The 47,554-nt window shown below is 66.6% G+C and carries 35 protein-coding genes and 1 pseudogene; 22 read left to right on the forward strand and 14 right to left on the reverse strand.

The annotated features are described in order from the left end of the window. Window positions 1-174 precede the first annotated feature (174 nt). Entirely contained in the window at window positions 175-1,110 is a 936-nt protein-coding gene (locus ABQJ56_RS16285) for a carbohydrate kinase family protein (RefSeq protein WP_367846075.1), read from the reverse strand. Between the two features lie 268 nt (window positions 1,111-1,378). Between ABQJ56_RS16285 and ABQJ56_RS16290 the strand changes: the two genes are divergently transcribed. The 13 genes from ABQJ56_RS16290 (at window position 1,379) to ABQJ56_RS16350 (ending at window position 15,744) form a co-directional block, all read left to right on the forward strand. After that, entirely contained in the window at window positions 1,379-2,425 is a 1,047-nt protein-coding gene (locus tag ABQJ56_RS16290; protein ID WP_367846076.1) for a rod shape-determining protein, read from the forward strand. 12 nt (window positions 2,426-2,437) lie between these two features. Continuing rightward, window positions 2,438-3,466 (forward strand): rod shape-determining protein MreC, encoded by a 1,029-nt coding sequence (gene mreC / locus ABQJ56_RS16295; protein WP_367846077.1) that lies wholly within the window; start codon window positions 2,438-2,440, stop codon window positions 3,464-3,466. Next, window positions 3,463-3,948, forward strand: a complete 486-nt coding sequence (gene mreD, locus ABQJ56_RS16300) for a rod shape-determining protein MreD (RefSeq protein WP_367846078.1) — start codon at window positions 3,463-3,465, stop codon at window positions 3,946-3,948. The genes mreC and mreD overlap by 4 nt, the downstream gene beginning before the upstream one ends. A 16-nt stretch (window positions 3,949-3,964) precedes the next feature. Beyond that, window positions 3,965-5,950, forward strand: a complete 1,986-nt coding sequence (mrdA, locus tag ABQJ56_RS16305) for a penicillin-binding protein 2 (protein WP_367846079.1) — start codon at window positions 3,965-3,967, stop codon at window positions 5,948-5,950. Beyond that, a complete protein-coding gene (rodA, locus tag ABQJ56_RS16310; protein WP_367846080.1) occupies window positions 5,947-7,068 on the forward strand; it encodes a rod shape-determining protein RodA in 1,122 nt (373 codons plus the stop codon). Before mrdA ends, rodA begins: the two co-directional genes overlap by 4 nt. Window positions 7,069-7,374: 306 nt before the next feature. Next, on the forward strand, window positions 7,375-8,397 hold the full coding sequence (gene mltB, locus ABQJ56_RS16315; protein ID WP_367846081.1) for a lytic murein transglycosylase B: 1,023 nt from the start codon (window positions 7,375-7,377) through the stop codon (window positions 8,395-8,397). Further along, window positions 8,394-9,311 carry a septal ring lytic transglycosylase RlpA family protein gene (locus ABQJ56_RS16320; RefSeq protein ID WP_367846082.1) on the forward strand — a complete coding sequence of 306 codons (918 nt, stop codon included), beginning with the start codon at window positions 8,394-8,396 and terminating at the stop codon, window positions 9,309-9,311. Before mltB ends, ABQJ56_RS16320 begins: the two co-directional genes overlap by 4 nt. 66 nt (window positions 9,312-9,377) lie before the next feature. Continuing rightward, a complete protein-coding gene (locus tag ABQJ56_RS16325) occupies window positions 9,378-10,640 on the forward strand; it encodes a D-alanyl-D-alanine carboxypeptidase family protein (RefSeq protein WP_367846083.1) in 1,263 nt (420 codons plus the stop codon). Next, window positions 10,640-10,930 (forward strand): DUF493 family protein, encoded by a 291-nt coding sequence (locus ABQJ56_RS16330; protein WP_367846084.1) that lies wholly within the window; start codon window positions 10,640-10,642, stop codon window positions 10,928-10,930. The genes ABQJ56_RS16325 and ABQJ56_RS16330 overlap by 1 nt, the downstream gene beginning before the upstream one ends. A gap of 46 nt (window positions 10,931-10,976) precedes the next feature. After that, window positions 10,977-11,678, forward strand: coding sequence for a lipoyl(octanoyl) transferase LipB (gene lipB, locus ABQJ56_RS16335; RefSeq protein WP_437343448.1), 702 nt, complete (start codon window positions 10,977-10,979; stop codon window positions 11,676-11,678). Window positions 11,679-11,687: 9 nt separating this feature from the next. Continuing rightward, on the forward strand, window positions 11,688-12,689 hold the full coding sequence (gene lipA, locus ABQJ56_RS16340) for a lipoyl synthase (RefSeq protein ID WP_367846086.1): 1,002 nt from the start codon (window positions 11,688-11,690) through the stop codon (window positions 12,687-12,689). Window positions 12,690-12,711: 22 nt separating this feature from the next. Then, on the forward strand, window positions 12,712-14,961 hold the full coding sequence (locus ABQJ56_RS16345) for a carboxy terminal-processing peptidase (RefSeq protein WP_367846087.1): 2,250 nt from the start codon (window positions 12,712-12,714) through the stop codon (window positions 14,959-14,961). Window positions 14,962-15,132: 171 nt separating this feature from the next. Next, window positions 15,133-15,744 (forward strand): DUF4126 domain-containing protein, encoded by a 612-nt coding sequence (locus ABQJ56_RS16350; protein ID WP_367846088.1) that lies wholly within the window; start codon window positions 15,133-15,135, stop codon window positions 15,742-15,744. Between the two features lie 50 nt (window positions 15,745-15,794). Here ABQJ56_RS16350 and ABQJ56_RS16355 read toward each other — a convergent pair whose 3' ends face one another. The 5 genes from ABQJ56_RS16355 to ABQJ56_RS16375 form a co-directional block, all read right to left on the reverse strand. Further along, a complete protein-coding gene (locus ABQJ56_RS16355) occupies window positions 15,795-17,534 on the reverse strand; it encodes a M1 family metallopeptidase (protein WP_367846089.1) in 1,740 nt (579 codons plus the stop codon). A gap of 200 nt (window positions 17,535-17,734) precedes the next feature. Next, window positions 17,735-19,117, reverse strand: coding sequence for a leucyl aminopeptidase family protein (locus ABQJ56_RS16360; RefSeq protein ID WP_367846090.1), 1,383 nt, complete (start codon window positions 19,115-19,117; stop codon window positions 17,735-17,737). Window positions 19,118-19,178: 61 nt separating this feature from the next. Then, the gene (locus ABQJ56_RS16365; protein WP_367846091.1) at window positions 19,179-19,877 is read right to left on the reverse strand and encodes an HAD family hydrolase; all 699 of its coding nucleotides are present in this window, start codon (window positions 19,875-19,877) and stop codon (window positions 19,179-19,181) included. 16 nt (window positions 19,878-19,893) lie between these two features. Then, window positions 19,894-21,111, reverse strand: a complete 1,218-nt coding sequence (locus ABQJ56_RS16370; RefSeq protein ID WP_367846092.1) for a substrate-binding domain-containing protein — start codon at window positions 21,109-21,111, stop codon at window positions 19,894-19,896. A 412-nt stretch (window positions 21,112-21,523) separates the two neighbouring features. Then, window positions 21,524-22,906: a Do family serine endopeptidase gene (locus ABQJ56_RS16375; protein WP_367846093.1), complete on the reverse strand. Its 1,383-nt coding sequence runs from the start codon at window positions 22,904-22,906 to the stop codon at window positions 21,524-21,526. A 320-nt stretch (window positions 22,907-23,226) separates the two neighbouring features. Between ABQJ56_RS16375 and ABQJ56_RS16380 the strand changes: the two genes are divergently transcribed. The 3 genes from ABQJ56_RS16380 (at window position 23,227) to ABQJ56_RS16390 (ending at window position 28,151) form a co-directional block, all read left to right on the forward strand. Continuing rightward, entirely contained in the window at window positions 23,227-26,511 is a 3,285-nt protein-coding gene (locus tag ABQJ56_RS16380) for a ribonucleotide reductase barrel domain-containing protein (RefSeq protein ID WP_367846094.1), read from the forward strand. Between the two features lie 45 nt (window positions 26,512-26,556). Continuing rightward, window positions 26,557-27,150, forward strand: coding sequence for a hypothetical protein (locus tag ABQJ56_RS16385; protein ID WP_367846095.1), 594 nt, complete (start codon window positions 26,557-26,559; stop codon window positions 27,148-27,150). A gap of 230 nt (window positions 27,151-27,380) precedes the next feature. Continuing rightward, window positions 27,381-28,151 carry a TSCPD domain-containing protein gene (locus ABQJ56_RS16390; protein WP_367846096.1) on the forward strand — a complete coding sequence of 257 codons (771 nt, stop codon included), beginning with the start codon at window positions 27,381-27,383 and terminating at the stop codon, window positions 28,149-28,151. 191 nt (window positions 28,152-28,342) lie between these two features. On the opposite strand, the pseudogene ABQJ56_RS16395 reads toward ABQJ56_RS16390, so the two are convergent. The 4 genes and pseudogenes from ABQJ56_RS16395 to ABQJ56_RS16410 all read right to left on the reverse strand — a co-directional run. Beyond that, a pseudogene (locus tag ABQJ56_RS16395) lies at window positions 28,343-28,477 on the reverse strand (IS3 family transposase); the annotation flags it as partial. Window positions 28,478-28,548: 71 nt separating this feature from the next. Then, a complete protein-coding gene (locus ABQJ56_RS16400; protein ID WP_367846097.1) occupies window positions 28,549-29,889 on the reverse strand; it encodes a type II toxin-antitoxin system HipA family toxin in 1,341 nt (446 codons plus the stop codon). 1 nt (window position 29,890) lies between these two features. Beyond that, window positions 29,891-30,151: a helix-turn-helix domain-containing protein gene (locus ABQJ56_RS16405; protein WP_367846098.1), complete on the reverse strand. Its 261-nt coding sequence runs from the start codon at window positions 30,149-30,151 to the stop codon at window positions 29,891-29,893. Window positions 30,152-30,436: 285 nt separating this feature from the next. Next, the gene (locus ABQJ56_RS16410; RefSeq protein WP_367846099.1) at window positions 30,437-30,808 is read right to left on the reverse strand and encodes a DNA-binding protein; all 372 of its coding nucleotides are present in this window, start codon (window positions 30,806-30,808) and stop codon (window positions 30,437-30,439) included. A gap of 540 nt (window positions 30,809-31,348) precedes the next feature. Between ABQJ56_RS16410 and ABQJ56_RS16415 the strand changes: the two genes are divergently transcribed. Further along, the gene (locus ABQJ56_RS16415; RefSeq protein ID WP_367846100.1) at window positions 31,349-33,751 is read left to right on the forward strand and encodes a TonB-dependent receptor plug domain-containing protein; all 2,403 of its coding nucleotides are present in this window, start codon (window positions 31,349-31,351) and stop codon (window positions 33,749-33,751) included. Window positions 33,752-33,821: 70 nt separating this feature from the next. Continuing rightward, on the forward strand, window positions 33,822-35,957 hold the full coding sequence (locus ABQJ56_RS16420; protein WP_367846101.1) for an Atxe2 family lasso peptide isopeptidase: 2,136 nt from the start codon (window positions 33,822-33,824) through the stop codon (window positions 35,955-35,957). On the opposite strand, the gene ABQJ56_RS16425 is transcribed toward ABQJ56_RS16420, so the two are convergent. The 4 genes from ABQJ56_RS16425 to ABQJ56_RS16440 form a co-directional block, all read right to left on the reverse strand. Further along, window positions 35,920-37,665 (reverse strand): asparagine synthase-related protein, encoded by a 1,746-nt coding sequence (locus ABQJ56_RS16425; protein WP_367846102.1) that lies wholly within the window; start codon window positions 37,663-37,665, stop codon window positions 35,920-35,922. The genes ABQJ56_RS16420 and ABQJ56_RS16425 overlap by 38 nt on opposite strands. Next, window positions 37,665-38,318 (reverse strand): lasso peptide biosynthesis B2 protein, encoded by a 654-nt coding sequence (locus tag ABQJ56_RS16430; protein ID WP_367846103.1) that lies wholly within the window; start codon window positions 38,316-38,318, stop codon window positions 37,665-37,667. Before ABQJ56_RS16430 ends, ABQJ56_RS16425 begins: the two co-directional genes overlap by 1 nt. A gap of 49 nt (window positions 38,319-38,367) precedes the next feature. Then, window positions 38,368-38,508 carry a benenodin family lasso peptide gene (locus tag ABQJ56_RS16435; RefSeq protein WP_367846104.1) on the reverse strand — a complete coding sequence of 47 codons (141 nt, stop codon included), beginning with the start codon at window positions 38,506-38,508 and terminating at the stop codon, window positions 38,368-38,370. 171 nt (window positions 38,509-38,679) lie between these two features. Continuing rightward, a complete protein-coding gene (locus tag ABQJ56_RS16440) occupies window positions 38,680-39,309 on the reverse strand; it encodes a GntR family transcriptional regulator (protein ID WP_367846105.1) in 630 nt (209 codons plus the stop codon). A gap of 356 nt (window positions 39,310-39,665) precedes the next feature. Between ABQJ56_RS16440 and ABQJ56_RS16445 the strand changes: the two genes are divergently transcribed. The 4 genes from ABQJ56_RS16445 (at window position 39,666) to ABQJ56_RS16460 (ending at window position 47,340) form a co-directional block, all read left to right on the forward strand. After that, complete coding sequence (locus tag ABQJ56_RS16445; protein ID WP_367846106.1) at window positions 39,666-39,872, forward strand: hypothetical protein; 207 nt, start codon at window positions 39,666-39,668, stop codon at window positions 39,870-39,872. Between the two features lie 610 nt (window positions 39,873-40,482). Further along, window positions 40,483-45,885, forward strand: a complete 5,403-nt coding sequence (locus ABQJ56_RS16450) for a hypothetical protein (RefSeq protein ID WP_367846107.1) — start codon at window positions 40,483-40,485, stop codon at window positions 45,883-45,885. 121 nt (window positions 45,886-46,006) lie between these two features. Continuing rightward, the gene (locus tag ABQJ56_RS16455) at window positions 46,007-46,873 is read left to right on the forward strand and encodes an RHS repeat-associated core domain-containing protein (RefSeq protein ID WP_367846108.1); all 867 of its coding nucleotides are present in this window, start codon (window positions 46,007-46,009) and stop codon (window positions 46,871-46,873) included. Beyond that, entirely contained in the window at window positions 46,873-47,340 is a 468-nt protein-coding gene (locus ABQJ56_RS16460; protein WP_367846109.1) for a hypothetical protein, read from the forward strand. The genes ABQJ56_RS16455 and ABQJ56_RS16460 overlap by 1 nt, the downstream gene beginning before the upstream one ends. The last annotated feature ends 214 nt before the right edge of the window (window positions 47,341-47,554 follow it).

Consider the following 47,554-nt stretch of genomic DNA (forward strand, 5'->3'; position numbering starts at 1 on the left):
GGGTGAGGTCGATGTGCGGCCGCTCGGGCTCCTACACGTGCTTCCAACACTGCGCCTTGTCGGCGTGCCGCACATCGCTCTCCACTGCCACTTTACGGGGTTGTGCAGACACAAGCGGCTTCAGCCGCGACCGGCCGACGAATCGCGGCTGAAGCCGCTCCTACGGGCGGCCTGTCAGTCCAGCGCGTAGCCGAACTGCTCCTTGAACGCGTCGGCGAACTCGGCGTAATCGAAGCGCTGGTTCTGCGTGCCGGGGTGCTCGACCTTCAGCGCGCCCATCAGCGAGGCCATGCGGCCCACGGTGGGCCAGTCCTTGCCGCGCATGATGCCGAAGATCAGGCCCGCGCGGTACGCGTCGCCGCAGCCGGTGGGATCGACGATCTGGCGCTCCCGCGCCGGCGGGATCTCGTGCGTGGTGCCGTCGGCGTGGATCAGCGAGCCGCGCGGCCCCAGCGTCACCACGTAGGCCTTCACGCGGCTGGCGATCTCCCCGGCGCTCCAGCCGGTACGCGTCTGCAGCAGCTGCGACTCGTAGTCGTTGACGATCACGTAGGTGGATTTTTCGATCATCGAGCGGAATTCGTCGCCGCTGAACAGCGGCATCGCCTGGCCCGGGTCGAAGATGAAGGGCGCGCCGCGCGCGGCGAACTCGTCCACGTGTTGCAGCATCGCCTCGCGGCCGTCCGGGGCCACGATGCCGAAGTCGATGTCGGGGATCTCGCGCACGTGGTTGTCGTGCGCGCTGGACATCGCGCCGGGGTGGAAGGCGGTGATCTGGTTGTTGTCCAGGTCGGTGGTGATGAAGCACTGCGGGGTGAACTGGTCGTCGAACACGCGCACGCGGTCCAGCCGGATGCCGCACTTCTCCATGTGCGCGCGATAGGGCGCGAAGTCCTGGCCCACCGCGGCCACCGGCAGCGGATCGCCGCCCAGCAGCTTGAGGTTGTAGGCGATGTTGCCGGCGCAGCCGCCGAACTCGCGGCGCATGCACGGCACCAGGAACGACACGTTCAGGATGTGCATCTGGTCGGGCAGGATGTGGTTCTTGAACTGGTCCTGGAACACCATGATGGTGTCATAGGCCAGCGATCCGCAGATGACGGCAGACATGGTTGAGTGATTGCCCCGGTGAAGGATGGCGCGCGGCGCGGCCGACAAAGCCGGGCCCGGCGGACCCGGCCAAAGGGCTGCATCGTATCGTGAACGGACGTTCATGGCGACTCCGCGGGTGCCGCGGTTTGCCCGGTCCGCCACGCGGAAATGTGCGCCAAATGGCGCCGCACAAGGCTTTCTTAACGTCTTTCCGGTTGCGCGGGCACGCCGCGCTGACTAGACTGGCGAGCTTATTTTTTATTCAGGGCGGCGCGCGGCGGACCCCATGTTCAAGAAGTTTCGCGGGATATTCTCCAACGATGTCTCGATCGACCTCGGCACCGCCAACACGCTGATCTACGTGCGCGGCCAGGGCATCGTGCTGAACGAACCCTCGGTGGTGGCGGTGCGCCAGGACCGCGGTCCTGGCGGCCCGCGCGCGATCGCGGCGGTGGGCAGCGACGCCAAGCGCATGCTGGGCCGAACGCCGGGCAACATCGCCACGGTGCGCCCGATGAAGGACGGCGTGATCGCCGACTTCACCATGACCGAGGCGATGCTGCAGCACTTCATCAAGCAGGTGCACAAGTCGCGCCTGCTGCGCCCCAGCCCGCGCGTGCTGGTCTGCGTGCCCTGCGGCTCCACCCAGGTCGAGCGCCGCGCGATCAAGGAATCGGCCGAAGGCGCCGGCGCCCGCGACGTGTTCCTGATCGAGGAGCCGATGGCGGCCGCGATCGGCGCCGGCATCCCGGTACACGAGGCACGCGGCGCGATGGTGCTGGACATCGGCGGCGGCACCTCCGAGGTGGCGGTGATCTCGCTGAACGGCATCGTCTACTCGCAGTCGGTGCGCGTGGGCGGCGACCGCTTCGACGAGGCGATCATCAACTACGTGCGCCGCAACCACGGCACCCTGATCGGCGAGTCCACCGCCGAACGGATCAAGCTGGAGATCGGCTGCGCGTTCCCGCAGAGCGAGGTCAAGGAGATCGAGATCTCCGGCCGCAACCTCGCCGAGGGCGTGCCGCGCATGTTCACGATCAACTCCAACGAGATTCTCGAGGCGCTGCACGAGCCGCTGGCCGGCATCGTGGCCGCGGTGAAGTCGGCGCTGGAGCAGACCCCGCCGGAGCTGTGCTCCGACGTGGCCGAGCGCGGCATCGTGCTCACCGGCGGCGGCGCGCTGCTGCGCGACCTGGACCGCCTGATCTCGGAAGAGACCGGCCTGCACGTGCAGGTGGCGGACGATCCGCTGACCTGCGTGGCGCGTGGCGGCGGCAAGGCGCTGGAGCTGATCGACCAGCACGGCAGCGACTTCTTCGCGCCGGAGTGAGGTCGACGCCTCGTGGCGCGCACGCGCGATGAGTCCTCACCCCTGTTCGCCGGCAATGCCGCGGGCACGCTGCGGCTGATCTTCTACCTCGCCCTGGCCATGGTGCTGATGGTGCTCGACCATCGCAACGGCTGGCTGTGGCGCGTGCGCTACGCGGCCTCGGTGGTGGTGGAGCCGGTGTACCGGCTGGCCGACCTGCCCGGCGCCGGCATCCGCACGCTCACCGTGGCGTTCGCCGACCGCAAGCTGCTCACCGAGCAGAACCAGCGCCTGCGCGAGGACCTGCTGCTGGCCAATGCGCGGCTCAACCGCATGGCCGGCGTGGCCGAGCAGAACCAGCGCCTGAAGCAACTGCTGGACACCCGGCACAGCCTGGACCTCAACGTGCAGCTGGCGCGCGTGGTGGGCGTGGACCTGGGCGCCTGGCAGCAGCGCCTGGTGCTCAACCTCGGCGCCCGCGATGGCGTGAAGCCGGGCCAGCCGGTGATCGACGCGCACGGGGTGATGGGCCAGGTGGTCGAAGTGCTGCCGACCACCTCGGTGGTGATGCTGGTGACCGATCCGGCGCACGCGATCCCGGTGGTGGTGGAGCGCTCCGGCCTGCGCACGGTGGCCTACGGCGCACGCGACGGCAGCGGCCTGGTGCTGCCGAACATTCCGTTGTCCGCCGACGTGCGGCCGGGCGACCGGCTGCTCACCTCGGGCCTCGGCGGCCGTTTCCCGCCGGGCTTCCCGGTGGGCAAGGTGCTCGCGGTGGCGCCCGCCGCCTCCGGCATGTTCCGCATGGCGCAGGTGCAGCCGGCGGCCGACATCGACCGCAGTGACGACGTGCTGCTGCTGCACGACCAGGCCGAGCCCGACGGCCCGCCCGCGCCGGCGGTGCCGGCCGGGCCGCCGATGGCGCTGGCGCCTGCGCCGGGCGCGGCCGCCGGTGCCGCGCCGACGACCGCTGCACCGGCGGGCCAGCCGGCCTCGCCACCGCCGCGCGCCACCGCCACGACGCCCGCCACGACGCCCGCCACGGCCGGGAGCACGCCGTGAACCGCCAGCGCCTGTCCCTGTGGTGGTTCATCGGTACGCTGCTGTTCGCGCTGCTGTCGATGCTGGTGCCGCTGCCGGCGGTGCTGGAACCGTTCAAGCCGTACTGGCCCGCGCTGGTCCTGCTGTACTGGGCGCTGGAGTCGGAGGACCGCGTCGGCCTGGGCCTGGCCTTCCTGCTCGGCCTGGGTGCCGACCTGTTCGACGGCGTGCTGCTGGGCGAGCAGGCGCTGCGCCTCACCGCGCTGGTGTTCATCGCGTTGCGCTTCCGCTCGCGGCTGCGCTTCTTCCCGATGTGGCAGCAGACGCTGGCGGTACTGGCGCTGCTGCTGAACGACCGCATCCTGCTGCTGATCGTGCGGGTGCTGTCCGGCACGCCGGTGCCGCCGGCGAGCTGGTGGATCGCCCCGTTCGTGGGGGCCGCCTTGTGGCCGTTCCTGTTCCTGCTGCTGGACGACCTGCGCGCGCGGCTGCGGATCCAATGAGGCATGAAGCAGTGACATGAAGCTGCGTCGCGCGATCAAGGATGCACGTAGCGAGGGCGAACTGTTCCGCCGGCGCGCGCTGGCGGGTTTCGCGCTGATCCTGCTGGGCCTGGCCGGGCTGATCGGCCGCTACGTGTTCCTGCAGGTGGAGCACTACGACGAGTTCGCCACGCGCTCGCAGAACAACCGCGTCAAGCCGATCCCGATCCCGCCCGCACGCGGCCTGATCTACGACCGCAACGGCGTGCTGCTGGCGAACAACGTGCCCGCGTTCCGGCTCGAGGTGGTGCCCGAGCAGGTCGATGACATGAAGGCGCTGCTGGCGCAGCTGGGCCAGATCATCCCGCTCAGCCAGGACGACCTCGACGCCTTCCACAAGCAGCTGAAGCAGAGCCGCCGCTTCGAGAGCGTGCCGCTGAAGATGCGCCTCACCGAGGACGAGATCGACCGCTTCGCGGTGAACCGCTGGCGTTTCCCCGGCGTGGACGTGGTGCCCTACCTCAACCGGCGCTACCCGCTGGGCCCGCTGTTCGCGCACGTGATCGGCTACGTCTCGCGCATCGACGCGGATGACGTCGCCCGCCTCGATCCGGCGCGCTACAAGGGCACCACCCACGTGGGCCGGATCGGCATCGAGCGCTCCTACGAGGACGTGCTGCACGGCACGCCGGGCTACGAGCTGGTCGAGGTCAATGCGAACGGCCAGACCCAGCGCGTGCTGCAGACGCATCCGGCCACGCCCGGCAGGAACATCTACCTCAGCATCGACGAGCGCATCCAGAAGGCCGCCGAGCAGGCCTTCGACGGCCGCCCCGGCGCGGCGGTGGCGATCGACCCGCGCAATGGCCAGGTGTTGGCGATGGTCAGCGTGCCCACCTACGACCCCAACCTGTTCGTCGACGGCATCAGCCACGCCGACTACGACGCGCTGACCGGTGCGCCGGACAAGCCGCTGCTCAACCGGGCGATCCGCGGCGTGTATCCGCCCGGCTCCACGGTGAAGCCCTACGTGGCGCTGGGCGGGCTGGAACTGGGCCTGCGCACGCCTTCCGACACCGTGCTCTCCACCGGCACGTTCTACATCCCGGGCCAGTCGCGCGGCTACCGCGACGACCGCCGCGGCGGCTTCGGCACGGTGGACCTGCGCAAGGCCATCATGTGGTCGGTGAACACCTACTTCTACAAGCTGTCGCTGGACATGGGCATCGACCGCTTCAGCGCGTGGATGGGCAAGTTCGGCTTCGGCCGGCCCACCGGCATCGACCTGGACGGCGAGGCCAGCGGCGTGCTGCCCTCGCGCGAGTGGAAGGCCAGGCGCTTCAAGCAGCCGTGGTATCCCGGCGAGACGGTGATCGCCGGCATCGGCCAGGGCTACTGGGCGGTGACCCCGCTGCAACTCGCGCATGCGCTGGCCACCCTGGCCGGCCGCGGCGTGCCGCATGCGCCGCGGCTGGTGATGGCCACCCAGGTCGGGGTGGACGCGCCGAAGCTGCCGCTGTCCGATCCCCCCAGCGGCCCTTCGCTGGTCACCAACCAGGCCAGCTGGCAGGCGGTGGAGCAGGGCATGCAGATGGTGGTGAACGATCCGCGCGGCACCGGCTACGGGCTGGGCAAGGGCTTCCCGTACACCATCGCCGGCAAGAGCGGCACCGCCGAGCGCTACTCGCGCCGCGGCGACGCCTACAACGAGAACAAGAACCTCGCCTACCTCGCCAGCCGCCACCGCGCCTGGTTCGAGATGTTCGCGCCGGCGGAGGATCCGCGCATCGCGGTGGCGGTGGTGCTGGAGCAGGGCGCCTGGGGCGCTTCCTCGGCGGGCCCGATCGCGCGCAAGATTCTCGACGCCTGGCTGGCCACCCAGCCGGATGCGCCGCCGGACACGCCGCTGCCGCCGGAAGGCAAGCCCGGCTCCGGGCTGCCGTCGTCCGCGCCGACGCCGGCCGCCCCGACCGAGCCCGAGGACTTGCCGGCCGAGGCGGCGACACAGGAGACACCGCCATGATCGAGTTGCTGCACGTGCGGATGCGGCGCCTGCTGCGCCGCGTGCTGACCCGGCCGCGGATCGACCTGCCGCTGGCCGCGGGCCTGCTGCTGCTTGCGCTGGCGGGGCTGGGCACCTTGTACAGCGCCGCCGACGGCAGTTTCGCGCTGGTGGGCGGGCAGGCGGCGCGTTTCGTGCTGGGCTTCGCGCTGCTGCTGCTGATCTCGCGCATTCCGCCGTCGACCCTGCGCAACTGGACGCCGTGGCTGTATGCCGGCAGCACCATGCTGCTGGTGGTGGTGGCGGTGCTGGGCGAGGGCCGCGGCGCCGACCGCTGGCTGAACCTCGGCGTGATGCGCTTCCAGCCCTCCGAGTTGCTGAAGCTCACCATGCCGATGATGGTGGCCTGGTACCTGCACCCGCGGCAGTTGCCGCCGGGCTGGAAGGACATCGCGGTGGTGGGCATCCTGATCGTGATACCGGCCGCGCTGATCGCCAAGCAGCCGGACCTGGGCACGGCGTTGCTGGTGGCGGCGGCCGGCGCGTTCGCGCTGTTCCTTTCCGGCATGGCGTGGTGGCGCATCGGCCTGTTGCTGGGCAGCGCGGCCGCAATGGTGCCGGTGATCTGGCATCTGCCCGTCATCCACCAGTACCAGCGCGACCGCGTACTGACCCTGCTCAACCCCGAGTCCGATCCGCTGGGCAACGGCTGGCACATCATCCAGTCGCAGATCGCGGTGGGCTCCGGCGGCGTGTTCGGCAAGGGCTGGATGCACAGCTCGCAGGCACAGCTGGATTTCCTGCCCGAGCACACCACCGACTTCATCTTCGCGGTGTTCTCCGAGGAGTTCGGCCTGGTCGGCGTGTGCCTGATGATGGCGCTATACGCTTTCATCATCGGCCGCTGCCTGTGGATCGCGATGGAGGCGCGCGAAACCTACTCGCGCCTGCTCGCCGGCGCGATCGGCATGAGCCTGTTCGTCTACGTGTTCGTCAACGGCGGCATGGTGGCCGGCATGCTGCCGGTGGTGGGCGTGCCGATGCCGATGGTGAGCTACGGCGGCACCTCGGCGGTGACCCTGCTGACCGGCTTCGGCATGCTGATGTCGATCCACGCGCATCGCAAACGCCACGATTGAAGAGTGCGGCCATGGATGGCCGCCCGTTTGATCTTCGCGATCAGGGATGATCGCAATGAAACCCGGGTGCGGTCACGGATGGCCGCCCGTTTGATCTTCGCGATCAGGGATGATCGCAATGAAACCCGGGTGCGGTCACGGATGGCCGCCCGTTTGATCTTCGCGATCAGCGATGATCGCAATGAAACCCGGAAGCGGTCACGGATGGCCGCCTGTTTGATTTTCGGGATCAGGAATGATCGCGAAAATCATGGGGCGAAACGCGTGTTACGCTTCGACGCAGCCGTTCCCGATGTCGACTACGCCATGCCAGTGAATCCCGCGTCGCGCCGTTTCCGCAGTCTTTTCCCGCTTGCCTTGCTGCTGATCGTCGCGTCGTCGCTGCTGCTGGTGATGCCGGTCAAGGCCGACACGCATCCCGGCCAGGCCGCGCTGGTGCAGGAAGTGGCGCGCGATACCGGCAAGGATCCGGCGGCGCTGAACGCGCTGCTCGACCAGGCGAAGCTGCAGCAGGGCATCCTCGACGCGATCAGCCGCCCGGCCGAGGCGAAGCCGTGGAGCGCGTACCGGCCGATCTTCCTCACCGACAAGCGCATCGCCGACGGCGTGGCGTTCTACCGCGAACACCGCGCGCTGCTGGAGAGCATCGGCAAGCAGTACGGCGTGGCGCCGCAGTACCTCGTGGCGATCGTCGGCGTGGAGACGTTCTACGGGCGCATCACCGGCCAGTACAAGGTGCTCGACGCGCTGGTGACGCTGGGCTTCCACTACCCGCCGCGCGCGCCGTATTTCCGCCAGCAGCTGAAGACCCTGCTGGAGCTGCCGGACAACCGGCTCGCTGGCCCGCTGGACACGCTCACCGGCTCCTACGCCGGTGCCCAGGGCTGGGGCCAGTTCATGCCGGACAGCATCCGCGACTACGCGGTGGACGCGGACGGCGACGGCCGCATCGACCTGCAGAACTCGCTGCCCGACATCCTGGCCAGCGTGGCGAACTACTTCGCGAAGCACGGCTGGGTCGACGGCGGCCCGGTGGCGGCGCGCGCGCAGCCGGACGGCGCGGCCAGGCCGCTGGACTGGCAGGCGCAGCCGCAGTGGCCGCTGGAGCAGCTGGAAGCCTGGGGCTATGCGCCGTTCCAGCATCTGAACCCGGGCGAGCCGACCAGCCTGCTGACGCTGGCCGGCGCGGGCGGGCAGGAACACTGGTTCACCTTCAACAACTTCTACGTGATCACCCGCTACAACCGCAGCCCGATGTACGCGATGGTGGTGAACCAGCTGGCGCAGGCGGTCATGGATGGCGTGCGCAGCGCGGACAGCGCGCAATGAGGTTGCGGCGCGGCCTGGCGCTGCTGGCGGCGGCACTGGCGCTGGCCGCCTGCGGCGGTCGCCATGCCACGCGGCCTGTCGGGTCCGCGGCGGCGACCGCGACCGCGGGGGGCGAGACGCACCACGGCTGGTTCCACCGCGACGACACCAGCCTGCCGCAGGACCGTCGCTACGGCGACAAGAACGACAGCTCGCCGACCGGCGCGCCGCCGGCTTTCATCGCCACCCTGCCCGAGCCGGTGCCGAAGGCGGAGCCGCACTCGCTGTACGGCAACAAGTCCCCGTACACCGTGCTGGGCCAGACCTACCGCGTGCTGCCCTCGGCGCGCGGCTACGACGAGCGCGGCATCGCCTCGTTCTACGGCAACAAGTTCCACGGCTACAAGACCTCCAGCCTGGAGGACTACGACATGTACAAGTTCACCGCCGCCAGCAAGGTGCTGCCGCTGCCGAGCTATGCGCGGGTGACCAACCTCGCGAACGGCAAGAGCGTGATCGTGCGCGTCAACGACCGCGGCCCGTTCCACGAGAACCGCATCATCGACCTGTCCTACGCCGCCGCGGTGCGCATCGGCGTCTGGCCCAAGGGCACCGGCCTGGTCGAGGTGCAGGGCATCGACCCGTCCGCGCCCGGCGCGGAACCGCCGCCGCCGCACACGGTCACAGCCGGCGCGGGGTCGCCGGGCATCTACCTGCAGGTGGGCGCGTTTTCCGATCCGGCGAATGCCGAGCGGGTGGCCGCGCAGTTGCGCCAGGCCAACTTCGCGCCGGTGCAGGTGGAGCAGGTTCAGGTCAACGGCCGCACCATCCGGCGGGTGCGGGTGGGGCCGCTGGACGGCGTGGATCGCGCCGACCAGGTGACCGCCCGCATCGAGGGCATGGGTCTGCCGCGGCCGCAGGTCGCGGTAGACTGAGCGGTGTTTTTCCATCGACGGCGTCCGCTGGCGCCGTGTTGCAACCCAATCGGACCGAATACCACGATGAGCTTTCTCCGTCGCATCCTGACCCCGTTCGCCGTCGCCGCGCTGGTGGCGGGCGCCGCCGTTGCCCAGACGCCACCGCCGCCACCGCATCCCGCGCCGGTGCCGCGGCCGGTGGTGCCGGCGATGCCGGTGCCGCCGCCGCCGGAGGTGGACGGCCAGAGCTGGGTGCTGATGGATTACGCCACCGGCCAGATCCTCGCCTCGAAGAACCCTGACGAGCGCCGGGCGCCGGCCTCGCTGACCAAGGTGATGACCGACTACGTGGTCTCGGCCGAGATCGCCAACGGCCGCATCCACGCGAACGACCAGGTCAACATCAGCGAGCACGCCTGGCGCAGCGGCGGCGGCGGCACCGACGGCTCCACCAGCTTCCTCAAGCTGAACAGCCAGGTGCCGCTGGAGGACCTGCTGAAGGGGATGATCGTGCAGTCCGGCAATGACGCAGCGATCGCGCTGGCCGAGCACACGGCCGGCTCCGAGGACGCGTTCGCGAACCTGATGAATGCCTACGCGAAGCAGCTGGGCATGACCAACACGCACTACTCCAACGCATCCGGCTATCCGGTGGACGACCACTACTCCACCGCGCGCGACATCGCGATCCTGTCGCGCGCGCTGATCCACGACTTCCCCACGGACTACGCGATCTCCGCGATCAAGGAATACGAGTGGAACGGCATCAAGCAGCAGAACCGCAATGCGCTGCTGTGGCGCGATCCCTCGGTGGACGGCATCAAGACCGGCCATACCGCCGCTGCCGGCTTCTGCCTCGACGCCTCGGCCAAGCGCGGCGACGAGCGCATGATCGCGGTGGTGATGGGTTCCAGCACCGACAAGGGCCGTGCCGATGCGGCGATGGCCCTGCTCAACTACGGCTTCCGCTTCTACGAGACCCACAAGCTGTATGACGCCAGCAAGCCGCTGGCCACGCCGAAGCTGTGGAAGGGCGAGGCCGGCCAGCTGCCGATCGGCGTGGCGGAGAACGTGCTGGTGACGGTGAAGACCGGCCAGTACGACAAGCTCAAGGCCACCATGGACATCCCCGCCACCCTGATCGCCCCGTTCAAGAAGGGCCAGCAGGTGGGCACCCTGCGCGTCACGCTGGACGGCCAGCCGATCCAGAACGTGCCGCTGGTGGCGCTGGACGACGCGCCGCAGGGCGGCTTCTTCTCGCGGCTGTGGGATTCCATCCTGCTGTGGTTCCACGGCAACAAGAAGGCCGACGCACCTGCGCCGGCGGCGGCGACGGACGCGAAGTGATGCACGAGATCGACTTCAGCCAGGCGAAGCGGGAAGGCAAGGGCTTCCGGTTCCCCGGCGAGTTCGAGATCACCGCGGTGGGCAAGTCCGACGCCGGCCTGCCCACCCGCGTGCCGCAACTGCTCGAGCGCGCCGGCCTGCACGTGCTGCACGAGACCGTACGGCACCGCCACTCCGGCGGCGGCAACTATGTCTCGGTCACGGTGAGCTTCCGCTGCGAAAACCGCGAGCAGTACGACAGCGCGCACGCCACGCTGCGCGCTGACCCGCACGTCCGCTATACGCTGTAACCGGCCGGCTGCCGCATCGCTCTTGGCTTTCCGCCGACCGGCCCGCATCTCCTCCATTCCCGTTTCGCCAGGCTCCCCCATGTCCCTGCCGCTCAAGATCCGCCGTCTCGGCCGCCAGCCCTACGAGACGACGTGGAAGGCGATGAGCGCGTTCACCGACAACCGCACCGCCGACACGGCGGACGAGTTGTGGCTGCTGGAGCACGATCCGGTGTTCACCCTGGGCCAGGCCGGCAAGATGGAGCACGTGCTGGCGCCCGGCGAGATCCCGGTGATCCCGGTGGACCGGGGCGGCCAGGTGACCTATCACGGCCCCGGCCAGATCGTCGGCTACCCGCTGATCGACCTGCGCCGCGCCGGGGTGGGCGTGCGCGAGCTGGTCAACCGGATCGAGCAGGCCATCATCGATACGCTGGCGCACTGGAACATCGGCGCCGAGCGCCGCGACGGCGCGCCCGGCGTCTACGCGGCCGAGGCCAAGGTGGCCGCGCTGGGCCTGCGCGTGCGGCGCGGCTGCAGCTTCCACGGCCTGGCCTTCAACGTGAACATGAACCTTGAACCCTTCCACCGCATCAACCCTTGCGGCTACAAGGGTTTGGCGGTGACCCAGGTGCTAGACTTGGGCGGCCCGTCGCGGCTGGTGGACGTGGAGGACGTGCTGGTGGAGGAGTTCTGCCGCCAGTTCGGTTTCCGCGCCGAGCAGGCCGCCCCCGTGATCCCCGAACTCCCCGCGCGCGCGGCGGTCTGAGCCGAATACATGAGCGATATTTCCGCTTCCTCCGCCAAATCCATCCCGATCAGCGTCGTCAGCGGTGCGCCCGCGGTCGACAAGCAACTGGGCAACGACAAGATTGCATTGAACCGCGCCGGTTTCGACACCGCCGTGCCGGTGCTGCGCAAGCCAAGCTGGATCCGCGTGCGCCTGCCGCAGGGCAACGCGGTGCAGCAGCTGAAGGCGCGCCTGCGCGAGAACGCGCTGGTGACGGTGTGCGAGGAAGCCTCGTGCCCGAACATCCACGAGTGCTTCAGCAAGGGCACCGCCACCTTCATGATACTCGGCGAGGTGTGCACCCGCCGCTGCTCGTTCTGCGACGTGGCGCATGGCCGCCCGCAGCCGCCCGACCCGCTGGAGCCGGCGCGCCTGGCCGAGACCATCCGCGACATGCGCCTGAAGTACGTGGTGATCACCTCGGTGGACCGCGACGACCTGCGCGACGGCGGCGCCGAGCATTTCGCCGCGTGCATCCGCGCGACGCGCCACGCCAGCCCGGACATCCGCATCGAGATCCTCACGCCCGACTTCCGCGGCAAGGGCCGCATGGAGCGCGCGCTGGAAGTGCTGAGGGACTTCCCGCCGGACGTGTTCAACCACAACCTGGAAACCGTGCCGCACCTCTACCGCGAGGTGCGCCCGGGCGCCGACTACCAGTGGTCGCTGGACCTGCTGAAGCGCTTCAAGGCGCAGCATCCCGACGTGCCGACCAAGTCCGGCATCATGCTGGGCCTGGGCGAGACGCGCGAGCAGGTGCTCGAGACGATGCGCGACCTGCGCGCGCACGACGTCGAGATGATCACCATCGGCCAGTACCTGCAGCCCACGCCGCACCATCATCCGGTGGTGCGCTACTGGACGCCCGAAGAATTCGACGACCTGCGCAGGGAGGGCGAGGCGATGGGCTTCCATCACGTCGCTTCCGGCCCGCTGGTGCGCTCGTCCTACCACGCCGACCTGCAGGCCCACGCAGCCGGCGTCGCCTGATATCCCTGAGAGCCCCATTCCCATGACCTTCCGTCCCGCGTTGGCCTTGCTGCTGGCCTTGACCGTCACCTGCACCTACGCGCAATCGGCCGCCGACCTTGGCGCCGGCGGCAACCGCAAGGCCGCGGTGTGGCCGCTCAAGCCCACCGCGACCCAGGCCCAGGCGGCGCAGCTGTCGGCGCGCTTCCTCACCCGCTTCCACTACGACGCGCAGCCGCTCGACGACGCGATGTCGGCGAAGATCTACAAGGACTACTTCAAGCTGCTCGACAGCGACAAGGTGTTCTTCACCCAGCAGGACATGGACAAGTTCGCGCCGCTGGCGACCAAGCTGGACGACGCGATCTGGAACCAGGATCTCAGCGCGCCGTTCGACATCTACAACAAGTTCCTCGAGCGCGCGGTGCAGCGCATGACCTACGCGCGCAGCCTGCTCAAGGACGGTTTCAGCTTCGACGGCAACGAGAGCTACGAATACGACCGCAAGAACGCCAGCTGGGCGAAGGACGACGCGGCGCTGAACGCGTTGTGGCGCAAGCGCACCATGAACGACTGGCTGCGGCTCAAGCTCGCCGGCAAGAGCGACGACGAGATCCGCAAGACGCTGACCAAGCGCTACACCAACTACATCGAGCGGCTGAAGCAACTGGACGGCGAGGACGCGTTCCAGACCTTCATGACCGCGTATGCCGAGACCACCGACCCGCACACCGACTACCTCAGCCCGCGCCAGGCGGAGAACTTCGCGATCCAGATGAAGCTCTCGCTGGAGGGCATCGGCGCCCAGCTGCAGGCGCGCGACGACTACACCATGATCTTCAGCCTGGTGCCCGGCGGCCCGGCGGAGAAGTCCGCCAAGCTCAAGCCCGGTGACCGCATCGTCGGCGTGGGCCAGGGCGACAGCGGCCCCATCGTCGACGTGATCGGCTGGCGCCTCGACGACGTGGTCAACCTGATCCGCGGCAAGAAGGACACCACGGTGCGGCTGGAGATCCTGCCCGCCGACGCCGGCCCGGACGGCAAGCACGAGCTGATCAGCCTGGTGCGCAAGAAGGTCAACATCGAGGAAAGCGCGGCCAAGAAGAAGATCATCGACATCAAGGACGGCGACGTCGTGCGCAAGATCGGCGTGATCGACCTGCCGAGCTTCTACTCCGACTTCGGCGCGCGCAGCGAAGGCGACAAGGACTACCGCAGCGCCACCCGCGACGTCGCCAAGCTGCTCGGCGAGCTGAAGGCGGCCGGCGTGCAGGGCATCATCGTGGACCTGCGCAACAACGGCGGCGGCTCGCTGGCCGAAGCCGACTCGATGACCGGCCTGTTCACCGGCAAGGGCCCGGCGGTGCAGGTGCGCGACGCGCGCGGGCAGGTCGACGTGCAGGGCGCGGACAACGCCGAGCCGGTGTGGAACGGCCCGCTGGCGGTGCTGGTGAACCGCGGCACCGCCTCCGCCTCGGAGATCTTCTCCGCCGCGATCCAGGACTACGGCCGCGGCCTGGTCATCGGCACGCCCACCTTCGGCAAGGGCACTGTGCAGACCCTGATCGACCTCGACCGCTTCAGCCAGAACCCCGAAGGCAAGCCGCAGTACGGCGAGCTGAAGATGACCGTGCAGGAGTTCTTCCGCATCAACGGCGGTTCCACCCAGATCAAGGGCGTGACGCCGGACCTCGCGTTCCCGAACAACGGCGACGACAAGGACTTCGGCGAGTCCACCTACGACAACGCGCTGCCGTGGACGCACATCGCGCCCGCCGACTACAAGCCGGAGGGCGACCTGAAGGGCTACCTGCCGCAGCTGGAGAGCCTGCATGCCGCGCGCGTGGCGAACTCGCCGTCGTGGAAGCTGATGCTGGACGAGCTGGCGCAGTACAAGACGATGCGCGCCAAGACCACGGTGTCGCTGAACTTCGCCCAGCGCGAGACCGAGCGCAAGCAGCTGGATGCAACCCAGGCCGGTTTCCGTGCGCGCCAGAAGGCGATCGACGGCAGCGACGACTACCTGAAGGACCAGGACAGCTCGCTCGACGACGGCCTCGATCCCGGCGAGCGCAGCCTGAAGAGCGAGCTCAAGCAGGAGCAGGACGCCAAGAAGGCGCCCGATGCCCAGCTGCGCGAGGCCGCGCACATCGTGGCCGACGAGGTCGGCCTGCTGAAGACCGATCCGAAGCTGGCCACCGACATCCTGCCGCCCGGCAGCGACTACCTCGCCACCGTGCTGGCGGGTGCGGACAAGCCCGCCGCCGCGGCTTCCACCGCCGCGACGCACTGAGGCGTCCTTCGCCGATCCCGCGATCAGGGGCGCCGCGGCGCCCCTGATCGTTTCCGTGGCATGGCGCTCCGGGGCCGGTTCGGCAGGCTCCTGCGCGAGCAGGGCTTGACGCTGCGGCGGCCGCGCGCGAGCGTGTCGCCTTCGGGCCTTGCCGATCGTCGGGAGCGTGCCATGGATCCGCTGTCGAATCTCGCGCTGGCCGGTGGCCTGGCCTGGGCCAGCGGTTTCCGCCTGTACGCCACGGTGTTCGTGGCCGGCCTGCTGGGGCGGCTGGGCTGGGTGCATCTGCCGCCCGGACTGGCGACGCTCACCGACACCTGGGTGCTGGTGGTATCCGGCGTGCTGGCGCTGGGCGAATTCCTGGCGGACAAGGTGCCCGCCTTCGACAGCGTGTGGGATGCGCTGCACACCTTCGTGCGCATTCCGGTGGGCATGCTGCTGGCGTGGGGCGTGTTCAAGGACTCGGGCGCAGGCACGCAGGTGGCGGCGGCCCTGCTCGGCGGCGCGCTCACCGCCGGCACGCACCTGGCCAAGAGCGGCGGCCGCGCGCTGATCAACACCTCGCCCGAACCGGTGAGCAACTGGACCGCCAGTGCGGGCGAGGACCTCACCTGGCTGGGCGGGCTCTGGCTGATGTGGCGGCATCCGCGGGTGCTGCTGGTGCTGCTCGCGCTGTTCGTGCTGCTGCTGTGCTGGCTGCTGCCGAAGCTGGTGCGCGGTCTGCGCGCGTTATGGCAGCGGCTGCGCCGGGCCAGGAGCGGACTGTCCGGCGCCAGCCGATAGCCCCTGGACAGGTTCCGGGGGCCGCGATGCGACCCCCGGTCGGCACGGCTTCACTTCTGCGCGGCCTTGCGCTGCGCGCGCTGCTGCTTCATCCATTGCTGGAATTCGGTGATGCGCGGCTCGTCGCGCAGCAGCACCGAATGCGGATCGATCGTCACCAGCGCGCCGGCCGGCGCCGCGAGGCTGCCGTGGCCGTCGGCCATCGGCACGGTGTGCACGGTGTCGCCCACCTGCACCTCCACCGGCATCGGGAACGGCAGGTTGTCCGGAACCTGCCAGGCGAGATCCAGCGTGCCGCCGTGGCGCTGCACGTCCAGCTTCGGCAGCGCGGCCTGGTACAGGTAGACCTTGAAGAACCAGTCGTAATCCTTGCCGGTCACCTGGTCGACGATGCGCATGTAGTCGGCCGTGGTGCGGTATTGCAGCCGGAAGTTGCCGGGCTTCGGGTCGGGGCGGCCGTAGACCAGCTCGCGGATGCTGGCGTAGAACGCCTGGTCGCCGATCAGGTGATGCAGCGTCTGCAGCATCAGCGCGCCCTTGTTGTAGATGTCCTGGCCGGGGCCGCCGCGGCTGTCGTCGTAGACCTCCTCCTCGGTGCGCGGCTGGCCCGACACCACCGGGTGGCGGTTCGCGATGATCATGCGCAGGCGGTTGAGCCAGGCGTAGTACGCCGCGTCGCCGTCCAGCCAGCGCGCGTACAGCGGCTGCATCAGCGTGGCGAAGCCCTCGTGCAGCCACATGTCGTCCCAGTTGGCGTTGGTCATCTGGTTGCCGAACCACTCGTGCGAGAACTCGTGCTGCAGCAGCCAGTCGAAACCGTTGCCGTCCTTCGCGTAGTGGTTGCCGTAGGCGTTGATGGTCTGGTGTTCCATGCCCTCGTAGGGGGTTTCCACCACGCCCATCTTCTCGTCGCCCCAGGGGTAGGGGCCGATCTTCGCCTCGAAGAAGTCCAGCAGCTGCGGGAATTCCGCGAACAGCGCCTTCGCCTGCGTCTCCTCGCCGGGCAGGTACCAGTAGTGCAGCGGGATCGTGTTGCCGTAGCGGCTGTGGTACTCGCCCTTCAGTTCCTGGTACGGGCCCACGTTGATCGAAACGGCGTAGGTGGTGGGGTGCTTGGCGCGCCAGTGCCAGGTGCGCGTGCCGCCCTGTTCGGTCACGCCCACCAGCACGCCGTTGCCCGGCGCCACCAGCGGCTTGGGCACGCTGACGTAGAGGTCGACCAGGTCGGGCTTGCCGTCGGGCTGGTCGATGCACGGCCAGAACAGGTCGCAGCCTTCGCCTTCCACCGCGCTGCCCACCCAGGGCTGGCCGTCCTTCGTGTGGCTCCACACGAAGCCGCCGTCCCACGGCGCTTTCTTCGCCACGTGCGGCTTGCCGCCATAGGTGATGGTGGCGCTGACCTTGCCGCCCTTGGCCACGGCATGCGGCAGCTGGATGCGCAGGCGGCCCCCCGGGTTGCTCCACGCGCCGGCGGACAAGGCCTTGCCGTCCACGCTGACCGCGCTGACCGGCAGGTCATGGTCGAGGTCCACCAGCAGCACGTCGGTGGGTGCCAGCGCGCTGAAGGTGAGCGTGGCCTTGCCGTCGATGCTCTGCGTGTCCGGGTGCACCGCGATGTGCAGTTCCGCGTGGTCGAAATGCACGCGCTTCTGCTCGGCCGGCTCCGGCGTGCCGGAGTCCTTGGTCAATGCGGTGAGCGGCGGTTGCGATGGCGGCGTGGTGTCGGCACGGGCGTAAGGCGTGCCGCCCAGGCCAAGGGCCAGGCCGAGCGCGAGCAGGGTGGGGCGCATGGGCGTTCCTCTGTGGGAGTTCAGCCTCGCACCATGCCACTTTGCCGGGGGATGCGACATCGCCGGAAGTCATGCGTGGGGGCGTTTTTGCCTGGGCGGGTTTCAGGGTGGCTTGGGACGCCTGCCGGCGCCCGGAACCGCCCTCTCGCCGATGGCGGCGGCCCGAAGCCGCCCCTGCCCATGTGGACCAGCGCGAAGGCTCAAGCCTTGCCGTAGCGTTGCTGCAACAGCGCGAACAGCGCGCGCAGGCCCATCGCCTCGCCGCCGCGCGGCCGGCCGGGGCGGTCGGCGTCGTTCCACGCGTAGGTGTCCAGATGCAGCCAGGGCAGCCCATCGGGTACGAAGCGTTCGAGGTAGAGCGCCGCGGTGATCGCGCCGGCGTGGCGCGAAGGGCCGGCGTTGGCGAAGTCGGCGAGGTAGGAATCCAGCATCTTGCGGTAGGGGCGCCACAGCGGCAGCCGCCACAGCGGGTCGGCCACCGCCTTGCCCGCGGCCAGCGCGGCATCGGCCAGCGCGTCGTCGTTGCCGAACAGCGCGGGCAGATCCGGTCCGAGCGCCACGCGTGCGGCACCGGTGAGCGTGGCGAAGTCGATCATCAGTTCGGGCTGCTGCTCGGCGCCGTAGGCCAGCGCGTCGCACAGCACCAGCCGGCCCTCGGCGTCGGTGTTGTCGATCTCCACGCTGTGGCCGGCGCGGGTGACCACCACCTCGCCGGGGCGCAGCGCGTTGCCGCTCACCGCGTTCTCCACCGCGGGCACCAGCAGAGTGAGCCGTACCGGCAGCTTCGCCTGCATCACCAGGCCGGCCAGCGCGATCGCGTGCGCGGCGCCGCCCATGTCCTTCTTCATCCAGCGCATGCCGTCGGACGGTTTCAGGTCGAGGCCGCCGGTGTCGAAGCACACGCCCTTGCCCACGATCACCAGCTTCGGGTGTTCGGCCTTGCCCCAGCTCAGCTCGATCAGCCGGGGTTCGCGATGGCTGGCGCGACCCACCGCGTGGATGGTGGGGAAGTTCGCCTTCAGCAGTTCCTTGCCGACCCAGTCGTGCACCTTCGCCTTGTGCGCCTTGCCGAGCCGCCGGACCGCCTCGCCCAGCTGCTCGGGACCCATGTCCTCGGTGGGCGTGTTGACCAGGTCGCGCACCAGCGTGGTGGCCTCGACCAGCGGCTGCACGGCGGCGAGCGTGGCGGTGTCCACCGCCAGCGTGGCCGGCGCGCGCTTCGCCTTGCGGTAGCGGGTGAACCGGTAGGCGCCCAGCGCCCAGCCCAGCGCGGCCTGTGCGGGATCGAGCGCCACGCCCTCGCCGGCGAGCTGGTAGGCGCCTTCCGGCAACGTCATCGGCAGTGCGGCCAGCGCGGCCAGCGGATCGTCCGCGTCCACGCCCGCCAGCACGCGCGCGGGCTTGCCGTGCGTATCGGCGAGCAGGATCGCGCTGCCGGGCCGGGCGTCGAAGCCGTTCGCGTCCAGCCAGCGGCGCTGCGCGGCATCCAGCCGCTTCCTCGCGGCAGGCAGGCGGCGCGCGTCGGTGGCCTCGATGGCGACGAGGTGGCGGGGAGCGGACGAACGGTCGATCAGGGCGGACATGGCATTACCTTCGGCGGACGCGGCGCGCAAACGCCAATGATGCGCCGATGCCGTCGCGGGGTCACGCCGTGGCGTGGGTTTCCAGCCAGTCGGCCAGCTCGCCGAGGTCGCGCAGTTCGAGTTCGGGTGCGGGCCCCAGCGCGGCGGGCCATGCCTCGCCGTGGCGATTGATCCAGACCGCGCGCAGGCCGGCGCGGCGTGCGCCGGCCACGTCGTGCTCGGGATCGTCGCCCGCGTGCAGCACTTCGTCCGGTGCCACGCCGAACTGCGTCACGGCGGCGAGGAAGATGCGCGGGTCGGGTTTGGCCACGCCGACGTCGCGCGAGCAGACGTGGTGGGCGAAGTGCGCCTGCACGCCGGTGCGGGCGAGGTCGGCATTGCCGTTGGTGAGGCTGGCCAGCGGCCAGCGCGCGGCGAGGCGCCTGAGCGCGGGCAGGCTGTCGGGCCAGGGCTCCACCGCGTTGCGCGCGGCGAAGTAGATCTCCCACAGCGTGTCCAGCGGCGGGTCGGCGATGCCGCAGGCGGCGAAGACCTGTTGCTGGGTGAGCCGGCGCTGGGTGGTGAAGTCGTGGGCGAGGTCGGGGCGTTCCGCCGCCACTTGCGCGCGCAGCTCGCGCATGGCCGTGATCGGCCATGCGCGGGCCACATCGGGCCAGTGCTCGCGCAGGTAGTCGTCCACCGCCCGGTCCGCCAGTTCCAGGGCCGGCAGCACCGGCCACAGGGTGTCGTCGAGATCGAGCGTGATGGCGCGGATCGGCACGATGCTGGACAGGCTCTCAGTCGCGGCTGACCCGCAGCGACTGGCCGAGCCTGATGCTGTCGTTCTTGAGGTGGTTCCAGTCGCGCAGGTCGGTCACGGTCACGCCCTGCTTCTTGGCGATGCCGGACAAGGTGTCGCCCTTGACCACGGTGTAGGTCTTGGTCGCGCCGCCGGTGGAGGCCCTGGCGTCGGCATCGCGCCTTTCCATCGCGGCGTGGGCGGCCAGGGTGTGCTCCGAGGTCGGCGCCACGGCGGCGGCCGCGGCGTAGCTGGCGCCCGGCGCGGCGAGCGGCGGCTTGGCCGAGGAGGCGGTCGATTCGCCGTAGACCTTGTTGCGGCGTGCCTCGTTCATCGACACCAGCCCGGCGCCGTCCTGGTACGGCAGCACCGAGTGGTCGCGCAGCACGGCCTTGGCCTTGTCGGTCTGCAGGAAGTCGAGGAAGGCCTGGGTCTGCGCCGCCTTCGGGCTGTTCGGGTTGGTCACCAGGAACAGCGGGATGTACAGCGGATAGCTGCCGTCGGCGATGTTCGCCACGGTGGGCGCCACGCCGTCGATCGGGATCGTGCGCAGCTTGGGGTTGCCTGCCACGTTGCTCAGTGTGGACACGCCCAGGCCGTTCGGATTCAGCGCGATGCCTTCCTCCAGCGCCTTGGTGTTGAGGTACAGGCGCGGCGCGGAGATCTGCTGGTCGCCGCGGCCGTACAGCAGGCTGCGCAGGCTGTATTCCACGCCGTCGTTGGGGCTGATCACCGCGTACAGGTCGATCGGCGCGTCGCGGCCGCCCACGTCCTTCCAGTTGGTGATCTTGCCGAAGTAGATCTCGTGCAGCTGGCGCAGGGTCAGGCTGCGCACCGGGTTGGCCGGATTGGTGATCATCGCCAGGCCATCCCAGGCCACCGGGGTGAACGTGAGCCGGCTGTCCTCGGGGCTGCCGTCGCTGGGACGCGCGCTGCCGGCGATGTCGGCCGTGCCGGCGGCCACCGCATCGATGCCCGAGGCGGTGTTGAACGGCTGCAGCTCGACGCGGCCGTGGCCTTCCTGCTCCCAGAGCTTGGCCATCTCCGTGACCACGCCGTGCGCGGTGGTGACGTCGCCGCGCCAGATCAGCGCAGGCCCCTTGCTCTTGGCGGTCTTGTGGTGGACGGGGTGATGGGTCGTCTTGGCGACGGCGGGTGCGACGAGGCAGGCGCCGAGCAGGAGGGCGGACAACAGGCGGACAGCACGAACGGACATGATGACGGAGAACCCCGACAAAGGATGGGTGACGGAAAAAAGGATGGGTGGTGGCAAGGAGTAAGGGTGGCGGCGCGTGATCCCGGCCGGCGCAGGCGGTGGATGCTCGCAGGATATTTCATCGGCCTGAACAGAAAACATCAAGCGCGTTCATGCGCTTGTGCGACGCAGGCGCGTCCGTACGGGTGCGTTCCGTCATGCCGTACCGTGCGAAGGCTGGCGGCCGGGCGCCGCATCCCCACCCAGCCTTGCCCCGACGCAGGGGGAGGTGGGAATGGCCGAGGTCGGCGACCACGGGTCGTCCCGATTGGCATCGTGTCCCGGCTTGCCGCGCCGGCTCCCTCCCCTGCGTGCCGCGGGAGAGGGTCGGGGTGAAGCCAGCGCGCGCGACCGGGTCGCGGCCGCCATCGGGTCATTGAATCAGCACGTAGTGCGTGCCGTCGTCATCGGCCACCACCAGCACCAGCTGGCGCGGCCGCGTGCCCGCGAGTTCGCGCAGCATGCGCAGGCCGGTGATGCGCATGTTGCCCACGCCGATCACGACGTCGCCTTCGCCGAGCCCGGCGGCGGCGGCGCGGCTGTTCGGCTGCACCGCGCTCACCGCCACGCCGTACATGCCCTGGCTGCGCTCGCCCTGACCCAGTTCGCTGAAGGTGACGCCGGCCAGGCGCGGATCGAGGCTGGCGCCGTCGAGGCTGGCGATCTTCTCCGGCCGCAGCACGGCGCTGACCTCGCGCGCCTTGCCGTCGTGCAACACGCCCAGCTTCACCGTGCTGCCCACCGGCATCAGGCCTTCGGTGTTGCGCAGCTCGTCGACGTCGCGCAGCGGCTTGCCGTCGATCGTGGTGAGCACGTCGCCGGGCTGCAGGCCGGCCTGTTCGGCGGGCGAGCCCGCGTTGACGCCGGTGACCACCACGCCCTTGTCCTGCGCCAGGTTCAGCAGGCGCGCGATGCGCGGGGTGATGTCCTGCGACTGCAGGCCCAGCGTGCCGCGCTGCACCTTGCCGTGCGCGATCAGCTGCTGCATCACCTCGCTGGCGAGATTGCTGGGGATCGCGAAGCCGATGCCCACGTTGCCGCCCGAGGGCGAGAAGATCATGGTGTTGATGCCCACCAGCTGGCCGCGCAGGTTCACCAGCGCGCCGCCGGAGTTGCCGGGGTTGATCGAGGCGTCGGTCTGGATGAAGTTCTGGTAGCCCGAGCCGCCCAGGCCCGAACGGCCCAGCGCGGAGACGATGCCTGACGTCACCGTCTCGCTCAGCCCGAACGGCTCGCCCACCGCCACCACGAAGTCGCCCACGCGCAGCCTGGAGGAATCGGCCAGTGGCAGCGCCTGCAGGCCGGGCGCGTGGATCTGGATCACCGCCACGTCGGTGTCGGGATCGGTGCCGACCAGCTTCGCCTTGTAGGTGCGGCCGCCCTGCAGGGTCACCGTGATGTCGTCGGCGCCGCCCACCACGTGGTTGTTGGTGAGGATGTAGCCCTTCGCCGCATCCACCACCACGCCCGAGCCCAGGCTCTGCTCCACCCGCTCGCGCGGCACCGCGGGCAGGCCGAAGAACTGGCGGAACACCGGGTCGTCGAAGTACGGGTTGCGCACCTGCACCCGGGTCTTGCTGGAGATGTTCACCACCGCCGGCGTCACGTGTTCCAGCATCGGCGCCAGCGAGGGCATCGCCTGGTCGTCCACCGCAGGCGGCATCGCGGCGCGGCTGGTGGCGGGCAGGGCGACGCCGAGGCACAGCGCGAATGCGCTGGCGAGCCATGGCGTGAAACGCGGGGGACGGGATGCCATCGGACTCCTCCTGGCGTATGCGGAAACGGCGCGCCTTCGACTGCCGGCGAGGCGTGGTGGTTCCCCGCGGCCGAGGTGGTCTCCGGAACGCTCGCGCCACTTTACATCGGACTTTGCCGGGGGTAACTTGCCACCTGTTCGCGACCACAACATCTTGTGTCTCTCCGCGAGCGATCGGACTAGCACTGGTGGGGCGGATCGCCTTGCGGGGGCGGCTCCGGCAAGCGCTCCCGAAGTGGCGCTGCCGGCGCGGATCGACAACAACGACAGCAGCCAAAAACGACAAGGCCGCAAGGCCGCACTGGGAGGTCAGGAAGCCAATGAGCACAGCGCGTGCGCCAGTCACGGGTTCGGAATTGCAACGCGACGCCGCCACGGCGATCCCGCTGCAGCCTGCCTCGCAGGACATCTGGGACAAGAAGTACCGTCTGCGCACCAAGGCCGGCGAGCCGGTCGATGCCGACATCGACGGCACCTGGCAGCGCGTCGCGCGTGCCCTGTCCGAAGTGGAAGCCACGCCCGAGCTGCGCGAGCACTGGAACGAGCGCTTCCTGTGGGCGCTGCGCCGCGGCGCGATCCCGGCCGGCCGCATCACCTCCAATGCCGGCGCGCTGGAGCACAAGCCCGCCACCTCCACGATCAACTGCACCGTGTCCGGCACCATCCGCGACTCGATGGACGACATCCTGGAGAAGGTGCACGAGGCGGGCCTCACGCTGAAGGCCGGCTGCGGCATCGGCTACGAGTTCAGCACGCTGCGCCCGCGCGGCGCCTACGTGTCGGGCGCGGGCGCGTACACCTCCGGCCCGCTGTCCTTCATGGACATCTACGACAAGATGTGTTTCACCGTGTCGTCCGCCGGCGGCCGCCGCGGCGCGCAGATGGGCACGTTCGACGTCAGCCATCCCGACGTCAAGGAATTCATCCGCGCCAAGCGCGAGGACGGCCGCCTGCGCCAGTTCAACCTCTCGCTGCTCGTCACCGACGGCTTCATGCAGGCGGTGGAGCACGACCAGGACTGGCCGCTGGTGTTCCCGGTGCACGTCAAGGAGCGCGACGAGGTCGACCTCGACGATCCCGCCAAGGTGGTGTGGCGCGAGTGGCCCACCCACGAGAACTACGTCGACCGCGAGGACGGCCTGGTCGCCTGCAAGATCTACGGCCACATCCGCGCGCGGCACCTGTGGGACATGATCATGGTCTCCACGTACGACTACGCGGAGCCCGGCTTCATCCTGATCGACAAGGTCAACGAGATGAACAACAACTGGTGGTGCGAGCACATCCGCGCCACCAATCCCTGCGTCACGGCCGACACCTGGGTGCAGACGTCCGCGGGCCCGCGCCAGGTCGGCGACCTGCTCGGCCATGGCTTCATGGCACGCGTGGACGGTGTCGACCACGCCACCGGCGCCGAGGGTTTCTTCCGCACCGCGACCAAGCCGGTGCTGGCGCTGCAGACCGAGGAAGGCCACCGCCTGCGCCTCACCGAAGATCACCGCGTGCGCCGCGTCTCGCGGATGACCCGCTGGAACGTCGAGACCGAATGGTGCGCCGCCGGCGCGCTGCAGCCGGGCGACCGCGTGCTGCTGAACGACCACCGCGCCAACGCGCAGTGGCCCGGCGCGCTGAGCGCCGAACAGGGCTACCTGCTCGGCATGCTGGTCGGCGACGGCACGTTGAAGAACGAGGCGGCCGTGCTGTCGGTATGGCCGCAGGCCGCCGCGGTGAATGGCGCTGCCGACAACGGCGCGCGCGCGCTGATGGCCGAAGCCCTGCGCTGCATGCAGGCGTTGCCGCATCGCGCCGATTTCGCCGGATGGTCGGAAGTGGCCGGCCGCGGCGAATTCCGCATGAAGTCCGCCGCGCTGCGCGACCTCGCCTTCGGGTTGGGCATGCGCGTGGGCGACAAGGCGATCACCCCGGCGCTGGAACAGGCGTCGAGCGAGGCCTGTCGCGGCTTCCTGCGCGGCTTCTTCGACGCCGACGGTTCGGTGCAGGGCAGCCACGCCAAGGGCGTCTCGGTGCGCCTGGCGCAATCGGATCTGCCGCGGCTGGAAGCGGTACAGCGCATGCTGCTGCGCCTGGGCATGCCCTCGCGCATCTATCGCGACCGGCGCGCCGCCGGCGAAAGCCGGTTGCCGGACGGCCACGGCGGCACCCGTGCCTACACCACCCAGCCCCAGCACGAGCTGGTCGTCGCTGGCGAGTCGCTGCAGCGCTTCGCCGAACTGATCGGTTTTGCCGACGCCGACAAGGCCGCACGCCTCAAGGCCGCCCTGTCCGGCTACAAGCGCACCCTCAACCGCGAGCGCTTCGTCGCCACCGTGGCCTCGCTGCAGGCCGACGGCGTCGAGGACGTCTACGACGTGCAGGTGCCCGGCATCAACACCTTCGACGGCAACGGCCTGCACGCCCACAACTGCGGCGAGCAGCCCTTGCCGCCGTATGGCTCCTGCCTGCTCGGCTCGATCAACCTCACCACCTTCGTGCGCGATCCGTTCGGGCCGAAGGCGCGCTTCGACTGGGACGAGTACCGCGAGGTGGTGAAGATCTTCACCCGCATGCTCGACAACGTGGTGGAGATCAACGGCCTGCCGCTGCAGCAGCAGCGCGACGAGATCATGGGCAAGCGCCGCCACGGCATGGGCTACCTCGGCCTCGGTTCCACGATCGCCATGCTCAAGCACCGCTACGGCAGCGCCGAGGCGGTGGCCTTCACCGAGGACGTCTCGCGCGAGATGGCGGTGGCCGGCTGGGAAGTGGCGCTGGACCTGGCCAAGGAGAAGGGCCCCGCGCCGATCCTCGCCAGGGACTACACCGTCACCGGCGACATGCTGCGCCGCCGCCCGGAAATGGCGGCCGACGGCTGGAAGGTCGGCGACCAGATCCCCGGCCGCGTGCTGCACGCGAAGTACAGCCGCTACATGCAGCGCGTCGCCGAGGTGGCGCCGAACCTGGTGGCGCAGCTCGCCGAGACCGGCGCACGCTTCACCCACCACAGCTCGATCGCGCCCACCGGCACCATCTCGCTGTCGCTGGCCAACAATGCCTCCAACGGCATCGAACCCAGCTTCGCCCACCACTACTCGCGCAACGTGATCCGCGAAGGCAAGAAATCGAAGGAAAAAGTAGAGGTCTACAGCTACGAGCTGCTGGCCTACCGCGCGCTGATCAACGCGAACGCGATGCCGTTCTCCGACGATCCGCAGACCAGGCTGCCGGACTACTTCGTGGCCGCCGACGACATCAGCCCGAAGCAGCACGTGGACATCCAGGCCGCCGCGCAGAAGTGGGTCGATTCGTCGATCTCCAAGACCGCGAACGTGCCCACCGACTACCCCTACGAAGACTTCAAGGACATCTACTTCTACGCCTACAAGCAGGGGCTGAAAGGCTGCACCACCTTCCGCTTCAACCCCGCCGCCTTCCAGGGCGTGCTGGTGAAGGAAGCCGACCTTGCCAGCACCCTCTACCACTTCGAACTGGAGGACGGTAGTGTTATCGAACTTCGAGGCAATGAAGAGGTGGAATACGACGGCGAGCTGCACACCGCGGCCAACCTGTTCGATGCCTTGAAGGAAGGGTATTACGGCAAATTCTGACCCGTATCCACGACGCCACGATCACCGCCCGAGGGGAACACCTGCATGTCCATCGATACCGAAGTCGAAGTGAAAGAGACAGTCACGCCGGACGCCCCTGCGGCCCCGGTGATCGCCGCCCCGATCGCCGCCGCGCCTGCGCCGGCCGCACCGGCGGCAGCGCCGAAGAAGGCCGCGAAGAAGCCGGCCAAGAAGAAGGCTGCAGCAAAGAAGCCTGCCGCCAAGAAGGCGGCGGCGAAGAAGGCCCCGGCCAAGAAGGCCGCCGCGAAGAAGGCGGTCAAGAAAGCCGTGAAGAAGGCGGCTGCCAAGAAGACGGCGAAGAAGGCCGTCAAGAAGGCCGCCGCCAAGAAGGTGGCGAAGAAAGCCGCCAAGAAAGTCGTGAAGAAGGCCGCCGCCGCGAAGAAGGCGGTGAAGAAGGCCGCGAAGAAGGTTGCCGGCAAGGCGAAGAAAGTCGCCAAGAAGGCCGCAAAGAAGGTCAGCAGCAAGAAGACGGCGAAGAAAGCCGCTCCCAAGAAGACAGCCAAGAAGGCTGCCGTGAAGAAGGCCGCCAAGGCGGTCAAGAGGTCCACTGCCAGCAAGAAGGCGAGCGTCAAGTCGGCGAAGAAACCCGCCGCCAAGAAGGCCGCCCGCAAGAAGTAAGTCCCGAAACAGCCGGCCCGGCCACGCGCCGGGCCGGCTGTGCTTTCTCAATGCCCCGGGCTTATGGTTCGTCATCCCGGGGAAGGCCGGGATCCAGTGACTTTCGTCGTGCTGCGGAGACACTGGATTCCGGCCTTCGCCGGAATGACGAGCTATGGAAGTCGACAGGCTCGGGCATGGCAAGCTCTCCACGCGCCGCGCGCCGCCATCAACCAGGAAAGAACACCCCCATGGCGATCAAGATCGAAAAGAAGATCAAGGGCTACAACGTCGTCAAGTCCGAGGACAAGGCCGCGCCCGCCGCCGCACCCGAAACCAAGGCCAAGGCCGCCGAGCCCAAGCAGGCCGAAGTCATCCAGATGCACGAGAGCCTGGAGCGTCCCGAGACGCTGATCGGCTCCACCTTCAAGATCAAGTCGCCGCTGTTCGAGCACGCGCTGTACGTCACCATCAACGACATCGTGCTCAACGCCGGCACCAGGCACGAGCAGCGCCGCCCCTTCGAGATCTTCATCAACTCGAAGAACATGGACCACTTCCAGTGGATCGTGGCGCTCACCCGCATCCTCTCCGCCGTGTTCCGCAAGGGCGGCGACGTCACCTTCATCGTGGAGGAGCTCAAGGCCGTGTTCGACCCGCGCGGCGGCTACTTCAAGGCCGGCGGCGTCTACATGCCCAGCATCGTCGCCGAGATCGGCGGCGTGATCGAGCAGCACATGAAGAACATCGGCCTCATCCACGACCCCGAGATGAGCGACAGCCAGCGCGCGCTGATCGCCGAGAAGCGCGCCGCCTACGAGGCGGCCAGCGCTAAAAAAAACTCTGACGCCGGCGCCAGCTCTCCCGTAGGAGCGGCTTCAGCCGCGACCACACCCGCCGAATCCGAAGCCGGCAGCTTCCCGCCCGGCGCCACGCTCTGCCACAAGTGCAACACCCAGGCGCTGGTGCTGATGGACGGGTGCCAGACTTGCCTGAATTGCGGGTATAGCAAGTGCGGATAACCCCTGGTATTTAAGAACCGGGGTAAATAAGAAAAGCGGCGCAATTGCCGCTTTTTTTGTTTATGGCTGCGGATGTGAATGTCGTTGGTTGGCCGGGCTTCCCCTGAACCGCCCCGGGTTTGCCGGAGGCCGTTGGTTTTGAGTCACGCCGGTTCGCGCGGCTCGCGCTTGGGTTGATAGAAATCGGCTTCGGTCTGCGGTATGCAGCCGAGCTTGGCGGCCACCGACTGGATCGTGGCCCACTCCGACGGATGATCAGGCTGATGCTCCCGCACCATCCGTACGGCTCGCTCCCGGACTTCCTTCGAATATTTCTGCTTCGTCATGGCTCCCATCCTCTCAAGGTTGGACGCCTCCGACAAAGCCGGAGCGGTTCACTGTTGGCAACACTGTGGAATCAGGCGCCCATTGCCGCCAGTGCAGCCGCGGCCCGTTCGAGTCCGCCAAGAACGGTCTCGGCGACACGCCGGGAGAAATCCCGTGGCAGCTGTGCCTGCGCCTCGGCGATGACCGCTGGCGTGCGCGCCAGGATGTCCTCGATGACCGGCTCGGCGTTCGGTGCATAACCGACTTTCTGCGCGGTGCTGTCGAAGTGCCGGCGCCGGATGGCGTGCATCGTGTAGTGCTTGTTCTTGCCGGGCAGTGCCATCGCCAGCTTGATCTCGCGAGACGACCATTGGTGAGGGCCGTCACCGAGCACGGGATAGGCCGACATCACGTCGTACAGGCGGGTCAGCCGGAAGCGGCCGCGCGGCAGGATCTGGATGCTGAAGTTCTTGGCATGGCCGTCCGGTGCGCGCAGAAGCCAGAACAGCACCTGCGCGGCCATCAGCGTCCTCATGTCGGCCTCGGCGTCCACCGACTGCCGCAGGGTGGTGAACAGGGCCTTGAGTCCTGGGCCGCCCTCGTTTTCATACTTGCGCAGCGGCGAGCAGCCCTCCACCTGGCAGAAGTCCTCCTGCGGCAGTCGCATCAGCCACCGGCCGTCGGGCGCAACGCGCCGGTCGAAGCGCTCGACGACGAGCACGCGCTGTTTGCCGAAGGTTGCGATGCGGGCGTCGGCGACCTTCAGCCCGTAGGCCTTGAGTAGCCGCAGGCACAGCCACTCGTTGTCGACCGAGGTGGTGAAATCGGCCTGCCGTCCACCCACCCGGCCGAGCGGGAGCTTGAAGATATGGCTGGTGGGCGTCGCGCCGTGCGGCGCCAACCACTGCCCGTCCCACCACAGGAACGCGGTTTTCTCCTGGGCGCCGGCCAGGGAAATGCGAAAGTCCGCGTCGGGATCACTACCGGCGCCGAAGGCGCGCGGGGACACTGTCTCGATCAGATGTCGTTCGATGGCCTCCTCGGACAAGGGCGTACCTTCGATGCGGTCGAAACCCTCCGGTGTCTCGTTCTCGCCCAGGATCTGCACCGCGCCCACGCAGTCGCGGCCGATGGCCTTGAGGAGGTCGAAGGGGTCGGTCGATCCGGTGCGGAAGCGCTCGGCGACGCGCTTGCGGATGGTGTCGCTGTCGGGCAGGAGGTTGGCGAAGTAGTTGGCGACCTTCTCGCCTTTGAGCGGCAGGTTGTGCAGGTTGAAGGGCAGTGACAGGGACAGCGGGCGACCGAGGGCGGCGGCAGCCCATTCCGCGTCGTAATGCAGCTCCATCTCCCCGCGCGTGGGGATCGTCCAGCGCCCGACGCGCACGCCGTTGGTCCAGAGCGACAGGCTGCGGCTATGCGAACGGCGGCCCATGTCACCAGTCCGCCTGCACACCGGAGGATGCACGGCCGCCATGCGTGCCGACGGCCAATTCCAAGCCTAGCGCCGAGCACCACGCCAGCAACTGCCCAACGCTCAAGTCATGGGGATTCTGTTCCAGATGGGATATCCGCGACTGGCTCAGGCCGATGCGGTCGGCCAAGGCCGACTGGGTCATACCCCTGGCCTTGCGGGCGGCCTGCAGCATCGATCCCAACTGCGAAGGAGTGACCAGGACATGGGGTGATGGTGGCATGGCGAAATACCCGGATTGCGAATAAATGGAATTTATTCTTAAATCAGATATTCGTCAAATATGCGCACATCGGATAAATCCGGTGACGCCCTCGACCGAGCAGGGCGTCACGCCGCATGACAGGCGTCCGTCAATGCGTCGCTGTCTGCCAGCAGCCAGGCCAACAGGACACCAGTTCCTTGGTCAGCCAGCTCACCATCGCCGAAGTCCGACCCGTATCTCGGCTGCAGGAAGCGATTCGTGGAAGGGAACTGCTTTTGGTGGAGGTCTGCCGTGCCCCGCAGTTCACTGCTCGCAGAGAAAGGCCACCAGGCTGGCGCGACGCTTCGCGGTGAGTCCGCGTATGGCCGTGATCACGCGGCGCTCCTGCGGTGACAGCGCCTCGTAGCCGGAGGCCTGCTCGCCGATCCGCCGCGAGGCCGTCTCGCGCCCCATCGCCAGCCAGTCCAGGCTGCAGCGGTATTCCCCGGCCATCTCGATCAAGCGCGACAGTTCCGGCAGGGCGCGTCCGGCGAACCACAGCCTGGCCGTTTCGCGGGCCACGCCGAAATGCGTGGCCACCGCGACCACGCGTTGGCGGCCGCCGGGCACGCCCGCCTCGTCGCAGGCATGCTGCAGACGGCTGGCGAAGGCGACATATGGCGCGGAACGGGGCATGCGGACCAGGAAGTACAACGGGGACCCAAGCCATTCTTGCAAGCCGGCCAAGCGCGTTTGACAAGTTATGCTTGCAAATACAAATTTGAATTGCTATTCTGCAAGCCTGGCGTGACGCTGTGCCGGTCGGGGCCGATGTTGCTCCTGGTCCATGTGCGCGTGAACGGCTTTGGCGCGGGTACGCCAATGCGGATCGGTACGGGGAGTGCCCCTGCCTGAGGGTGGGGCAGTCAGCAGCGAACCATCCAATCGCGGTTTTCGCAGGGGAAAAACATGCAAGGCAATCGAAGAGGCCGTCTGGTCGCGGCGGGCGTGTCTGCGCGCCTTGTTCATCGGCCTGACTGCGAGCGACCGGATTGGCAGCGACGACCGGCGGCGATCCGCACCGGGAGTGGCGGCGACGGCGGGCGTTCCTGGCTGGTGACACCGTGCCGCCAGTGCGCGCCGTAAGCCGGGCTGATCGCGCCGAACGATCTTGCCCAGCCTGACACGCAGTCAAACCCGCGTGCCGGCAGGGCCAATCAAGGAGAGAAACGCAGCATGAAGACAATCACGCTACGCAATGCCATTTCCATCGCCTTGCTCGTCGCCGCTCCCGGCGTGAGCGAATGGGTCGTGGCCCAGGACGCCACGAGGGACACGGCCGCGCAGGGCAGGGCGCCCGTGACCGACACATCGGGCAAGACGCACTCGAAGAAATCGGCCGACAAATCCACAGCACCAGCGGCCACCAACCTGCAGACCGTCACGGTCACCGGCACCCGCATCCGCGGCGGCATCACGCCATCGCCGGTGATCACCATCGACAGTGAACAGATCCAGCAGGAGGGCTTCACCGACCTCGGCGAGGTGATCCGCAGCGTGCCGCAGAACTTCTCCGGAGGGCAGAACCCGGGCGTCGTCGGTGGGGCCGAAGGCGGTGGCATCGCCAATCAGAACATCTCCGGCGGCTCCTCTCTCAATCTGCGAGGCCTAGGGCCCGACGCCACTCTCACGTTGCTTGATGGCCGGAGGCTTGCATACAGCGGCTTTGTGCAGGCGGTCGATATCGATGCGATTCCGGTCGACGCGGTGGATCGCATCGAGATCATTCCAGATGGGGCTTCGGCCATCTACGGATCCGATGCCGTGGGTGGTGTGGGCAACGTGATACTGAAGCGTGACTACAACGGCGTGACACTCGGTACACGCTACGGCGGCGCGACTGACGGTGGCCTGATCACTCACGAATACACCGCCGCCGCAGGCACCAACTGGTCCACCGGCGGCTTGATCGCGACCTGGAAGAAGTCCGCAGGGGATCCGATCTATTCCGACCAGCGCGACTACACCCGGGACCTGTCCACGCCGACGACGCTCTACCCGCAGAACGCCCTACGTAGTGGACTGCTCAGCATCCATCAGGCGATGGGCGATCTCGTCGAACTGCAACTGGATACCTTCAGGACCGAACGCGAGCAGCTCAGCTACTACACGGCGATCCCGACCCAGTTCTATCCGGCCACCGCGAAGACGACAACGACCTTTGTATCGCCCAGCGCCGAGGTATCGCTGCCGAACGACTGGACGATGTCCCTGGCGGGAACCTGGGGCAAGGACGACACCATCTCGGGGTTGTCGATAGGCGGCCGTGCGACGGGGCGGTTGACGCTGGTGGCCCGCGACCTGTATCGCAACAAGAGCCGCGCGTATGAGCTGGGGGCCGAAGGCCCGCTGTTCGCGTTGCCTGGCGGAGATGCGCGACTGGCGGTGGGAGCGGGGTACCGGACGAACACGTTCCTGCAAGGCAGTCTCGTCAGGGGAACGGTCAGCGCCGATGGAGACGACAGCAGTCGCTTTGTCTATGCGGAACTCAACCTGCCGCTGATTGGGGCGGACCAGGCCGTTCCCGGCATGAGGCGGCTGGCATTGACCGCCGCCGTGCGAAGGGAGGATTACGCCAGTTTCGGCAGTGTCACCACGCCGAAACTGGGTGTGATCTATGGTCCCGGTACCGACTTCTCGCTGAAGGCTTCCTGGGGCAAGTCCTTCAAGGCGCCGACGTTGCTGCAGCGCTATCAAACCCAGTCCGCCTATCTGTACCCAGCCGCCGCGGTGGGCGGCAAGGGGTACACGGACGATGCGACAGTGCTGATCCCTTATGGCGGAAATCCCGATCTGCGGCCCGAGCGGGCGCGTACCTGGAGCGCTTCGATTGTGTTCCATCCCGAGGCGCAGCCTGCGCTCGAGGCGGAATTGGGATGGTTCGACATCGACTTTACGGGCCGCATAGCGCAACCGCTTGTCTATCAGGCGCAAGCGTTGAGCAACCCCGCCTACGCACAGTTCATCAACTATGCGCCGACGGCCGGCGAGCAGGCCGCCATTCTTGCGAACTCGGTGTTCAGCAATTTCACCGGTGCTCCCTACGATCCGGCCAAGGTCGTTGCGATCGCCTTCAACCGATACGCGAACACGGTCGCCCAACACGTCCAGGGGCTCGATCTCTCGGGGTCGTACCTGGCCGATCTTGACCATGGACGGCTGGCGATCCGCGGATCGCTCAGCTGGCTGGACAGTGCGCAGCAGACCACGGCGGCGGACCACATGCGCGATCTGTCGGGCACCTTGTTCTATCCGGCCAGGATCCATGGCCGCGTCGGCGCCATCTGGAGCGAAGGCGGTTTATCTGCCTCGACCTTCGTCAACTACGTCAGCGGCGTGACCAACACGGTGGATGGTCGCAAGTCGGGATCGTTCCCCACCGTCGACGTCACGTTGCGTTATCTCACGGGCCAGGACCGGGGCGCCTTCTCGGGCCTCGAGTTTGCGCTGTCGGTGACGAACCTCTTCGATCGTCCGCCCCCGTTGTATGCGCCGGCCATCAACAACCCGCCTTACGACTCGACCAACTACTCGGCCATCGGGCGATTCGCGAGTGTCAGCGTGGCCAGGCACTGGTGATACCGCCTTCCCATTCGGAGCAACTGCCATGCATAGATCGCAAAAGGGCGGAGGAGCCGCTGTCCGCGCCATGAAGCTCGTCGCCATCCCGCTCATGCTGCTGGGTGGGATGGCCGGCCTGCACGCCCGGGAGCCGATTTCTCCGCGGCGCCTTATCGAAGTGGTCGATATCAGTGGTCCCGTGGTATCGCCGGACGGCCGGTTCCTTGCGTTCCGGACTGAGCAGGCGGCGGTGGAACGCAACACCTACGATTCGGAGTGGTACACCCAGGCAATGGACGGAAATACTCCGGCCCACAGGGTGGGCGAGGGTGGTGTCCCGCTACGCAGTTCGGCAGGGCTGTCGCTGCCTGCCCATGCCGTGTGGTCGCCGGATGGGCGATGGATCTACTACCGGGCGCTCATGGACGGAATAGTGTCCGTCTGGCGTGCCGCCGCCGACGGTTCGGGCGCGAAGCAGGTCACCATCGATCCTGCGGATGTGCGGGATTTCTCGCTCAGCGGGGATGGCGGGACGCTCAGGTACAGCGTGGGTGCCACGCGTGCCGAGGTCATCGCGGCGGAGCAATCGGAATACGAGCACGGTATTCATGTCGACAGCTCGGTACCTGTCGGCCAGGGCAACTTGTTCCACTCCGGCGATGTCGGAGGCCGGCTCGTGACACAACGCCTGGACGTCAAGGGTGATGGGTTTGCCCGCGTTCCGTTGCTTTCCGATATGCCGGACCGCTGGAAGGCGATCGATCTGGCAACCGGAAAGACAAGAGACCTTGCGCCATCCGAGGTGCCATCGCCCGTAACCATCGCTTCGGTGTTGCCGGAAGGGGTGCCTAGGCCATGGAGGTATGCGCTCGACGCTGCGAATCATCGTGTTGCCTTGCTGACGCGGGTGGGAGAGCAGGGGGACATGGTGCGAAAGCCGAATGTCGAGTTGTCTGCGGTGCTGGGCAAGCCTGCCCGGCCGATCAAGTGCCAGGCCAAGTTGTGTGTCGACAAGGCGATATCGGGCGTTCAATGGCGACCAGGCGGCGACGAGGTGGTCTTTACGGTGACCGACCCGGCAGAAGGTATGGCCCAGTCCATTTACCGCTGGAACGTGAAGAGCGGCGAGGTGACACAGGTTGTGCGTTCCGCTGGCCTGCTCAATGACGGACAGCGATACGGCCTTGAGGACGTCGGCTGCGGCATGTCATCCGCGGCGCTGGCCTGTGTCGCCGCCGATGCCAACCATCCGCCGCGCGTCGAGAGAGTGGACTTGGAAACGGGGAAGCGCCAGGTGCTGTTCGATCCGAATGCGGCGCTCGCGGCCGACGTTGCGGCCGGCACGCCCGTGAAGCTGCTTCGTTGGAAGGATGCCAGTGGCAGGTTGTTCACCGGGCAGTTCTTTGCCGCACGCAGGACAGGGAATGGGCCGCCGCCCCTATTCGTCGCGTATTACCTCTGCCCGGGATTCCTGCGTAGCGGATATGGCGGTGAGTGGCCTTTGGCGACATTTGCGGAACAGGGGATTTCTGCGTTGTGCATCAACTACGGGCCGTTCTACTTCGACGCGGTCCGGCGGTACGACGAGGGGCTGTCGGCGGTCAAGAGCGCGGTGGACATGTTGGCGTCGTCCCGCGAAATCGACCGGACCCGGGTCGGCATGGGTGAGTTGAGTTTCGGCACCGAGGTGACGATGTGGACGGCATTCAATTCCGATCTTCTCGCCGCGACTTCGATCACGGGCGCCGTGCTTTCGCAAAGCATGTACCTGGACGGCAGTCTGAAAGGCAAGGAGTTCATATCGCGCGCGCGGAAGGTTTGGCAACTCGGATCGCTCGATGAGACGCCGCAGCAGTGGCATCGAATCGGGCTGCAGTTCAATCTGGGCAAGATGCGGGTGCCCGTTCTGATGCAGGTGCCCGAGCAGGAATACGAATGGTTGCTCGACTCGGCCATTCCGCTGATGCTGGAACATAAGGCCGATCTCTACGTGTTCCCCAGCGCACCGCACTTCAAGTTCCAGCCGAAGCAATTGTTGGCCGCGAACGAGAGGAACGTCGACTGGTTCAGATTCTGGTTGCAGGGTTACGAAGATCCCGACCCGGAAAAGCGCGGCCAATATGCGCTCTGGCGTGAAATGAAGGCGCATGTGTCCAGTCGAGGAGATGGCATTGCCGACCGGCACGCTAACAGGCCTGGTGACGCACCCAATTCTCGGCCGTGAACAACGAGAGCACGCGAGTGAAGGACTTGTCGCGTGGTGGAAGCTCTGCCTCGAAAAAGCGTGTCAACGCATCGGCATCCAGCAGATGCTGGTCGTTCAGGCCGCCCGACAGCAGAGTCTCGCGGATCTGATTCTTGTTGCGCTTGAATACGGCGCCAAGATAGCCGACGAAAGACCCTTTGCTTCTGCGGTTGAGGATGTCTGGTGGAAGCACGTCGGCGAATGCGGCTCTGGCGGCAACCCGGTTGTGTCCGCCGGATATCGACATCCAACTGGGCACCCTGAGACAGGCCTCGACGACGGGCTGAGAAAGAAGAGGCATGCGGATCCAGCAGTTCTCGCCTCGATAGACGATGTCCCGGAAGAGCTGGTTGCTGGCGAGATCGACGATTCTTTCCCAGTCGCCAGGCAGCATTCCTTTCGGGGCATCGAACCACGGGTGGGCTTCTGCTGGTGCGATGAAGAGGGATGGGTTCATGAATGTGCAGTCCGGCACACAGGCTGCCTTCGGTGCGCGGATCATTTTTCGAGCCGTCAGTCTTGCGGCCTTCCACATCGTGCATTGATGCAGGACGGACAGGTCCCTGATGGACGAAAGGCCGGCAATCACGCCACGCTCCCTGATTGCATCCGCAGCGGGGACCGCATTGGTCAGAAGGCCGAACACCGTGTCGCCGCCCGAGCCCGTGTAGGTGCTCGACGCCCCATGTCGCAAGGCCGCAGCTTCCATCGCGTGCGATACCGCGTACTGCAGGATGCCCATCCTTGGGGAGACGGCATCGGGGAAGGGCGCAACGTCACCGCAAGCAATATCGAGGTCAAGCTGCTCGGTTTGCAGATCTACGCCGAGACAAGCGGCCATCTGCCTGGCGTATTGGCGTTCGTCAGCGCCAGGTACCGGCGTTGCCAGGTTGTAGCAGGTCACCCGCGGCCCGGCGTTCTTCAGGCAGGCCGCGACGATGGAAGAATCGATTCCGCCCGACAGCTCCATGAGGATGGACTCGTCGACATCGGCCCAGGCGTGGACTACGGATGCCACGCTTGCCCGGATATCGGCGGCTGCGTCGACAAGATTCGTGTGCCGATGTCCCCGGGCGACGAATTTCCACGGCGACCAGTTCGGGTGCGTCGTGAGGTTCCTGGGGTCAATGGCCAGTGACGAACCCGGCAACAACTCGCAGATATCGGCGAATGCAGTGCGGCGTGTCTTGAGATTGGGGTAGGTCAGGCAGTGGATGAGGACATCCCAGTCGATCCGCTTTCGATAAAGATCGAGGCGTGTAGCCAGTGAGATGCCGGACGTGATGAAGCCCGAGCCATTGCGGAGCGAATAGATGCAGGGAACACCCCCGGATGGATCGCGGGTAAGGGTGATGCCGGTGCCATCTCTTTCGTCGGGTTGAACCAGGACGTACTCACCCCAGCAGTTCTCCGTAACGTGTTCGCGCAGACGCTTGTTGCTTGAGAACGTTGAGAGCCGCGCCATCGCATCGAATGGTGCGAACGTCCGGGAGAACAAATGCCCGATTGCGAATCCCCCGCCGGGTAACGGCTGGAATGGCGTTTCCGCCGCGAGAAAAAGCCTGATCGATCCCGAGGTGAAACGCTCGCGCATGTTGTCCATCTGCAACGCGGCTTCGATTTCGGTCAGGTTTGCGAGATTCCACCGACGGTTGACGTCCACGAGGGCGATGTAGCGGTAGCTCATCAGATCACCCGTATTGGTGTATGGGCCTTGGCGTGCCCGACCGTATCGTTAAGCACCAGGTCTCCGGCCTGTACCCAGCAATGCGCCGAGAATGGATCGGAGGTGACGCCGAAGACGATGCTTGCGTGAAGTTTCCGCCTGGCAAGGAACCTGACCATTGCGAGAGAGTCCAGCAGGCAGCGGGTTTCGACAGGCGTGCAGGCGCGTGCGAGCCTGAATTCTGCGGAAGTTTCGATCAGCAGCTGTTCGGCTGCTGCGGCGGAACGTTCGTCTGGCCTGAGGGCTGCCATCGAGTCGAGGATTTCCCGCAGAGGACGTGTTCTAAGTCGCCTGTGCATCGAGCAGGTTGCGATGAGCACCTCGACCAGTGCGCTGGGGCGAAGCTTGGCGGGGCAGGACTGTTCAAGGGCGCTTCGGGAGGCGCATTCGACCTTCACGGCCGCAATTCGATCTTGCGGGCCAGGAGTCCATACAAGGATATCTCGTTCTACCAGCTCGCTGACATCCACATCCCAGTTTCCGTTGGCGTACGCGGTGAAGGGATGTTCAAGGCGTATTGGCAAGCGGAAGTAGCGGTCGTTTCGAATATCCAGGAAGATGGGGTGGTCATCTACCCGGCAGAAAGACAGGCCATCGCGCAGCATGTAAGGCATGGTGGACTCATTGGCGAGAGAGGCGCACCTTTCGGTGCGCCTCGTTGGTTCAGTCCTCGGAGATCCCCGGCATGACATCAAGCCCGGTGGGCTCGATGATGCCGCCGGGGCCCTGCGTCTCGACACTGGCGACGCCGAGCTCGATGACATCGTCCTGCGCGTTGCTGCGGATGCTTTCGTTCGTGTCCATCTCAGTCTCCTGCGGTTGCGTCATGGCAGTCCCATGACGCGGGCAGCGTAGGAGCCGGGATTTTTGATTTTCAAATGATTATTGCGTTGTTATCTGGTAATTATTCCGGGAGCGCGATAGTCGTCACGCCATGCGGGCATGTTGCTTCGATGCCTCGTCGGTTGGTGCCCGCTAGTGCAGGTAATCGCTGCGGTCGTTCAGCAAGGCCACGATGCTTGGGACGAGCTGCTTCCGGCGTTCGTGGTAGCCGTGCAGGGCGGACTTCAGGGCCGGGATGTCGCGTGCCTGCCAGTGCCGGTTCAGTTCCGCAAGCTCTTCGAAGCCGTGATCGAGCAATCCTTGCTTGGCCCAACGTATCGGTGCCAGCCGGTCGTTGGTCTGCTTCACGGCCTGGTACAAGGATTTGTGGGTTGTTGCGCGGGCGATCGCGTCGAACAGTTTCCACGTCGACTTGACCAGATCGTCGTCAGCGCACGCGATCCCCAGCGTTTCGGTCTCCTGGACTGCTGACGCCATGCCGATATCGCATACCATCAGCAGCAGGCGTTCCATCCAGTCGTAGAGGTCGCGCATTGCGACTTCGGTGAGCAGCGGGACATGCAGTCCGCCGCGGGCGTAGTCAACGAGCAGGGCTTCGCCGACCAGGCGGTACAGCGCGAACCGGACCGGCGTGGGACTGGTGCTGAACTCCCCGGCGAGCATGGCCGGATCGATCCGCTGACCGGGTGCGTAGCGTCCTGACCGCAAGGCGCGTCTGACCTGTCCGTACACGAATGCACTCTTGGAGTGGGTCGCATCCATAGCTCAACTCCATGCCGGCGGATGGATGGCCCCTGCGCCGGGTGCTACAAGAATTTGCCGATAATCGTATTTTGTTGCGCAAAAAGACGCGTGAATCCCCAAACTGGGTCACGAAAACGGGTGCCGATCACTTGATTTCCGTGCACAGCGACTGCAACCCGTGCTTCCATCACCGCTCTGCCGGGGTCCTGCTTTGGGCGGATCCCGCGTTCGCGGGAATGACGTTGGATCCGGGGCCTTCGAGGCTCCCTCCGGGCCTGGTGGCGGACCCGCACGCGGCGCCACGCAGAGGGCCGGTCACAGTGACGTTGACGCCGGCAGGGCAGGAATGTACATCCCTGCCGGAAGTGCTGCACATGCAGACCACCGTCCCGTGGCCATGTGCGCTCCCGACAGCAAACCGCGGCGCACCTCAAGCTGGCGCTCAGGGCAATCTACAAACAGGTATGGAAGAAGGTGCTTATTCCGGTAATGGCTGCCGGCTATACCAGCAATGCGTGAATGCGGTGCTGGCGATCCCTGGTCATCTCGCCGCGCAAGTCTCGCAAAAACTTGCCTGTTGACGCCATGCTCTGGGCGGCGATAGTTCTAGAAAGGCACCGCGCGCAAGGCGCGGTCTCAAGGGGACAATCGATGCGTGCACGTTGGCAAGGGAACTGCCTGTGGGCAGTAGCAATGCTGGTGCTGTCGGGCTGGTGCCATGCGCAGTCGGTAACCCCCGATGTCGAATACAAGAAGCTGATTCAGGTCGATCAGAGCGTCCATCCGCTGGGTGAGCATCCCTTCGGCGAAAAGGTGGATCTGTCCACCGGCGAGTTGTCCTTCGAGGAGACCGATGTCAGCCTGCCGGGCAATGGCCCGCTGCTGCAGTTGTCGCGCTCGCTCGGCACGACCAACGCCGTAGGGAACTTCAATGCCGAGCGGCCCTTTGCGGACTGGGACCTGGATATCCCCCGCATCGAAACGGCGACGGCCAATCAGGGTGGGGTGACCGGTTGGGAGGTGGAGGCGGCCAATCCCCTGCAGCGCTGCACGTATTTCGGAGCGCCGCCGGATGTCCCGGGCGGGACCATCACCAGCGCCGACACATGGGGATCGGACCAGTGGTGGTACGGTTACCACCTGATCGTTCCTGGCGAAGGAAGTCAGACGTTGCTGGCCGATGGGAACTCATTGTCGCCCACGATCGGCGGGCAGACCTTCTGGATCGCCACCAAGCAGAACTGGGTGATCGGTTGCGGGGTAACCGCGGACGATGGCGGCGAAGGCTTCCTGGCCCTTGCTCCGGACGGTACGCGATACACCTTCGCGCACCTGTTCTATCGCCCCATGACCTACATCACCAAGCCGGGCGGCACGCCGCCTGACAGTGTCACGGCGCTCGGCAGTGGAAGTGTCCAGCCGCAGACCATAGTCGGCGGCACCGACTCCCTAACCCGGCGCGAAGCCTTCATGTACGTGACGCAGGTGCAGGACCGCTTCGGCAACACCCTGAACTATCACTACGACGCCAGCACCGGCTATCTCACCAGCATTACGGCCAGCGACGGACGCGAGATTGACGTCACCTACGTGTCGGGCTCGCCGTTGATCCGCTCGGTCACCGCCAAGGCCACGAACGTCCCGTCACGCACGTGGACCTACAGCTACGACACCACGACCAAACCCGTGTTGCCCACACTGACCGGCGTCACGCTTCCCGATGGAAGTGCCTGGTCCTACAGCCTGGCGGGATTCCAGAACGACTTCATCCAGGTGGCCTCGGCCAACTGCAACCTCAACCAGGTGGGAACAGCTACCGTCACAACGACGACAGGCACCGTCACGACGCCCTCCGGCCTCCAAGGCAGCTTTGCCGAAGAACCGGTGCTGCACGGTCGGTCCTATGTGACCCGATCGTGTTGGGGTGGCCTCAATCCTCCCCAACAGGTGTACTTCCTGATCCCCAACGCGACTTACCAGCAGTCGATCACCAGCGAGACGATCAGCGGCGCCGGCGTGCCGACGGAAACCTGGAGCTACAGCTACTCGCCGGCGAACCAGAGTTGGAAAAGCGACAGCTGCGCCAGCACCAGTAGCTGCCCGTCGACTGTGTACACGGATGTGACGGATCCCGGCGGAAACGACACCCGGTACACCTTCAGCAACGTCTTCGATGCCACCGAGGGCCAACTGAAAGAAACGGACTACTACAGCGGTGCCGCGGGTGGCGCGCCGGTACGCTCGGAGGCCAACCTCTACGCCAATCCCACGGGTGGCCCCTGGCCGACCAGCTACGGCATCGACCTGCAAGAGCGCGACAACTACCTGCAGACCCAGGAGGGTGCGCCGCTGCAACAACGCACGATCACCCAGGACGGCTCTAGCTTCATCTGGCAGGCACTGGCCTTCAACGCCTATACGCAGCCGACGGATGTGAAGCGCTACAACAACATCGGACAACCGTCGATCGAGGAAACCACCGCCTATCTCAACGACACGAGTCTCTGGGTGCTGGGCCTGCCGCAGACCGTGACCAACAAGGGCACGGGAGAAGTGGAGACGAGTAATACCTACAACAGCCTAGACGAACTGACTACGCGTGCCCGCTTCGGCGAGACGCTGATGAACTACACGTGGAATGGCGCGGGTCAGTTGGCCAGCTTCATCGATGGCAATAACCACACCACCAACTTAAGCAACTACTACCGTGGCATTCCGCAATCGATCGGCTATCCGGATGGTACGAGCGAAACCCTGACCGTCGACGATCTTGGCCAGATCACCTCGATCAAGGATCAGGCCGGCCACACCACCAGCTACAGCTATGACGCCATTGGCAGGGTAGCCAGGATCACCTATCCCTACGACAGCAGCGTCGACAGCGCGCAGTGGTACCCCAAGGTGTTCACCTACGCCTACGTGACCGGCGCGGAACGCGGCGTGGGCGCCAACCATTGGCGTCGGACGGTGACGCAGGGAGCCTCTACCGACACGACGTATTTCGATGCCGAGCTGCGCCCGGTGCTGGACGACACGTCCAACGGCAGCGCGGACATCAGCACCGCCACCGGCTACGACTGGCGTGGACTGACCACGTTCGCCTCGTACCCGGTGGCCGGCAGCCCGGATCTGTCGGCCATCACCGCCGGCACCCGCAGCAATTACGACGCGCTGGGCCGGTTGCATCAGGCCCTGCAGGACTCGGAATTGGGCACGCTGACCACCACCACGGCTTATCTGTCGGGCGCGCGGGAACAGGTGACGGATCCGAAGAACAATGTCATCACGACGACCTATCAGGTGTTCGACGAACCGGACTACAAGACACCGATCCAGGTGCAGGCACCCACCGGCATCACGCAGACGATCACGCGCGACGTATACGGCAACCCGCAGTCGATCACCCAGTCGGGCAGCTACGGCACCGAATCGGACAGCGTCACCAAGTCGCTGGTCTACGACAGCTACCACCGCCTGTGCCGGACTACCGAGCCGGAGACCGGCAGCACGGTGATGGCCTACGACGGGGCGAACAACCTGGCGTGGAGCGCGGAAGGCCAGGCCATCACCGAGAGCGGCTGCGGCCAGGACCAGGTCGCCACTGCCGCGCAGACCACGCGCACCTACGATGCAATGAACCGCGTGCTGACGATCCTGCCGCCCAGTGGCACGCAGAGCACGACCTATACCTACGATGCGCTGGGCCACGTGAAGACTGCCGCCTCGGGCATCGCCGCCCAAGGCTTTGCCTACAACAGCCTGGGCGCGTTGACCAGCGAGAGCCTGCAGCTGACCGGTGGTGACCCCTGGACGATCGGCTACAGCTACGACGCCTACGGCCATCGCACCATCGTGAGCTATCCGAACGGCACCGGCACGAGCGAAACCGTGAACTACGCGCCCGATGCGTGGGGTCGTCCCACGCAGGCGGGCAGCTACGCCACCGGCGTCGGCTACTTCCCCAACGGCCAGATCGAAAGCTTCACCTACGGCAACGGCCGCATCTACGCCGCCACGCAGAACACGCGGCAGCTCACCAGCGCCTTCAGTGACGGCGCGGGGAGTACGACGGATGTGCAGGAAGCGCTCACCTACGATGCCGACGGCAACATCACGGCGGTAACCGACCCCAGCGGCTTGCGTACCAAGAGCTTCGGCTACGACGACCTGAACCGCCTGACCAGTGCGACGGCCACCAACCTCTACGGCGCGGAAAGCTACACCTACGACCCGATCAACAACCTGCGCACCCGGCTGACGCAAGGCCAGACGCTGACCTACAACTACGACGCCACCAACAAGCTGACCAGCATCACGCAGGGGGCGACGTCGATCGACAGCTTCACCTACAACCCGCAGGGCGACACCATTGGCGAGAACAGCACCATGGCGACCTTCGACGCCAGGCATCAGCTGACCAGCATCCCCGGCCTGGAGAGCTACAGCTACGACGCCGCGGGGCGCCGGGTGGAGAAGCAGCCGGCGAGTGGTTCGCCCACGTACTACTTCTACGACCAGGCCGGCCAGCTGATAGTCCAGTACGCCCCCGGCACGGCCATGACCACCCACTTCATCTACCTGGGCACCCGACTGATCGCCCAGCACGATCACGTGCAGCTGAGCCCGCCCGGCGCCATCGGCTTCGGCGCCAATCCCGTCGTCGGCGGCACCAGCGTGAGCTGGGGCAGTGTTTCCGCGGCAACCAGCTACACCTTGCAGCAGAGCGGCAACGGCGGTAGCAGCTGGAGCACGGTGTACAGCGGCAGTGCGACCAGCACGGCAGTATCGGGCCTGGCCGGTGGTAGCTACGTCTACCGGGTCCAGGCCTGCATCAGCAGCACCTGCAGCGGGTGGACGACGTCGGACACGCTGGGCGTGTGGCCGGCGATCCCGACGGTCACGGTGCCGACCGGCACGATCAACGGTCCTTACACCGTGAGCTGGACGGCCACGGCAGGCGCGACGGGCTACACCGTGCAGGAAAGCCTCAACGGCGGCGCCTGGAGCACGATCGCCACCAACACTACGGCGACCTCGATCGGCCGGCCGGGCACCACCACGGGCAGTTACACCTACCAGGTGGAGGCGAGCGATACCTACGGCACGGCCGGGTGGAGCGCGACCTCGGCGGCGGTGAGCGTGGACACGGCTTTCGGGACGATGCCTGCGCCGGTGCCTACCTTGAGCGTGCCGGCGGCCAGCAACGACGGCAGTGCCACGGTGAGCTGGACGGCGGCCTCGCCGGTGACGGGCTATACCTTGCAGCAGAGTAGCAACGGCGGAAGCAGCTGGACGACGGTGTACAGCGGCACCGCCACCAGCGCGACCGTGACCGGCCTGGCCAACGGCAGCTACACGTACCAACTGCAGGCCTGCAACAACCCGGCGGACGGCTCAGTGTGCACGGGGTGGGTGACCGGCGGCACGCTGGTGGTGACGCATCCGCCATCGGGTGCACCCAGCCTCACCGTGCCGATGAGCAGCCCCACCGGCAGTTACACCGTGAGCTGGGGTAACGTCGCCACGGCGACCAGCTACACGCTGCAGGTCAGCAGCAACGGCGGCAGCACGTGGAGCACGGCCACCAGCGGCAGTGCGATGAGCTGGGGTGCCAGCGGCCAAGGCAACGGCAGCTACGTGTACCGGGTGGAGGCCTGCAACGTGGGTGGGTGTGGGCCGTGGAGTGGTACCGGCACGACCACCGTGTTGTTGCCGCCCGCCAGCGCGCCGAGTCTCAGTGTGCCGGCCAGCAATACTACCGGCAGCTATACGGTGAGCTGGGGCAGCGTCGCCACGGCGACCAGCTACACGTTGCAACGAAGCATCGACAGCAGCGGCTGGAGCACAGTGCAGTCGAGCAGCGCCACCAGTTGGACGGCCAGCGGCCAGACCACCGGCACCTACGGATACCGCGTGCAGGCCTGCAACGCGAGCGGTTGCGGACCGTGGAGTGGCACGGGCACGACCAACGTGCTGTTGCCGCCGGGCAGTGCGCCGAGCCTGAGCGTGCCGGCCAGCAGTTACACGGGCGCCTACACGGTGAGCTGGGGCTCGGTGGCGACGGCGTCGAGTTACACCCTGCAGGAGCAGGTCAATGGTGGTGCCTGGAGCACGAAGCAATCCAGCAGCGCCACCAGTTGGAGTACCAGCGGGCGCGGCGATGGCAGCTATGGCTACCGGGTGCAGGCGTGCAACACGAGCGGCTGCGGGCCGTGGAGTGGGACGGGCACGACCACCGTCCTGTTGCCACCGGCGGCACCCGCGTACGTCTCCGCGCCGGACTCGGTGCCTTACCCGAGTGGCGTGTGGGCAGTGAATTGGGCCTCGGTGAGTAGCGCGACCACTTACAACGCAAAACGCACCAACACCGGAACGAACACGGTGGTGGCGGTCTACAGCGGTAGCGGAACGAGCGTGGACCAATCGAATGTCGTGCCCGGCACGTATGTCTTCTCGGTGCAGGCATGCAACGCGGCGGGGTGCTCAGGGTGGCATCAGTCGGACACGGTCACGGTGTCCAGTGTGTCGTGCCCGACGTCCTCCCAAGCCATCAAGGCCAACGGCGTGCAACCCATGCTCATCAAGTGCAACTGAGACGGCCATGACGATCGGGAAGGAATGCCTCATGAAGATCTGTCAGCACGCCATCCGAGTCCCGTGCTTGCTAGGCCTCTGGGTCGGGCTGGGGTGCCCAGCCCATGCGCAGACGGACACGGTGACCTATGTCTACACCGATCCGCAGGGTACGCCGCTGGTGAAGGCGGATGCGGCGGGCAATGTCATCGCACGCTACGACTACATGCCCTATGGCGATGCGGTGACGTCGCTAGGCAGTCCGCCGGATGGGCCGGGCTACACCGGTCACGTGAACGACCCGGAGACGGGGTTGGTGTACATGCAGGCGCGGTACTACCAGCCATTTGGGCGATTCTTGAGCCCGGACCCGGTGGGGCCTACGCCGGGCGATATCTACGATTTCAATCGGTATGCGTATACGGACAATAATCCGGTCAATCACATTGACCCCGACGGACGAAGCACTTGTGCTAACCCCAAGTGTACTATGTCAACGATAGATAGTAGGCCAGGGGTTCCCAAAGGCTACTCTCCATCCGTAAATGGTAATCAAGGCCTTCCGACGGGGAATGTCGGGGGCAACATAGCATCGGCCAATTCGCCCGGTGCGACTATCACGTTTACAAATGACAATCCTAATGGTGCTAGTCCTAATCAGCCGGTGACTACTGCTACGGCAAAGATGGTTGAGAATGGGGTCATGAACTCCGGGGTGCAGTCGGTGAATATCAACAGCACTACGGGTGGGCAGCATGCTGCTACGAGCAATCACTACCGCGGGAAAGCGGTCGACATAAACCGAGTAAATGGTCAGCGTGTGGATAGTCCTGCCAACCGCAGTGCAGTAGCTGCTGTGCAGAACGCTTTCAGGGGTGAATCCAATATCAGAGAGAACTTTGGACCAGTGTTCCAAGAGAAAACTTTGACGTCTGGTGCGGCACCAGTACCCTGGACACAGGTCGGTGAGGATCATCAGAACCACATTCACGAATCGGGGCAGCAGTGATGGCATATCAGTTATGCAAATGGTTATTCACAGTGCTGGCCTTGACTGTGAGTGCTAAGGTCGTGGCGGCCGGCCAATGCCAAGGGTTTAAATTCGAGCAAGTAACGAGTTTATCTTTGCAAGACTTTGGACGACTGACTCAGCAGAAGGTGGTGGCAGGTGAGCCTGGCTCCGTGGTGTTTACACCCTTCGATGAGGAAGATTATCCACGGAAGGATCAATTTCGTGCGCTTGGATTCGTTTTTGCGCGTGTGGGTGATCTTGGGGAAACTCCGATTGGTGGATATATATGGATATCGAGGGATGCGAAGTACCGGGATTACAAAGTAGTTAAAAAAACCGACTCCGTTTCGGTCACCTTCCGCCTAGAAGGTGCCCAACACTGTGCGGCCTCGCAACTGGATTTTGAACTGAAGCAAATGGGCAGGGTGTACGTGAACGGTGCGGCTGTTGGCACAATTAAATAGGCGTGCCGGAGAACAGGAGAACAGGGGTCACCATTTCGCCGCTGGGGTCAATAGGCGCGCATTGGCTCTGCCTCGGTCGCATCGAAGCGTAAGGGATGCTCTGATCTATTCAACATGAAACGGACGTCCATACGTTCGCTCTTGAATCCACGTTCGGACGGAAAAATAGTTGGATCACTCGTAAAACGAGGCCGTTGAGCGGTGAGTGCGCGAC

Origin of the sequence: Rhodanobacter geophilus (genome assembly GCF_040812275.1) — a bacterium.
Classification (GTDB): Bacteria; Pseudomonadota; Gammaproteobacteria; order Xanthomonadales; family Rhodanobacteraceae; genus Rhodanobacter_A; species Rhodanobacter_A geophilus.

Coding starts and splice junctions, on each gene's coding strand:
- ABQJ56_RS16440 (WP_367846105.1), bottom strand. CDS start 39,309: ATGGATGCGACCCACTCCAAGAGTGCATTCGTGTACGGACAGGTCAGA.
- ABQJ56_RS16320 (WP_367846082.1), top strand. CDS start 8,394: ATGAGGTTGCGGCGCGGCCTGGCGCTGCTGGCGGCGGCACTGGCGCTG.
- mrdA (WP_367846079.1), top strand. CDS start 3,965: ATGAAGCTGCGTCGCGCGATCAAGGATGCACGTAGCGAGGGCGAACTG.
- ABQJ56_RS16285 (WP_367846075.1), bottom strand. CDS start 1,110: ATGTCTGCCGTCATCTGCGGATCGCTGGCCTATGACACCATCATGGTG.
- ABQJ56_RS16290 (WP_367846076.1), top strand. CDS start 1,379: ATGTTCAAGAAGTTTCGCGGGATATTCTCCAACGATGTCTCGATCGAC.
- ABQJ56_RS16325 (WP_367846083.1), top strand. CDS start 9,378: ATGAGCTTTCTCCGTCGCATCCTGACCCCGTTCGCCGTCGCCGCGCTG.
- ABQJ56_RS16380 (WP_367846094.1), top strand. CDS start 23,227: ATGAGCACAGCGCGTGCGCCAGTCACGGGTTCGGAATTGCAACGCGAC.
- ABQJ56_RS16355 (WP_367846089.1), bottom strand. CDS start 17,534: ATGCGCCCCACCCTGCTCGCGCTCGGCCTGGCCCTTGGCCTGGGCGGC.
- ABQJ56_RS16410 (WP_367846099.1), bottom strand. CDS start 30,808: ATGCCCCGTTCCGCGCCATATGTCGCCTTCGCCAGCCGTCTGCAGCAT.
- mltB (WP_367846081.1), top strand. CDS start 7,375: ATGCCAGTGAATCCCGCGTCGCGCCGTTTCCGCAGTCTTTTCCCGCTT.
- ABQJ56_RS16360 (WP_367846090.1), bottom strand. CDS start 19,117: ATGTCCGCCCTGATCGACCGTTCGTCCGCTCCCCGCCACCTCGTCGCC.
- ABQJ56_RS16330 (WP_367846084.1), top strand. CDS start 10,640: ATGCACGAGATCGACTTCAGCCAGGCGAAGCGGGAAGGCAAGGGCTTC.
- ABQJ56_RS16420 (WP_367846101.1), top strand. CDS start 33,822: ATGAAGCTCGTCGCCATCCCGCTCATGCTGCTGGGTGGGATGGCCGGC.
- ABQJ56_RS16430 (WP_367846103.1), bottom strand. CDS start 38,318: ATGCCTTACATGCTGCGCGATGGCCTGTCTTTCTGCCGGGTAGATGAC.
- ABQJ56_RS16400 (WP_367846097.1), bottom strand. CDS start 29,889: ATGGGCCGCCGTTCGCATAGCCGCAGCCTGTCGCTCTGGACCAACGGC.
- ABQJ56_RS16385 (WP_367846095.1), top strand. CDS start 26,557: ATGTCCATCGATACCGAAGTCGAAGTGAAAGAGACAGTCACGCCGGAC.
- ABQJ56_RS16435 (WP_367846104.1), bottom strand. CDS start 38,508: ATGGACACGAACGAAAGCATCCGCAGCAACGCGCAGGACGATGTCATC.
- ABQJ56_RS16350 (WP_367846088.1), top strand. CDS start 15,133: ATGGATCCGCTGTCGAATCTCGCGCTGGCCGGTGGCCTGGCCTGGGCC.
- lipA (WP_367846086.1), top strand. CDS start 11,688: ATGAGCGATATTTCCGCTTCCTCCGCCAAATCCATCCCGATCAGCGTC.
- ABQJ56_RS16445 (WP_367846106.1), top strand. CDS start 39,666: ATGCAGACCACCGTCCCGTGGCCATGTGCGCTCCCGACAGCAAACCGC.
- ABQJ56_RS16405 (WP_367846098.1), bottom strand. CDS start 30,151: ATGCCACCATCACCCCATGTCCTGGTCACTCCTTCGCAGTTGGGATCG.
- ABQJ56_RS16425 (WP_367846102.1), bottom strand. CDS start 37,665: ATGAGCTACCGCTACATCGCCCTCGTGGACGTCAACCGTCGGTGGAAT.
- ABQJ56_RS16390 (WP_367846096.1), top strand. CDS start 27,381: ATGGCGATCAAGATCGAAAAGAAGATCAAGGGCTACAACGTCGTCAAG.
- ABQJ56_RS16460 (WP_367846109.1), top strand. CDS start 46,873: ATGGCATATCAGTTATGCAAATGGTTATTCACAGTGCTGGCCTTGACT.
- ABQJ56_RS16345 (WP_367846087.1), top strand. CDS start 12,712: ATGACCTTCCGTCCCGCGTTGGCCTTGCTGCTGGCCTTGACCGTCACC.
- ABQJ56_RS16415 (WP_367846100.1), top strand. CDS start 31,349: ATGAAGACAATCACGCTACGCAATGCCATTTCCATCGCCTTGCTCGTC.
- ABQJ56_RS16370 (WP_367846092.1), bottom strand. CDS start 21,111: ATGTCCGTTCGTGCTGTCCGCCTGTTGTCCGCCCTCCTGCTCGGCGCC.
- ABQJ56_RS16375 (WP_367846093.1), bottom strand. CDS start 22,906: ATGGCATCCCGTCCCCCGCGTTTCACGCCATGGCTCGCCAGCGCATTC.
- rodA (WP_367846080.1), top strand. CDS start 5,947: ATGATCGAGTTGCTGCACGTGCGGATGCGGCGCCTGCTGCGCCGCGTG.